Origin of the sequence: Arthrobacter sp. UYEF20 (assembly GCF_040546335.1) — a bacterium.
GTDB lineage: Bacteria > Actinomycetota > Actinomycetes > Actinomycetales > Micrococcaceae > Arthrobacter.
This window is the reverse complement of the sequence record NZ_JBEPNP010000005.1, coordinates 55,328-112,998: the sequence shown is the minus strand read 5'-3', so window position 1 is coordinate 112,998 and position 57,671 is coordinate 55,328. Positions and strand designations below refer to the sequence as shown.

Below are 57,671 nucleotides of genomic sequence, written 5' to 3'. Positions count from 1 at the left end.
CACCCCAGGGTGCCGGCCACTTCCAGTTAAGCGCATTTTCGGTCGAGCACGTTTCGGCTGAGCACATTTTTCGTTATCGGGCCCTGGGCCAGCGCCCGGTGACTTTCCCCAGCCAGCTGCCTGACGGGATCGTCGCCGTGAATGAAGCGTCAGCGCCGGACCGACGTCGCTATCACCGTGACAGCGTGTTCCACGGCGTAGACCGGGTCCCGTGAGAGTCCCTTGACCTGAGCGTCCGCCTCGGCCGTGACCTGGATGGACCGGACCAGTCCCCCGGGGGTCCAGCGCCTGACCTCGCGCTGTGCCTGCTCGACCAGCCACGGCTGCATGCCCAGCTGCTTGGCAATCTGTGCCGACGAGCCCTGGGCGCCGGCAACCTTGGCCAGGGTGCGCAGTTTTGATGCCAGCGCTGCCACGAGCGGGACGGGATCCGCCCCGGTGGCCAGGGCATGCCTGAGCGTGGACAGCGCCAGCGGGGCATTCCCGGCAAGGGCAGCATCGGCGACCTTGAAGGCGGTGGCCTCGACGCGGCCTCCGTAGTAACGGTCCACCATGGCCGAGTCCACTCCCGTGGCGGCGTCGGCAATCAGCTGGCTGCAGGCTGCCGCCAGCTCGGCCAGGTGCGCTCCGACGGCATTGACCAGGGCGTGGACGGCGTCGGGATCAATGCGTCGGGCCGCTGCCCTGAACTCCCCGGTGACGAAGGCGATCTTGTCGGCGTCTTTCTTCAGCGGCTGGCAGTCGACCACCGGCCAGCCGCCTGCCTTGATGGCGTCCAGCAGTTTCTTGCCGCGCACCCCGCCACCATGCCGGAGGACCAGTACGGCGTCAGGCTCGGGCCGCGCCAGGTATTTCAGCGCGTCGGCCAGGAAGGCATCGTTCATGGCCTCGAGACCCTCGACCTCGATCAGCTTCTGCTCCCCGAAGAGGGACGGGCTGACATTCATGGCCAGGGAGCCCGGCTCGTAGCTGCCGGCGTTGAGCCGGGTGACTTCGACGTCGGGCGCGGCAGCGCGGACCTGTGACCGGATGCGGTCCATCGCGCGGGCGCCCAGATAGTCCTCCGGACCGCCGACCAGCACGACGGCGGCCGGCGTCACATCGCGCCAGGTGGCGGTCCCCGGCGCAGCGGTCCTGGTGCGTTGGGTCTGGGCAGCAGCCACTCGTGTTTCCTCCCGGAAGTTCGTTTGCAGACTCTAAGCGTGCCACGGCCTGACCGGTGCGCCAAGCCGCGGCGGCCCGGCGCGTGCGGCCCCCGCCGGCGGCGTCGACCGGCCTGCCGGCGGGCGATGATTGCCACCGTCCGCGTGTGCGCCGCGACTGCCAGCCTGACCACTGCGGCGGGATGCAGGACAAGCCAGACCGAGGTGAGGACGGCCGCGGAGAACATCCCCATCGTCGTCATGCCAAAGAGGCCTTCCGGCCACGGCAGGACGGCCCCGGGGAGTCCGGCGAAGAAGCGGGCTATGCCGGCAACCCCTGCCGCGAAGGCCGCCGCAACCGCCAGCGGTACAGCTGCGAGCCCCGGGGCCAGCGGCACGAGCGGGACGGCGGCGGTGCCCAGCAGCGTAACCGGCGCCACCAGCGCTGCGGCTGCCACATTGGCGGCAAACGCATAACTGGAGAACTGTGGCTGCAGCAGCACGATCACCGGACCGCAGAACGTCTGCGCAGACAGCGGCACGGCAAGGCCGGCAGCCGCCCAGGGCGGCACGGCTGGCGGCAGCCACGTCATGATGGGCCGGCCGGCCACCACAATGCCCAGCGTGGCAAGCACGGATAGCAGGAACCCGAAACTCGTGGACAATGCGGGGTCCGCCAGTAACAGGCCGATGATGGCGAGGCACAGGAAGCTGAGGCCGCGTCCAGCCCTGCCGCCCGCCAGGGAAACGAGGCCGATGGCACCCATCAAGGCGGCACGCAGGACGCTGGCGTCCGGCCCCACCATCAGGACGAACATTCCCAGTCCGGCCAGGCACACTACCGCGGCCGCAACCCGGCCAAGGCGGAGGCTGCGGGCACCCAGCAGGAGCGCACCCAGGATGAGGCTGCAGTTGGCCCCGCTGACGGCAGTGAGGTGGGTCATCCCGACCGTCTTCATCGCGATGTCCAGCTCAGGGTCGAGCCCGCTGGTGTCGCCCGTGACCATCCCGGGCAGCAGGCCGCGGGCATCCCCGCCGAAGTGGCCGGCTGCGCTGGCCAGGCCTTCGCGGAGCGATCGGGCACCCTGCTGCAAGGTCCCCGGGACTTGTAGCGTGCGCGGGGCGGAGGAGGCCGAAAGTACGGCGGCCTCCGTCTGGCCCGGTCCGGCCGGCCTGAGTTTTCCGGTCGTCCTGATCCGCTGGCCCGGCGTGGTGTGTTCCCAGTCCGGGCCGCCCATCACGAGCAGACTGGCCTCGGCCCGGACCCGGCGGGAATCGAAATTGATCGCGAGCAGCGTGGCCGGTACCGCCCATCGCTCGGCGAGTCCCGACCTCCCCGGCGTCTGGAGCCGCCGTGGGGCGCCGCTGACAACGAGCTCTGCCACGACAGCGGTGCGCGCGGCGACAGCTCCGGCAATGTCCGAGTCGTCGCGCTGGGCGGACGCGACGGCAGAGTGGGCGCCGGCCACGGTGGAAAGCAGCAGCGCCACGGCGGCCGTCGCCAGCAAGCTCCGTGGCGCGGTCCTGCCCCCGCCGGAGGATTGCGGGGAGTCAGCCAGGCGCCTGGCCTGTCCGGCAGCCCGAAGCAGCAGCGCCCCGGAGCTTGCCAGCAGGACGCTGCAGAGGGCCGCCAGCGCCGCGGGGTCCAGCCAGCCTGCGGCAGCCGTGGTGGCCCAGACCAGCAGCGCCGCCGGGACCAGGCGCAGGTCGGTCCGGCGCACCGCCGCCCCGGAGCGGCCTGGAACGGAGCGGCCCGGGGCCGGAGCGCCGGCATGCCGGTCCCAGAGCCAGGTGCGGAGTTCCGTCTGCCAGCCGTTCCGTGCCCGCGCCCGGGACACGGCCCTTTGGGCTGGTGCGGGTGGTTCATGCCCCGCCTCCTTACGGCCGCCGACGGCAGCATCGATGTAGCGTTGCCAGCGGCTCGGCCTTCCCATGTCAGATCTGGACCAGCGGTAACAGGGTCTCCAGCAGCTTGGGTCCCACTCCGTCGACGGCATCCAGCTCCTCAACCGTCTGGAAGCGGCCGTGCTGCTTGCGCCAGTCCACAATCCGCTGGGCCAGGACCGGCCCGACCCGAGGCAGTGTTCCGAGTTCCTCGACGCCTGCGGTGTTGAGGTTGATCTTGCCGCCGCCTGTTCCGACACTCCCGTCGGCACTGTTTGTTCCGGCACTCCCGTCGGCACTTTCTGCTCCGGCACTCCCGGACCCTTCCGGACCGGCGGCTTGGCCGGACGAAGCATCGGGCTGCCCCAGTTCGGGCACGACGATTTTCTGGCCGTCTTCCAGCACAGCGGCGAGATTGAGCCGGTCCGGAGCCGCAGCCCCGGTGGGGCCGCCCGCCGCGGCGATGGCTTCGTGCAGCCGGCTTCCCGCCGGCAGCTCGACCACGCCCGGTCTCGCCACGGCACCGGCCACATGGACCGTAATTCCTTTCGCTTCCCCGCCCGTTTTATTCTGTGAAGGCGAAACCTCGACGCCGGGGCCCGTGTCCGGCTGTTGGACCCCGGCCGAAGAGACCTCGCTGAGCGGGACCACCTCCGGCGCGCCGGTGGCCGCGCGCCACCAGAACCAGCCGCCGAGCACGGCCGCAACCGCGCCCAGCAGGGCAGCTGACCTCAGCCCGGTGCGGCGCCGCAACCCGCTTCCGGCCGAGGGCATTCCGCCGCGCTGATCTTCGAAGGCGTCGTCCGCCGGTGGAAGGTCCAGCAGACCCGCCGGGCGCCCGGCGGCTTCAGGGCCGCCGAGCGTTGCGGACAGCCTGTGCCGGGCAGCCGTGAGGCCTGCGGGCAGTTCAGCTCCCGGCTTCCGGCGTGGTTGATTCCGGCGAGGCAGGCTCCGGCGTGACATAAGAACAACGGTAGGAAGTCCCCGCTCGGGTGCCCACACCCTGCCGGCTCTATGTGGAAAGTGCCGAGGATAACGCCGGAGGAAGCGCCGGGGTGCTGCTCTCCCCCACGATCACGGCCAGCACACCGAGTCCGGCGTGGGCGGCCAGCACGGCCGGGAGGTCACTGGCCTGAGCCGCCGGACAACAGGGCAGCGAGACGGCCAGGCGTGCCGCGAGCCGTTCGGCTTCGGCCCTGTTGCCGAAATAGTGGACGGCGATGCGGGCCTGCCCCTCCGGCCTGGCGGCAGCGTCGGCTGCGACGATGTCCTCCAGCCGGGCCACGGCTTTGGCCGCGGACCGGACCTTTTCCAGCGGAACGATCTTCCCGTCCTCGACCGCCAGGATGGGCTTGATCGAGAACACGGTGCCCCACAGCGAGGCCGCCGCGCCGATCCGCCCGCCATGGCGCAGCTGCTCCAGGCTGGGAACGTAGAAGTAGACCCTGGTGCGGGCCAGCCGTTCCTCGGCGAATACCCGGACCTCCGCCGCGCTCCTGCCGTCCGCCGCCGCGACCACGGCGCTCTGGACCCCCATCCCCTGGGCCATTCCGACGGTGCGCGAGTCCAGGACCTCCACCGGTATCCGGACCCGGGCGGCCGCGAGACGGGCGGACTCGGCCGTGCCGGACAGCTCGCCGGAAATATGGATGGATACCACGGAATCGTAGCCACGTTTCTGTGCGGCCAAGTACGCCTGTTCGAACTGTCCCGGGGACGGGCGTGACGTCTTGACGGGCCGGCCACAGGCCATGGCCACGGCGATGGTGTCTGCGATGTCGTCCTCGCCCTCACCGTAGATTTCCGCGCCCACCATGACGGGCATCGGGACCACCGTCAGCCGGCCGTCGGCGGTGCAGGCCCGGACCCAGTCGGCTGGCAGCGCGGCGGCGGAGTCCGTGACCACGGCGGTCCGCACGACGGCGGCTGGCGCAGTTTCGGGGGCAGCTCCGGGCCGCGTGACCTGGCGGAGCCGGTGAAGGCGCTCCCGCAGCCACGGCCAGCCTGCCGGCTCACGGTCGGGCACGAAGCACCTCCTGCTGTCCTGGTGTCAGTTTAAACCGGCCGCCGGCTTGCACCGGCGGCCGGTCTTATTACAGTGGCCGGTCTTTTTACAGTGGCCGTTTCCGGCTATGCCGGGACGATGTTGACCAGTTTAGGCGCCCGCACGATGACGGTGCGGATACTCCGGCCCTCGAGCGCACGCTGGACCTTTTCCGAGGCCAGCGCCAGTTCGCGCAGCTCGTCCTCGCCGATGCCCGGCGGTACCTCCAGGCGGTCGCGCACCTTGCCCTGGACCTGGACGACGGCGGTCACCGTGTCCTGCACGAGGAGTGCCTCGTCGTGCGTGGGCCAGCCGGCGTTGGCCACCGACGCGGGGTGCCCCAGCACGTTCCACAGGTCCTCGGCCGTGTAGGGCGCGAACAGGCTGAGGATGACCGCGACGGCCTCCACGGCCTCGCGGACGGCCGGATCCGCCCCGCCGGCCCCGGTGCCTGCGTCAATAGTTTTGCGGGTCGCGTTGACCAGCTCCATCAGCTTCGCCACGACCACGTTGAACTTGTTGTGGTCCAGCAGGGCTTCGGCGTCGGCAATGGTGCGGTGGGTGACCGTGCGCAGGGCCCGGTCACCGGTGGCGAAGTCGACGCCGGGCTCGCTCGCGACGTCCTGCCCCAGCCGCCAGGCCCGGGCCAGGAACTTCGCCGAACCCGACGGCGAGACGTCCGCCCAGTCGACGTCGTCCTCCGGCGGTGAGGCGAAAATCATGGTCAGGCGAACCGCGTCGACGCCGAACTTGTCCAGCTGTTCGCCCAGGTCCACGCCGTTGCCGAGGGACTTGCTCATGGCCTTGCCGCCGTTGAGCACCTGCCCCTGGTTCAGCAGCGCACGGAAGGGCTCGTCGGCCTCGATCAGGCCCAGGTCGTGGATGACCTTGGTGAAGAACCGCGCGTACAGCAGGTGCAGGATGGCGTGTTCGACGCCGCCGACGTACTGGCCCACCGGCATCCAGTCGTTGATCTTCGCGGGATCGAAGGGGCCTTCGGTGTACTCCGGGGAGACGAAGCGCAGGAAGTACCAGGAGGAATCCACGAAGGTGTCCATGGTGTCCGTGTCCCGCTTGGCCGGGCCGTGGCAGTCCGGGCATTCGACGTTGACCCAGCTCTCGGCGGCGGCCAGTGGCGACGTGCCTTTCGGGGACAGGTCCTCGCCCCGCAGTCCTGCCGGCAGTTCAACCGGCAGCTGCTCGTCGGGAACCGGGACCTCGCCGCAGGCCGGGCAGTGGATGATCGGGATGGGCGTGCCCCAGAAGCGCTGCCGGCTCAGCAGCCAGTCGCGCAGCCGGAAGTTCACGAACTTCTCGCCCGTGCCCTGGCGTTGCAGGATCTCGACGGCGGCCGGGATGGCTTCCGCCTTGGGCAGTCCGTCCAGTGCGCCGGAGTTGATCAGCGTGCCCTCGCCCGTGGTCGCCGTGCCGGTGACAGCGGGATCTTCCTCGCCGGTATCCAGCACCGCCCGGACCGGCAGGCCGAAGGTGCGGGCGAAGTCGAGGTCGCGCTGGTCATGGGCCGGAACCGCCATGATGGCTCCGGTGCCGTAGTCGGCCAGGACGTAGTCGGCCGCCCAGACGGGCAGCTTTTCGCCGTTCAGCGGGTTGGTGGCGTAGCGGCCGGTGAAGACACCGGTCTTCTCCCGCTCGGTGGACTGGCGCTCGATTTCCGAGAGTGCCGTGACCTGTTCGCGGTACGCATCCAGGGCCGCTGCGTGCTCTTCGGTCACCAGTTCGACGGCCAGCGGCGCATCGGCGGCGACCACGAAGAACGTGGCGCCGTACAGGGTGTCCGGGCGGGTGGTGAAGACCGTGACGTCCTTGGCGGGCTTGCCGCCGTCGGCCTCGATCCCGAAGCGGACGTGCGCGCCCTCGGAGCGGCCGATCCAGTTCTTCTGCATCGCCAGGACCCGTTCGGGCCAGTGGCCGCGCAGCTCGTCCATGTCATCGAGCAGCCGGTCGGCGTACTCGGTGATCTTGAAGTACCACTGGTTCAGGGACTTCTTGGTGACGGGAGTGCCGCACCGCTCGCAGGCCCCGTTCACCACCTGTTCGTTGGCCAGGACGGTCTGGTCCTTCGGGCACCAGTTGACCGGTGAATCCTTGCGGTACGCCAGGCCGCGCTCGTAGAAGCGCTTGAACAGCCACTGCGTCCAGCGGTAGTACTCCGGGTCCGAGGTGTGGATCCGGCGGGACCAGTCGGCGGAGATGGCGTAGCGCTTGAACGACGCCGCCTGGGTCTCGATGTTGGCGTACGTCCACTCGCTCGGGTGGGCGTTGCGCTTGATCGCGGCGTTTTCCGCGGGCAGCCCGAAGGAGTCCCATCCGATCGGGTGCAGCACGTCGTAGCCCTGCTGGCGCAGGTAACGTGCGACGACGTCGCCCATCGCAAACGCTTCGGCGTGGCCCATGTGGAGGTCACCGGAAGGATAGGGAAACATGTCCAGCACGTAGCGGCGTTCCTTGGAACCGTCGTCGACGGGCGTGAAGACCTTGAGGTCCTCCCAGACCTGCGGCCACTTGGCTTCCATCGCCGCAAAGCTGTAGGCACCCTCGCCGGGGCCTTCCGCTCCGACTTCTGCTGTTCCGGTCTCTGTCTCCGGCTGAACGCTCACTGCTGGCCTCTTCTGTTCTTCACGCCTGGTTACCGTCAAGTCTGTACCGTCAAGTCTGTACTGCTCTGTTGTGCTGCTCCGTTGTGCTGCGGCCCATTGTCCCGCTCTGGCCCCTGATCCCCTGTTGCCGGCCCGGAAAGGGCCCAGACACACAAAAGCCCCTCGACATGGAGGGGCCGCCGCTCGACAATCCGATTTCTCCTCGGGATGCCGGGCGGCTAGCTAAGCAGAAGGATCGCACGCATAGAACTACTTTAGCGCCTCCGGCAGGTTCGCGGGCGGAATGCGCCGCCCCAGGGGGCCGCTCCCGCCGCCTGTGCCGCGCTCCCGCGGCCCGCCGGGAGGCCCTGATGCGCCGGCGGCGGGTCCCGGACGTGGCGCGAATTCAAATTGTTACAAATGCATCACGTGGAAAATGACCCTACTCACTTTATTATCCCCTAAAGTCGGGGCGAGTAATTATGCGGCCCTCCAAGTAGCCGCCTCACATTAGCAGGTAGTAATTTTCAAGTAGCAATTAGCGTCGGCGCGAGTATCCGCCTGCTTCCCTTCGCGTAGTCCGCGGGGGGCCGAAAAAAAACAACACTTTGATGGGTTCGGTGGCCCGAAAACCCGCCGGACACAGCAATTCCGGACGTCTTGCCAAAAGGGGGCGAAGAGGAACAGTATTCTCCCAAGATCTCTGGGGGGATTGGCAAAAGGTCTCTGGTTGAGGAGCCTGTCATGTATCTCTTGCGCATTTCTGTCCTGCAACAAATCACCCAACTGCCCGTGTGCAACTATGCCGCCGGCAGCCACCAGGAAAAGGGTTAGCCATGTTTGGCTGGGTAACCCGGTTCAGTATGCAATTCCGCATCCTGGTTCTCGCGCTCGCGGCCGGACTCATTGCTTTCGGCGTGGTAAACGTTCCACATATTGCTGTGGACACCATGCCCGAGTTCGCACCCGCGCAGATCGAGATCCAGACCGAGGCCCTGGGCCTCTCTGCTGTCGAAGTTGAACAGCTCATCACCTCCCCGATGGAAGCCGATCTCCTTAATGGAGTGGCCTGGCTGGACGAGATCCGGTCGAAATCCGTACCGGGGCTGTCGTCAATCCAACTCGTTTTTGAGCCCGGCACGGATCTCCTGCGCGCCCGGCAACTCGTGGCGGAAAGGATGACCCAGGCCGTGGCGCTGCCGAACGTATCGGCTCCACCGCTGATAATGCAGCCTACGTCCTCCACCAGCCGCGTGCTGATGGTCAGGATGAACTCACAGCAGCTCTCCGGCATTGAGATGTCGGTACTGGCCCGCTGGAAGCTCAAGCCGCGGCTGATCGGCATTCCGGGCGTGGCCAATGTATCCATCTGGGGTCAGCGCGAGCAGCAGCTCCAGGTGGAGGTCACCCCGACGCAGCTGCGCGACAAGGGAATCACCCTGGAACAGGTCATCAAGACGACCGGCAACGCCGTCTGGGTCTCGCCCTTGAGCTTCCTTGAGTCGTCCACGCCGGGCACCGGCGGCTTCATCGAGTCACCGAGCCAGCGGATGGGCATCCAGCACGTCCTTCCGATCCGCACCCCCGCGGACCTCGCAAAGGTCAGTGTTGAGGACACGAATCCCAAATTGGTCTTGGGCGATATCGCGCAGGTCAAGGAGGACCACCAGCCCCTGATCGGCGACGCAATCGTCGGCCAGGACGCCGGACTCATGCTGGTCATAGAAAAGTTCCCCGGGACGAGCGCCCTGCAGGTCACCAAGGACATTGAGGCCGCCCTCAAGGACATGGAACCAGGCTTGACCGGGATCCAGATGGACACGTCCGTCTTCCGTCCGGCCTCCGCCATCCAGGACTCCGTGGACGGGCTCGGCGTGGCACTGCTGCTCAGTCTCTTGATTACCGTAGCGCTGTTCTGGCTCCTGTTCCGTTCCTGGCGGGTAGCCGTGATTGCGCTCGTGGCCATCACGACCACCGTCATGACGGCGGCAGTGGTACTTTTCGCGCAAAACGCGACACTCAATGTCACGGTCCTGGCCGGCATCATTCTCGGCATTTCTGTGATCGTCGGTGACATCGTGGAAGACGTGCAGGCCCAAAGGCGCTGCCCGCTCGTCGCCGAGCCCAGGGAAACCGCGGCCACGCTCCGGTCCCGTGTCAGCAACATCGCCCGGAGCATCCGCACTCCGCTGTTCCATGCGTCGCTGGTCATGCTCATCGTCCTCATTCCGACGCTCTTCGTTACCGGAATCGGCGGATCCTTCTTCCAGCCGCTTGTCTGGTCGCTGGCGCTGGCCCTCGCGGCGGCGTTGCTGGTCGGGCTCTCGGTCACTCCGGTGCTCGCGCACCTGCTGCTCCCCCGGGAGACCTCCGCCAGGACAGAATCTGCCGCGTTCGGCCGAGCACGGGCCTACTACGACCGCGCGCTGGAAGGTGCCCGTTCCCGGCGGGCGCTCGGCCTGGCCGCTGTAGCCGTCATCGGGGTGCTGGGCCTGGCCGCCGGATCCCAGCTGCTCGGGAACCGGCCGGTGGTTCCCACCCTGCCGGACAGAACCCTGCTGGTTCAGTGGGACTCCATGGCCGGCACCTCCAATGACGAGGTCCGCAGGGTCGCCTCCAAGGCCTCCGACGAGCTTCGCGCCTTGCCTGGTGTCTCGGGTGTCGGCGGCCATATCGGCCGCGCCATCACCTCGGACCAGGTCGTCGGCAACAGCTCGGCTGAGCTGTGGGTGTCGGTTGCACCGGACGCCAACTTCGGTGAGACGGAGCAATCGGTCCGCAATGTAGTCCAGGGCTACCCCGGCATCGCCCACAACGTCCTGAACTACTCGCAGCAGAAGATCGGCGAGATGCGCAACAGCCTGGAGCCGGGATTCGCCGTCCGGGTCTACGGCACGGAATTGCCGATTCTGCGTGAAAAAGCCGACGAGGTCCGCAAGGCACTCGAAAACGTCAGCGGTGTCCAGAACCCGAGGATCAATGCCACCACCACGACACCCATCGTTGAGGTCGAGGTCAATCTGGAGGCAGCCCACAAGTACGGCATCAAGCCCGGCGACGCACGCCGCGCGGCAGCCACACTGATGCAGGGAATCGTCGTCGGCAATCTCTTTGAACAGCAGAAGGTGTTCGAAGTCGTGGTCCGGGGCGCAGTCGACGTCAGGGATGACCTGACGAGCATCCGCGAACTGCTGCTCGACACCCCGGACGGAAGTCACGTCCAGCTGGGTGAGATCGCCGCGGTCCGGTTGGTCCCCAACGAGGTTGTCATCCAGCACGATGACACGTCGCGGCGGATCGACGTCGTGGCTGACATCAGCGGACGTCCGCTGGCCGATGTCCAGCGCGATATCGAGGCGGCCGTGCAGCAGATCCAGTTCCCGCTTGAGTACCACGCGGAAATCCCGACGAAATACAGTGAAATCGAGGCCGCCAACGCTCTCGTGCTCTGGATCGGGGCCGCGGCCCTGATCGGCGTGCTGCTGCTGCTCCAGACGGCTGTACGGAGCTGGAAGCTGGCGCTCGCCGTCTTCCTGTCCCTGCCTGCCGCCTTGGCCGGAGCCGCGGTTGCGGCCTGGATCGGCAGCGGCTCGATGTCGTGGATTGCGCTGACAGCATTTGCGGCCGTCGTGGCCATCGCGGTCCGGAACGCAGGCCTGCTCTCGGCCCGCGTTGACGAACTGTGGCGGACCGCCCCGCAGACCCCGCACGCGAAGGTCGTCCTGATGGCGGCTGCGGATCGGGTGTCGCCGGTCCTGAAGGCAGCTCTCACCACGGTGCTGGTGCTGCTGCCGCCGGCCCTGTTCGGGGGCACGGTCGGCGAAGGGGTGATCGGCCCGATGGTGCTGGTCATCGCGTGCGGCCTCCTGACCACAACGCTCGTGGGGCTCTTCGTGCTCCCTCTCCTGATGCTCTGGTTCGGTCCCCGCACCGCCCCGGAAGAGTGGCAGGAAGTCTACGAATCGGAAATTCCCGTTCAGCCCGTTATGCAGGAAAAGGTGGAAGCAAAATGACCAGCCAAAAGCCCCAACGGCGCCTGCCCCTGGCGGCCGCTGTCTGTGCAGCAATTATTTTCGCCCTCCCGGCCTGCGCACAACCCGCAGCCGTCAGCCCGGTGGTCTCGCTCGACGATCCCGCCAAGGTGGAGAAGAACGCCACCACCGGCATCGCCCGGCTCACCCTGACCGAACGTGGCCTGGACCGTTTGGACCTGAAGATCGAGACGGTCAAGCCGGGCGCCGGTGGAACCGAGGTGCTCCTGCCGTACGCCTCCTTGCTGTACGACTCCAGCGGGAAGACCTGGGTCTACACCAACCCTGCCGCCAGGGTGTACCAACGCCAGGCGGTCACCGTCAGCAAGGTCGAAGCTGGAGTGGTCACAGCCACTGACGGGCCGGCTGCGGGGACCGATGTGGTGACCGTGGGCGCGGCTGAGCTGTTCGGCGCCGAGTTCGATACGGCGCACTGACATGCGCCGGATAGTCGCGGCAAGTCTGAGGTTCCGGTCGATCATCATTGCGATGGCGGTGGCACTGATGGTTGTGGGCGGCGCGCAGCTCAGCAGCGCTTCGGTCGATGTGTTTCCGGAGTTTGCGCCGCCGCGGGTAGAGGTCCAGACCGCCTGTCTGGGGCTCACGGCCTCCGAAGTCGAGGAGCTCGTCTCCGTCCCGATGGAAGAGGCGTTCAACGGCATTGACGGACTGAAGCAGATGCGGTCCAAATCCGTGTCGCAGCTCTCCTCGATCGTCCTGGAGTTCGAGAACGGCACGGATCTGCTCACCGCCAGGCAGCTGGTGTCCGAGCGGATGGCTACGGTCATTCCGACCCTGCCCACGTGGGCGGCGCCGCCGCTGATGCTGCAGCCCTTGTCCTCCACCAGCCGTGTCATGAAGATCGGACTGTCCTCGGACACCCGCTCCCTCATTGAAATGTCCATGATTTCCTACTGGAACATCAGGGCCCATCTGTTGAGGGTCCCGGGTGTAGCCAACGTCGCGATCTGGGGCGAGCGGCTCCAGATGCTGCAGGTGCAGGTGGATCCGGCGAAGCTGGCCGCCCACAACGTGACACTTGACAGCGTGATGAGCTCCACCTCTGACGCACTGGACGCCGGGCTGCTCAAGTATTCGCCGGGTGCCCTGATCGGCACCGGTGGTGCGCTTGAAACGCCCAGCCAGAGCATGGGTATCAGGCACGTGCAGCCCATCACGTCGCCGGAAGAGCTGGCGAAGGTGTCCCTGGAGGACCGGGGAGACCAGCCCCCGCTGCGGCTCTCCGATGTGGCGAACGTTGTGGAAGACCACCAGCAGCTGATCGGTGACGCCGTCATTAACGGCGGTCCCGGGCTCATGCTGATCGTGGAGAAGCTGCCGTGGGGCAACACCCTTGAGGTGACGCGGGGCGTTGAGGAGGCGTTGAAGGAACTGCAGCCCGGGCTGACCGGGATTGCTGTGGACACCACCTTGTTCCGGCCGGCCAGCTTTATCGAGGAATCGCTCGGCAACCTGGGCGTCGCGCTCCTGCTCGGATGCCTGCTCGTCATCCTGGTGCTGAGCGTCTTCCTCTTCCAGTGGCGCACGGCGCTGGTCAGCGTGATGGCCATCCCGTTGTCCCTTGTAGCCGCCGCCCTCGTGCTGTATTGGACCGGAGGCACGGTAAATACCATGGTGCTTGCGGGATTGGTGATCGCCGTCGGGGTGGTGGTTGACGACGCCATCATCGACGTCGAAAACATCGTGCGCAGGCTGCGTCACCACCGGGCGAGCGGAAGCACCGAAAGCACGGCCAGAGTGGTGGTCAACGCCTCGCTGGAGGTCCGCGGCCCGATTGTGTATGCCACGCTGATCATCGTCGCTGCTACAGTGCCGATCTTCTTCCTGGACGGGCTGACCGGGGCCTTCTTCCGCCCGCTGGCCACGTCCTACACCCTGGCGGTGATGGCGTCCATGCTCGTAGCGCTCACCGTGACTCCGGCGATGGCGTATATCGTCCTTCGGAATGCCAGGCTGGAAGACCGCGACCCTCCGCTGGTCGGGGTGCTCAAGCGCTGGTACGGCAACGCGCTTCGGCCGATTGTCCGCCGGCCAGTCCCGGGCTACCTGGCCCTGGCCGCGTTCGGTGTCGTGGGAATCGTGGCAGCCCCGCTCCTGGGCCAGTCGCTGTTGCCGTCATTCAAGGAACGTGACTTCCTGATGCACTGGGTCACGCAGCCTGGCACCTCCAACTCCGAGGAAGTGCGGGTCAGCCAGCTCGCGTGCAAGGAACTCATGGCCATCCCTGGCGTGAACAACTGCGGTTCTCACATCGGGCAGGCCTTCGCGGCCGACGAAGTGGTGGGCGTCAACTTCGGGGAGAACTGGATCAGCGTCGACCCCGCCGTGGATTACGACGAAACACTGGCCTCGATCCAGTCGGTCGTGGACGGATACCCCGGCATCCACCGGGATGTCCAGACCTACCTGAAGGAACGCGTCCGCGAAGTGCTGACCGGTACGGGCTACGCCGTCGTTGTCCGCGTATACGGCGACGACCTTGCCACCCTGCGCCAGCAGGCCGACAAGGTCAAGACTGTCCTGGGCGGCATCGAGGGCGCAATCGGCACCAAGCTCGCCCTCCAGGTCAACGTCCCGCAGGTGGACGTCGAAGTGGATCTTGAAGCCGCCAACCGTTACGGGCTGAAACCGGGTGATGTACGCCGCGCCGCGGCTACCCTGATCGCCGGGGAAGAGGTCGGCGACGTCTACCGGGCCGGGAAGGCTTACGACGTGCAGGTGTGGAGCCCGCCGGAGATCCGGACGAGCGTCACGAGCATCGAAAACCTTCCGCTGGATACGCCAAGCGGCGAGAGGATCCGGATGGCGGACGTCGCCAAGATCTCCGTCAAACCGACGCCGAACGTGATTGAACGCTCCGAGGGCTCGCGCCGCCTGGACGTCAGCGCGAACGTCAAGGAAGGCGACCTGGCCAGGGTTGTCGAGAAGCTGGAGAACGACCTCAAGTCCGTCGAATTCCCCGTCGGCTACAGCGCCGACATTCTCGGGGAATACGCGGAACGGCAGGCCGCCACCCAGCGGCTGCTGACCTTCTCGATCGGTGCGGTGATCGTTGTGTTCCTGCTGCTGCAGGCGGCATTCCGGAGCTGGCGGCTGGCGGTCCTTGCGATCCTCACGCTGCCGGTCGCCCTCGTCGGCGGGGTGATCGCCGCGCACCTTGGCGGCGGAATCCTGTCCCTGGGGTCATTGGTGGGCTTCCTGACCGTGATGGGCATCGCTGCCCGTAACGGCATCCTGCTCATCAACCACTGCCAGCACCTGGAGCAGTACGAAGGCATGCCTTTCGGCCGCGACCTGGTGCTGCGTGGAGCCGCCGAGCGGTTGTCCCCGATCCTGATGACCACCCTCGCCACCGCTCTGGCCCTCGTGCCACTGGTGGTCATGGGCAACATTCCGGGCCATGAGATCGAACATCCCATGGCGGTGGTGATTCTGGGCGGCCTCGTCACGTCGACGCTGGTCAACCTGTTCATCGTCCCCTCGCTGTACCTGCGGTTTGCCAAGAAGGGCCCGGCACGTGAGCGCCGGCCCCGTCAGGCCGAGCCGGCCCCGGCCGTCTAGCCGCAACCAACCCACCACTAGGAGAGGCTAAAACAGATGTCGAAGCGAAGAGAACGATTCACGGCGTACGGCTCCGCAGTTCTGCTCGTGCTGGGTACGCTGACGGTGACGTCGGCAGCCACGGCGACGGCGGCGGCAGCGCCCAATCCCCAGGACCTCTGCGGAAAAGGCACGGCGATCAAATTAGACCGCTCAGCCTTCCCGCGCACCCCGGAGATTGAAAACAAGTGGTTCCCGCTCGAACCCGGAACGCAGATTACGACGACGGGCACAGTGTTCTCCCCGGCGGAGGGCACCACGCAAAAGCGCACGGTCATCTCCACGGTGACCGGGCTGACCAAGATGATCGACGGGGTCAACACCCAGGTGGTGTGGGACCGGGACTTCACCGACGGTGAGCTCGCGGAATCAGAACTGGCCTTCTTCGCCGAGACGAAGAAGGGGAAGGGGACCGTGTGGCTGTTCGGCGAGTATCCCGAAGAGTATGAAAACGGGAAGCTCGCAGGCGCGCCGAGCACCTTCATCAGTGGAATCGACAAGGCCCTGGCAGGAATCGCCATGCTGGATCATCCCCGCCCGAAGTCCCCCGCTTATCCCCAGGCCTCCGCACCCAGCGTGGACTTCCTGGACTGCGCGAAGGTCCTGAAAGACGACCAACGCGTCTGCGTCAAGACAGGGTGCTACAACGATGTGGTGGAGATCGTTGAATCCAACCCGCTGGAGCCGCTCAGCAGCGCCGGCAAACAGCACAAGTTCTATTCGAAGAAAACGGGCCTGATCAAGGTCACGGCCGAGGGCGGGGATGACCAGGAGAATATGAAGCTGGTCAAGATCAAGAAACTCAGCAGCTCGGAGCTGAAGAGCATCAATGCGCAGGCACTGAAGCAGGACAGCCGCGGCTACACCGTCAGCAAGGACGTCTACGCCAAGACGCCCCACGCGGTAGTGGCAGAGTCCTCGAGCCACAGCGGCCGGTCTCTGCGCAACGACTCGTAGGCGGGGCAGCGCCAAAAGGCGCATAGCAACACGCATAGCAACAGAAGAGCTCCGGCCGGGGAAACCCGGCCGGAGCTCTTCGTGCGGACGGCCTTACTTGACGTCCTCGTCCACCCAGTCCATGGACTTGGTGATGGCTTTCTTCCAGAGGCGCATCTGACGGTCCCGCTCTGCCGCTTCCATCTTCGGTTCCCACCGCTTGTCCTCGGACCAGTTGGCCGAGCACTCGCCCAGGTCCTTCCAGAAGCCGACGGCGAGGCCGGCGGCGTAGGCGGCGCCCAGGGCGGTGGTCTCGACGACCTTCGGCCGGATCACCGGCACGCCGAGGATGTCCGCCTGGAACTGCATGAGCGCGTCGTTGGCGACCATGCCGCCGTCGACCTTGAGCTCCGTGAGCGGGACGCCGGAGTCCGCGTTGACGGCGTCGAGGACTTCACGGGTCTGGAAGGCGGTCGCCTCCAGCGCGGCCCTGGCGATGTGGCTCTTGTTCACGAAGCGGGTCAGGCCGACGATCGCACCGCGGGCATCGGAACGCCAGTACGGGGCAAAGAGGCCGGAGAACGCCGGGACGATGTACACGCCGCCGTTGTCCTTCACGGAAGCCGCCAGGGTCTCCACTTCCGGGGCGCTGCTGATCATGCCGAGGTTGTCACGCAGCCACTGCACGAGTGAGCCGGTAACGGCGATGGAGCCCTCCAGGGCGTAGTGCGGTGCCGCGTCGCCGAGCTTGTAGCCCACCGTGGTCAGCAGCCCGTTCTTCGAGTGGACGATTTCCTCCCCCGTGTTGAAGATCAGGAAGCAGCCCGTGCCGTAGGTGTTCTTGGCTTCCCCGGCCTCGAAGGCCGCCTGGCCGAACGTCGCCGCCTGCTGGTCGCCCAGGATGCCGGCGACCGGTACTTCGCGCAGCAGCTGGGAGGTGTGGACCGTGCCGTAAACCTCGGAGGAGGACTTGATGGCCGGCATCATGGACGCCGGAACCCCGAAGGTGTCCAGGATCTCCTGGTCCCAGGACAGTGTCTCCAGGTCCATGAACATGGTCCTGGATGCGTTGGTCACATCGGTGACGTGGACGCCGCCGTCGGTCCCTCCGGTCAGGTTCCAGAGCACCCAGCAGTCGGTGTTGCCGAAGACCAGGTCGCCGGCCTCCGCCTTGGCGCGGGCTCCCTCGACGTTGTCCAGGATCCACTTGATCTTGGTGCCGGAGAAGTAGGTCGCCAGCGGCAGGCCCACCTTCTGCTTGAAGCGCTCCGGTCCCCCATCTTTCGCCAGCTCATCCACGATCGGCTGGGTCCGGGTGTCTTGCCACACGATCGCGTTGTAGACCGCCTTGCCGGTCGTCTTGTCCCAGACGACGGCGGTTTCGCGCTGGTTGGTGATGCCGACGGCGGCGATGTCGTGCCGGGTCAGGTTCGCCTTGGACAGGGCCGAGGCGATGACCTCACGGGTGTTGTCCCAGATCTCGGCGGGGTCGTGCTCCACCCAGCCGGCCTGCGGGAAGATCTGCTCGTGCTCCATCTGCCCGGAGGAGACGATGTGCCCGCTGTGGTCGAACACGATGGCGCGAGTGCTGGTGGTGCCCTGGTCAATGGCGATTACATACTGGTTCATGTTGAGGTCCTTAGACTTTTGGCCTTGTTGGGTTTGCTCTGGCTGGGGTGGAAACTACTTGGCGACGGTGACAACAATCGGCACGACAGCTGCCACGAGACCGGCGAGTCCGCCGCCGACGAGGGGTCCGACGACCGGGATCCACGAGTAGCTCCAGTCGCTGGAACCCTTGCCCTTGATCGGAAGCAGGGCATGGGCGATGCGCGGGCCGAGGTCACGGGCCGGGTTGATGGCGTAACCGGTGGGGCCACCGAGCGAGGCACCGATGCCGACAACCAGCAGGGCAACGGCCAGCGGGCCGAGTCCCGAAGGAATGCCGCCGAACATCAGGATGACGAAGACGAGGACAAAGGTGCCGATGATTTCCGTGACCAGGTTCCACGGGGTGGAGCGGATGGCCGGGCCGGTGGAGAAGACGGCCAGCTTGCTGGCGGGCTCAGGCTCGACATCAAAGTGCTGCTTGTGGGCCAGCCACATCACGACGGCGCCCAGGAAGGCACCCAGCAGTTCACCGCCGAAGTAGGTCAATGTGGACGCAAATTCGACCTTAACGCCGGGAGCGTACTCCGCCTTGCCGTTAAGCAGCAGGCCCAGGGTGACAGCGGGATTCAGGTGCGAACCGGACCTGGCGGCAACATAGACACCGGCGAAGACGGCGATTCCCCATCCCCAGGTGACCATCAGGAACCCGCCGTTGTTGCCCTTCGTGCCTTTGAGTGCGACGTTGGCTACAACGCCGCAACCCAGCAGGGTCAGCATCCCGGTGCCGAATACTTCGGACAGGAAAACTATTCCAAGAGACATCTTTGACTCCTCTATTTTCTGTTGTCAGCCCTTCGCGAGTTTGAAGGGCCGTTGGGCCGGCAGCGTGTTTGCGCGGCCGGCCAGCCACTGCGCCGGCCCTGTGGGCGGGCCCCGCAGTCCTTGCGCCCGGACGTCCCCCGTCCGGGCGCGGGGGTCTTTCAGGCAACCAGGCTGTGGACCCGGGCGCCGTGGAACCGATTGAGCACCTCCTGAGCGTGGCTGATCTCGGAGGCCCGCCGTGGCGTTTCCCAGCCCAGCGGACCGGACAGGATGCCGGCAACCTCGTTCAGGAGCTCGCCGGTCACGAGGCCCCGGAATGCCAGAGAGGTGCGGCGGATCAGTACGTCGACCAGGTGCCCGATCTGCTCGTTCTGCGCCATGAACTCCAGTTCACGGACGCTGAGTTCGCGGGTGGAGTGCAGCAGCCGGTCGGGGGCGCTGGCCGCGGATGCGTCCAGGAAGTTGATGACTTCCTCGGCGCGGGTTCCGTAGCGGGTCAGGAGTCCTGCGACCCGGTCGGCGTCGCGGCCGGCTGACATATGGGCCTTGATCCACCGCTGGACGCCGTCTTCACTGTCCGGGAAGCCGGCGCCGCCGCCGATGGCGAGCTGCGCCGTCGACACCTTCCGTTCCAGTCCGAGTTCCGCGAGAACGTCGTCGCTCAGGTGTTCCGCGAGGGCCCGGAAGGTGGTCCACTTTCCGCCCACCAGGCTGAGGACGACGGCGCCGCTGCCGCCGGCTGCACCGGCTGCCGGCACCGAGCCTCCGCGGCGCTCGATCCGGTAGTCGCGGCTGACGAAGCCCGGCTGGGTGGCGTCGTGCTTCGGAAGCGGACGCACACCGGAGAAGGTGTAGACGATCCGTTCCCGGTCCACGGCAATGTCGGGGAAAACGTGGCCGATCAGCTCAAGGAAGTAGTCAATCTCGGACTCGGTGCAGACGGCGTCCTCGGTCATGTCCGCGTCGACGTCCGTGGTTCCAACGAGGACCCGGTCCCCCATGGGGTAGATCAGCACGATCCGGCCGTCGGTGTGCTCGAAGAAGATTTCCCTGCCGTTGCAGGCCGCGAGCAGCTCCGGGTGGTCCAGGACAATGTGCGAACCCTTGGTGCCGCCCATGAAGGAGGACGCCTCGCCCATGGCTTCGTTGGTCAGATCGACCCAGGCGCCGGTGGTATTGACGATCACGTCGGCGGTGAAGTCGAAGAGCTCCCCGGTGAGTTCGTCGCGGAGCCGTACCCGGCTGCCGGTCCCGGAGCCCGCCGTTCCTTCCATTGAGACGAGCGAGACGTAGTTGCTGGCGCGGGCGGTGCCGCCCGGAGCGCCGGCTTTTTCGCCGTCCTGCAGCACGTCGAGGGTCAGCCGCTCCGGGTTATGGACCGACGCGTCGAAGTAGGTTGCCGCATATTTGATGCCCGGGTGCAGGCGCGGGAGCTCCGCCAGGGCGCGCTTGCGGCCGCGGAACTGGTGGCGCGGCACGCTGCCGCCGTCGCGGGAGAAGAAGTCATACATGCTCAGGCCAAGCTTGATCAGGAAGGCGCCGCGCTCCTGGGGGGCGCCCTGCTGTTTGTGGGTCAGGAAACGAAGCGGCGCCGCTAGGACGCCGGAAAAGGTGCTGAAGATAGGGATAGTGGTCTGCAGCGGTTTGACGTAGTGCGGAGCGATGCGCAGGAGCCGGTTGCGCTCGACCACGGACTCCTGGACGAGCCGGAACTCGCCGTTTTCGAGGTACCGGATTCCGCCGTGGATCATATGCGAGGAAGCCCCGCTGGCGCCCTGGCAGTAGTCGCCACGTTCCACGAGGGCAACGTCGACACCCTGCAGTGCCAGGTCCCGGAAAGTACCCACTCCATTGATTCCGCCGCCGATGATCAGCACCTGTGCGTTCCGCCGCGACCGCAGCTTCTGCACGGGTGCGCGAGTGCCGGCCGGCTCCTGGTTGCGGGCTGATTCCTTAGATCCCAAAACTGCTCCCTGGGGTTTGGTTCTGTGCGGCGCGCCACGGGGCGCGTCGCCGTTCAACACTATTGTTTGGAATAATGGAAAATGGTGTCAAGCACTATGCACAAACGTGCAGAACGGAATGTGGGAATTGCCTTCACGCCAGTCCGACGCCCTCCGCGCGGCCCAGTTGTATTACCTCCAGGACCTGACCATGGACGCGATTGCCCGTGAACTCCGGACCTCCCGGTCCACCGTCTCCCGGCTGCTGTCCTCGGCACGGGAATCCGGCCTCGTGCAGATCCAGATCCGCAGCCCTCTCGATACCGGCCCCGAACTGGAAAGCATGATCCGCGCCGAATACAAGGTGGATGTTCATGTCGTTCCCGTAGTGGACACGCTGAATGAGGCGGAAACACTGGACAGAGTGGCCATGCAGGCCGCCCGCACCATCGGCCCGCTGGTGGATTCCAACGCCATCATCGGCGTCGCCTGGGGGTCAACCCTCAGCGCCGTCAGCCGGCACCTGACCCGGAAGATCACCCATGACAGCGTGATCGTCCAGCTCAACGGCGCTGGAAACATGCAGACCACCGGCATCACCTACGCCTCGGACATCATGCGCCGCTTCGGCAGCGCGTACGGGGCGCGGGTGGAGCAGTTCCCGGTGCCCGCGTTTTTTGATCACGCCGCCACCAAGAAAGCGATGTGGAATGAGCGCAGTGTGCAGCGCATCCTCGAGCTTCAGGCCCGGATGAGCATTGCCATTTTCGGGGTCGGATCGGTCGACGCCGACTACCCCAGCCACGTCTATGCCGGCGGCTACCTCGATGAGGACGATCTGAGCATCCTGGCCGGCTCGGACGTCGTCGGTGACGTGGCCACCGTGTTCTTCCGGGCGGATGGTTCCTCGGACGGGATCATCCTCAACGAGCGTTCCACCGGGCCGGACCTCGCGCAGCTGCGCCAGGTCCGGCGGCGGATCTGCGTGGTGTCCGGCGCGTCCAAGATCAACGGCCTGCGCGGTGCGCTCGTCTCCGGCCTGGCCACGGACCTGATCCTCGACGAGGCCAGTGCCCGGCGGCTGGTCCGGTTCGACGGCGTCGCCTGACCGGTCCCAGGGGACCGGCAGGTGCTGGCAGGCCGTCCCGGCCTGCCTGCGCGGCCTGACCGGCGGGTGCCGCGGCAATGGGTAAAGTCGTTGCTATGAGAATCTCCCCCCGGACGTCCCTGAACAACGGCGTGATGATCGACCGTCTGGGATTCGGGCTGTACAAAGTCCCCCCAGACGATGCCGCCTCGCTCGTAACCATGGCGCTGGAAGCCGGCTACCGCCACTTCGACACGGGAGCCATGTACGGGAACGAAACCGGCGCGGGCAGGGGCATCGGCGCCCTTGCCGGGTTCGAAGGCGCCGGCAGCGGATCGGGTGAGCTTTCTCCCGCTCTGTCCCGCCAGGACCTCTTCGTCACCACCAAGGTCTGGAACGATGATCACGGCTACGACGCGACGGTGCGGGCGTTTCACACCTCGATGTCCAACCTGGGCCTGGAGTACATCGACCTTTACCTGATCCATTGGCCCTGCCCCAAGAAGGGCCTGTTCGCGGAAAGCTACCGGGCCATGGAGACGCTCTACCGCGAGGGAAAGGTGCGGGCGATCGGAGTGTCGAATTTCCAGCCCGACCACCTGGACCGGCTGATGGAGACGGCCGAGGTGGTGCCGGCCGTCAACCAGATTGAACTCCACCCCTGGCTTCAGCAGGCCGAGCTGCGCAAGAAGCACGACGCGCTGGGCATCCGCACGGAGGCGTGGAGCCCGCTGGGCCGGGGACAGGTGCTGCGTGACCCGGTGATTCTGGCCCTGGCCGCGGAGCACGAACGCACCCCTGCCCAGATAATCCTCCGCTGGCAGCTCCAGCTGGGCAACATCACCATCCCCAAGGCCAGCTCCTCGGACCGGATCCGGGAAAACCGGACGGTGTTCGACTTCGAACTCTCGGCCACGGACCTTGCCGATATTGCGGCGCTGGACCGCGGTTTCCGGACCGGCTCCCACCCCGACAACGTCAACTAGGACCGAACGAATGGAAAACGTGGACACCGAGTCCTCCCCCACGCCCCTGTTCAGCCATGAGCTCGAGGCGCGGACCGTACCCGCCGAGGTGGTCCTGGGCGGCATGAAAGTGGCCTACTGGAGCTACGAGCCGGTCCGGGTCACGCCGGAAACCCGCACGGTCCTGGTGATCCACGGCTTCCGCGGCGACCACCACGGCCTGCTCCGTGTAGCCGACCAGCTCCCCGGCCTGCGCCTCATCATGCCTGACCTCCCGGGTTTCGGCGGCTCCGCCGCCTTCAAGGCAGACGAGCACAGCGTGGAACGCTACGGTCGCTTCATCGCCGAATTCATGGCTGCCCTGGGCCTGGGCCGGGACACCGTCCTGCTCGGCCACTCCTTCGGCTCGATCGTGGCGAGCCACTTCGTCGCAGCCAACCCGGGAACGGTTGCCGAGCTGATCCTCATCAACCCCATCGCCGCCCCCGTCCTCGAAGGCACCAAGGGGCTCATGACAAAACTCGCCATCCTGTACTACGAGGCCGCCGCCCATCTCCCCCGTAGGCTCGGGCACGCCCTGCTCCGCAGCCAGCTGATCGTCCGCGTGATGAGCGAAGCCATGGCCAAGACCCCGGACAAGGCGCTGCGGCGGTTCGTCCACGCCCAGCACAGCGCCTATTTCTCCGCCTTCGCGGACCGCGAGAGCCTGCTCGAGGCGTTCAAGGCCTCCGTCCGGAACAACGTCTCCGAGGTGGCGCGCCGGCTGACCCTGCCGGTCCTCCTCATCGCCGGCGAAAAGGACCAAATCGCCGCCCTGCCGGACCAGCACAAACTCCTCGCCCTGTTGCCGGACGGACACCTGGACGTGATTCCCGGCGTCGGGCACCTGATCCACTACGAAACCCCGGAGTCCGCCGCCGGCTTCATCCTCCGCTTCCTGAAGGACCACACCGCGTGAAAATCCTCGTCGATGCCCGCTTCACCCGGCTGGACCACCACGACGGGATCAGCCGTTACGGGGCGAGCCTCATCGCGGCCACGGCCAGGATCGCCGACGTCTCCATGTTGATCAGTGACGTCCGGCAACTGGCCCTGCTGCCGGATGTGCCGTACACCCTGATCAACAGCCCGCTGTCCCCGGCCGAACTGTTTGTCGCTGCGAAGGTCAATAAGCTCGGCGCCGACGTCGTCGTGTGCCCCATGCAGACGATGGGCAGCTGGGGCCGGAAATACGCCCTCGTGTTGACCCTGCACGACCTGATCTACTATGAGCACCCTGCCCCGCCCGGCTTCCTGCCCGCCCCGGTCCGGATCCTCTGGCGCCTGTACCACAAGGCGTACTGGCCGCAGCGGCTCCTGCTCAACCGGGCCGACGTCGTCGCGACCATCAGCTCCACGACGGCGGCCCTGATCTCGAAGTACCGGCTCGCCGGGCGCCCCGTACGGATCGTGGGCAACGCCCCGCAACCCGGCCTCAGCCCCCGGGACCCCGGGGCCGGGGCGGACAAGACGCTGCTCTACATGGGATCGTTCATGCCCTACAAGAACGTGGAGACCATGATCAGGGGCATGGCGGACCTACCGGACATGACCCTGCACCTGCTCAGCCGCATCACCCCGCAGCGCAGGGCGGAACTGGAGGCCCTGGCGCCGGCGGACGCGGACATCGTCTTCCACAATGGCGTGACCGACGCCGAGTATGAGGCGCTCCTGGCCCGCACCACCGCCCTGGTCAGCCTCTCCCGGGCCGAAGGCTATGGCCTGCCCCTCGTGGAGGCCATGTCCCACGGCACGCCGGTGGTCGCCAGCGACATCCCGATCTTCCGCGAAGTCGGCGCCGACGCGGTCAGCTATGTCCAGCCGGAGTCCCCGGCCGAGTTCGCCGGGGCCGTGCGGAAGCTCGAGGAACCGGAGCTGTGGAAGGAACGCTCGCGCCGTTCGGTGGAGCGTGCCGCCGACTTCAGCTGGGATGAGTCGGCCCGCAGGCTGCTGGCAGTTGCCGAGGAGGCCGTGGCACTTCGCCGAGGCCGGCCCGGTAACTCGAAATAGCCGGGACGGAGCTGGCCAGCCCCGAACCAATCCGTGCGCACCCGCCGCGAGACCGGATGAGCCGGGCCACAGGTTGGGGAGCACCCATTTGCCACAGAGGGCCGCATCGGAACCGCCATTCCGGCCGTCTGTGGCGAATGGCCGCCGGGGAGTGAGCCCGACCAGGCAATCAGCGTGGCGCTGTGGTCTGCTGAGATTCGATCCAGACCGTTGGAACGGAGACCGCCGCCGGTTGTCTCGGCAATACCTGCCTAACGGCGGCCCTCCGCCTCGGGTGGAAGCCGTGAATCGACCATCGAAAACGGAAGGCCGAACTGTCCGTCATCCGCCAGCACTTCATCGAGAACCCAGCCCAGGTCGGTCCTGAGGAACGTGGCGGTTGCTTGCACACGGTATTGCTCAGGGACGTCGCTTGGGCCGGTCGCATCCGAGGCCAGGTACTGCGTCCCGGACTCGTCGAACTTAACGGTGGCCTTCGAGTCCGTCCCAGTGACTTCCACAACCTGAATAGTCGTTGATGCGGACGTGTAGTGGAAGCCGAAAGTCTGAAGCCTGACCTTGCGCTCCGCGATGAGGAGCTTTTCACGCTCGCGTGTCGCCTTGAACTTGTCGCTGGATTTCGCCTCTTCCAGAGACGGCCCGTCCGGCGTTGGTGTCGACAGCGCCTCAGCAGTGCGGTCTTTGACTGAAGCTTCCAGCACCGACTGGGCTTCAGCCGCTGTGAGGGTGGGGCCGGCTTCTGCGACCGCTACTACGTGCGCAGGTCCGGATGGCGCGAGTTCAGCTTCCTGCGCGGGTCCGCCACCGGCCAGAAGAAGAAGTGGCGCGATCAGCACACAGCCGATTTTCAGTAGTTTCAATTCTTCCCCAAGTTCTCCGCGACCGGCGTTATACCGAGACAGCGAGTTGTCATATTATGCTGGCAGTTTCCGGACAGGCTGACCGCCCGTAGTTCGCGAGAATGGAACCACTTTGGGGGAATGGACAATATCAGGTATGAGCACCGATGAAGAGCTATGGCGGAGGGCAATTGACGGAGACTCTCTTGCGTTTGGAGAGATTTTTGACCGTCACCACGTGCGGGTGCTCAGACACAGCCTCCGTATCCTGGGCATCAAAGAGGACGCCGAGGACGTGACGGCGCTCGTTTTTCTGGAAGCGTGGAGACGACGACGGCACATCCGGATCGCTAACGGATCACTTATTGCCTGGTTGCTGGTGGTCGCGCACAACACCATCCGAAACTCTTTGCGTTTGCGGCGGCGGTACCAACAGATGTTGTCACGGCTTCCAGAAGGTGGACACGAAACCGATCCTGCCGATGAGATAGCGGATCGGATCGTGAACACTCACTCGGCAGCAGTCGTACGGGCAGCATTTCAGAAGCTTGGCCGCCGCGACCAGGAGGTTCTTTCACTGTGCGTGCTTGAGGGATTCTCAATGGCTGAGGCTGGCGAGGTGCTGAACGTCCCGGCCGGCACTGTGAAGTCCCGATTTAGCCGCGCAAAATCGAAACTCGCAGGGATCATGACCCCCTCCGCCGACGATGCAACCCTGGCAAGGAGCACACCATGAGCCCGGAAGTGCAGTTTGATGAAACGCGGAGGCTCGCCGTCCGCAACCTCCTGGTCGACAACGTCCGGGAAACGCCACGGGCGAGCCGCCAGCGCATGCTGGCGATCATTTTTGTCACAGCAGGGTCCCTCGGCCTGGGAACCGCAGCCTTTGCCACCGCCGGCCAGCTCGGCTGGATCGCATTGCCCTGCAGCGGAGTGGAGCGGTGCGACCCCTCCTACGCGCCGATACCGTCCTGGCCCCTCAACGACAGCGGGCAAACCTAGGTGTCCAAGGCGACAGCCCGGTAGCTCCGGTCCTAGTGCGGGTCGTAGCGACAAACGGCAAGGAAGGCTACGCATTTTCCACGGAGCTACAAGGGCCCCAACCGACCAGCCCGGAGGACGCGGCAAAGAACTTTTCCACGCAGCGGCCGAGCCGACAGGTCCCGGTTTATCTCAGTGACGGGAAGACACAGGTCGGGGTGTTCCAGGTCGGCTGAACTTAGCTCACTCGACGTGCTGCGCCAGCGCCGGAAAGTACCGGCCCGGAAGCAACGCTGACCGGCCGGGAACGTTCGCTACAGGACGTCGACCCCGTCGAGGCGCAGCTGGACGGGGTGGTCACTGCGTTTCGCGGCAGCAGCAGCCTTGACCGCCCGCATCACCTTGGTGGCTTCCGCGGCCTGGGCGTACGGAATGAACAGCAGGGTCCGGACGTCTTCGGCCGCGCTCCGTGCCGCAGCTTTCCCGCCCGCGGCTCCTGGTCCGCCCGCAGTTCCTGGTCCCGGGGCGGCACCGGGCGCCAGCACCAGAGGCGCGGGCCCGGCGGTCCGCAGCACGGCACCCTCCGCACCCAGCCGCTGCACGACGGCCTGTGTGAAGTGTCCGACGGCGGCCCGGCCGCCCGTGACGGAGGCGATCCGGACGGCCGGCGGCAGCTGAAGCTCCTGCCGCAGTGCGAGCTCGCGCTGCGCGTAGCCGGCGGGATCCCAGCGCAGGAGGGCGCCCACGCCGGCCGCGTCGTCGGCGGTGACGACCACCAGGCCCCGGCCGGCGGCCGGGCGCACGAGCGCCGCGGCGTTGAACCAGCGGCGGACGGCGTCCTCCCCGGCCCGGAGGTTTTCGCGGCGCAGCAGCGAGTCGCCGTCGAGCAGCAGGGCGGCAGCGTAACCGCCGACGGCGACGGGTTCCGCCCCGACGGTCGCCACCACGAGCGCCTTGGCGTCCGGAACCGTGGCCAGCACCCTGTCGCCGGAGGAGGTGATGACCGGCTTGCCGGGAAAGGCGCGGCCGAGTTCCTCCGCCGTGCGCAGCGCCCCCGTGGCGCCCCGCCGGAGCCGGACACCGTTGCAGGTGCTGCAGCGCCAGGCGGGAGCCGGCGTCGAACACCAGCGGCATTGCGGCACGGCGGAACTCCCGGTGGACCCGGCAACGGCCAGCGGCCCGCTGCACGCGGCACAGCGGGCCGGTTCACGGCAGTTCTCGCAGGCCAGGGATGGGGCGTAGCCGGCGCGGGCCACCTGCACCAGGACCGGACCCCGTTCGAGGCCTTCCTTGGCGGCGCGCCAAGCCGCGCCGGGCAGCCGGGCCACCCTGGCCAGCGGATCGTGCTCCAGCTCGAAGCTGTCGGCGGTGTTCAGCACGCGCGGAACGGTCCGCCGCACCACGGTACGGTCCGCTGCGACGGGCCAGGCCCAGCCTGATTCGACCAGCCGCTGCGTCTCCGTGCTGCGCGCATGTGCTGCGAGCAGGCAGGCTGCACGCTCCTGGCCGGCGCGCAGCAGCAGGACCTCGCGGGAGTGCGCATACGGGGAGCGCTGCTCGATATGCAGGTCGTCGCCGTCGTCCCAGCAGACCACGAGTCCGAGGTTGCGGACCGGAGCGTACGCGGCGGAGCGGGTGCCGACGGCGACGCCGGCTGCGCCGCTGAGGATCCGCAGGAAGCTCCGGTAGCGCGGTGTCTGGCCGTCGTCCGCGGTGAGCCGGGCGATGTCACCGGCGGGAAGGAGTTGAAGCAGAGCCGCCTCCACCCGGTCCAGGTCCCGGTAATCCGGCACCACCACGACGGCGCCGCGGCCGGACAGGCGGACCGCGGCGACGGCTTCGGCGATCATCCGGGGCCAGCCTCCGGGACCGTAGCCCTGGAGCGCGCTGAGCACGGCCCGGGGCGCCTCCCCCGCACCGAGATGCTGGAGGAAAGCCGGACCGTTGCGGTAGCCCGACCAGCTGGAGGACTCCAGCCCGGCAGGAAGAGCCGCACCCGCATCGCCGTCGGCCCCGGCCTCCGCAAACAATGCCGGATCCAGGTGTCCGTCCGGAGCGGATTCTTTTTCCAGTTTCGCCATCCGCGGCGGCACCGCGACGCGCAGGACGTCGCTGACGGTTCCGGCATAGCGTGCCGCCACGCGCCCGGCGAGCTCCAGGACGGCAGGGGTGAGTACGGGAACCGGAGAAACCACCTTGTGCAGCGGCACGAGGGCGTGGCCGGCATCGGAGTCGGCCACCCGCTCGACGAGGTAGCCGGGCAGTTCCTGGCCGTTGAACTTGACCTTCACGCGGATGCCGGGCTGTGCCGCGGCGTCGAGGTCCGCCGGGACGCTGTAGTCGAATGGCCGGTCCAGGTGCGGGAGGGACGATTCGAGCAGGACCCGTGCCACCGGCAGCTCGGTCGCGAGGACAGGACCCGCAGACGCAGCTGAGGAAGTGGGGAAGCCCTGCAGCAGCGAGAGCTGGCGGGGCTCCTCCGGCGCTGGCGCGCTGCCATGGACTGTGGTCATGGCGTTCCCCTTCCTTCAGCTCAACAAAAAGACTAGCCAGGCCCCGGAACGGCGGCCTGGCTACAGCACATCACACGGCCGTGACATTTAACGGCAGTGATTTAACGGCAGTGACATTTAAGCGTTGAAGAATGCCTTCAGCTCATCGACGCGGTCCAGCCGCTCCCAGGTGAAGTCCGGATCCTCGCGGCCGAAGTGGCCGTGGGCTGCGGTCTTGGCGTAGATCGGGCGCTTGAGGTCCAGGGCATCAATGATGGCACGCGGGCGCAGGTCGAAGATTTCGGCGATCGCGGCGCTGATCCTGGCCGGATCCACCGTCTCGGTGCCGAAGGTCTCCACATATGTGCCGACCGGGCGGGCCTGTCCGATCGCGTAGGCGATCTGGATCTCGGCTCGCTTCGCGAGTCCGGCAGCCACCACGTTCTTCGCCACCCAGCGCATCGCGTAGGCCGCCGAGCGGTCCACCTTTGACGGATCCTTGCCGGAGAAGGCACCGCCGCCGTGGCGGGCCATGCCGCCGTAGGTGTCGACGATGATCTTTCGTCCCGTGAGGCCGGCGTCGCCGACCGGGCCGCCGATGACGAAAGCGCCGGCCGGGTTCAGGATGTTCTTGGCACGGGAGATGTCCAGGTTGGACATCGCCATGACCGGATCGACCACATAAGCTGCCAGGTCGGCACGGAGCTGGTCCAGGCTGGCGCCTTCGGCGTGCTGGCTGGAGATGACGACTGTTTCGACCGAGACCGGGCGGTCGCCGTCGTAGCCCACGGTGACCTGGGTCTTGCCGTCGGGGCGGAGGTAGGACAGTTCGCCGTTCTTGCGGACCTCGGTTAGCCGCTCGGAGAGGCGGTGCGCGAGCCAGATCGGGACCGGCATGTAGGAGGGGGTCTCGTCGCTGGCGTAGCCGAACATGAGGCCCTGGTCGCCGGCGCCCTGGAGGTCGTAGTCGTCCTCCTGGCGTCCTTCGCGGGCTTCGAGCGAGTTGAACACGCCGCCCGCGATGTCGTTGGACTGCTGGCCGATCGAGACGGACACACCGCAGCGGGCGCCGTCGAAGCCGTTGGCCGAGGAGTCGTAGCCGATGCCGAGGATGGTCTCGCGGACGATCTGCGGGATTTCGACGTAGGCGTCGGTGGTGACCTCGCCGGCCACGTGGACCAGGCCGGTGGTGGCCAGTGTTTCCACGGCAACCCGGGACTCGGGGTCCTTGGCCAGCAGGGCGTCGAGGATCGCATCGCTGATCTGGTCACAGATCTTGTCTGGGTGCCCCTCGGTCACCGACTCGGACGTGAACAGCCGGAGCGAGGCGGGCGTGGGCCCGTGGAAATCAGGGATGTGCAGCGGTAAAGTCACTCAACTACCTTACTGGTTGGAAAACGGACGTCCGGCGGCGTGTGTCCCCGTGCTAAGGAGACCTTGATGACGCCAGGCTCAGGCCGGCGGGACAACCCGGCTCAACTCGGCGCTGATGCGGTCAATGACGGCAGCCGCGACGTCGGATTTGGAACCCGACGCCTCTTGAGGTTCGGAGCCGGAACGGGAAAGGATGACTACGGAGTTGGTGTCCTCGCCGAAGACCCGGTCCTTGCCCACCTGGTTGACCACGAGCAGGTCGCAGGCCTTGCGGCGCAACTTGGCTTCGGCGTACTCCAGCACGTCGCCTTCCGCATCCCCGGTCTCCGCCGCGAAGCCGACGATCAGCTGGTTCCGGGAGGCCGCGTCGCGGACTTCCACGAGTTCCTGCAGGATGTCCGGGTTGCGGACCAGGGAGATGACGGGATCGGCGACGTCGTCACGCTTCTTGATCTTGGTGCCGGAGACGTCCGCCGGGCGGAAGTCCGCGACGGCGGCGGCCATGATCACGACGTCGGAGTCTGCCGCGGCGTGCAGTGCGGCCTTGCGCAGCTCCAGGGCAGTTTCGACCTGGACAAGTTCGACGCCGGCGGGCGCCGGTACCTCCATGTGGGCGGCCAGCAGCCGTACCCTGGCGCCGGCGTCGCGGGCCGCGGCGGCCAGCGCCACGCCCTGCTTGCCGGAGGAACGGTTGCCGAGGAAACGTACCGGGTCCAGCGGTTCGCGGGTGCCGCCGGCGCTGATAGTCACGGTCAGTCCGGCCAACGGCGGGACCGCCAACGGCTCCGCTGACGGACCGGTGGCCAGGACCGCGTTCACGTCCGGCTCCGCGGCCGGGCCGACCGACGCCCCCGCAGGAGCAACAGGTGCACCGGCGAGGGCCATGGCGGCGGTGAAGATGGCCTCGGGTTCGGGCAGCCGGCCGGGACCCGAGTCGGCGCCGGTCAGGCGGCCAGTGGCGGGTTCGAGCACGGTGACGCCGCGGCTGCGCAGGGTCTCGACGTTGGCCTGGGTGGCGGGATGCTGCCACATTTCGGTGTGCATGGCGGGGGCCATGAGCACCGGGCAGCCGCCGGCCATGAGCAGGGTGTTGGTGAGGAGGTCGTTGGCCTGACCGGCGGCGGAGCGTGCCAGCAGGTCGGCGGTCGCGGGTGCCACCACGATCAGCTCGGCCTCGTGGCCGAGCCGGACGTGGTTGACGGTGTGGACCTCGTCAAAGACGCTGTTGCTGACCGGATGCCCGGACAGTGCTTCCCAGGTTGCGACGCCGACGAAACGGGTGGCGGCCTCCGTGGGGATGACCGTGACGTCATGGCCGGCTTCAGTAAAAAGCCGGAGGAGCGACGCCACCTTGTAGGCGGCAATCCCTCCCCCGACTCCGAGGACTATGCGCACGTGACCTCCGCCTACGGCTGCGTAATTACTCTGCGGGTTCGATCGGCGTGGAAACGAGCTTGCCCTCGTTGATTTCGCGCAGGGCGATGGAGAGCGACTTCTCATTCAGCTTGGTGTCGACCAGCGGGCCGACGTACTCGAACAGGCCCTCGTGCAGCTGGGCGTAGTAGGCGTTGATCTGGCGTGCGCGCTTGGCGCCGAAGATTACCAGTCCGTACTTCGAGTCGGCAGCCTTCAGCAGCTCGTCGATTGGCGGGTTGATGATGCCTTCAAGGTTCGTGGACACGAATTCTCCAAATTCTAACGGGCCGATACGTCCCGGCGCCTAGCGTGGGTTCGGGGTCAGCCCCATGAGTGAAACAAGCTCGTCCGCTGCCCGTCGAACGTCATCATTGATGACGGTGTGGTCAAACTCCGGTTCAGCGGCAAGTTCTAGTTTAGCGGTTTCCAGCCGCTGCTGCTGTTCTTCGGCTGTTTCCGTGCCGCGGCCCACCAGCCGGCGGACCATTTCGTCCCAGCTCGGCGGCGCCAGGAAGACGAACTGGGCCTCCGGTACGGCCTGCTTGACCTGCCGCGCGCCCTGCAGATCGATTTCCAGCAGCACGGACCGGCCTTCGGCGATCGCGGCGTCGACGGTGCTGCGGAGCGTGCCGTAGCGGTTGCGTCCATGGACCACGGCCCACTCAAGGAGGTCACCGTTCTCGACCAGGCAGTCGAATTCCTCGGCGGATTTGAAGAAGTAGTGGACGCCGTCGACCTCGCCGGGGCGCGGCGGGCGGGTGGTGGCCGATACGGAGAGCCAGACGCCGGGATAGTTGTCCCGGATGTAGGTGGACACGGTGCCTTTACCAACAGCCGTCGGGCCGGCGAGGACTGTCAGTCCGGGTTTCTTGCTCACATATTCCTTCGGGCGATGTTTGGCATAGCTGCTGGAACGAGCTATTTGTCGTCTATGAAATCTACCAGCGCCCGGCGCTGGTGGATGCCCAGGCCGCGGACCCGGCGCGAGGCGGCAATGCCGAGCTGTTCCATGATCGCGGCGGCACGGACCCGCCCGATCCCTGGCAGGGCCTCGAGCAGTTCAACGATCCGCATCCGGGCGATGGCGTCGTCGGTGTCGCCGGCGTCGAGGAGCTGCGCGATGCTGAGCTCCCCGGACTTAAGCCGCTCCTTGGCCGCGGCCCTGGTGGTCCTGGCGGCGGCAGCCTTGCCCAGGGCGTCGGCACGCTCCTGCGGGGTGAGGGGTCGCAAACTCACTGAAGTCCTCCCTGCGTTGTCAGCCGGGCCGCGCAAACGGCCCTGCCGGACGGGCCGAACAGCGCCCGGACCGGTGCCGCGGACGTGTCCTGAACCTACCGTCTGGATGAGGGAGAAATCAATGGACAAGTACAGCGGCGCAGCCTGCAGGGAAGCCTGCGCGCCCCTAAGCCGCGCGCAGTTCCTCAAGAGTGCGCCGGGCCGCGTCCTGCAGGTCCTGGATCCGCGGTCCGGCGGCGAGGATGTCCCGGCTGGACGTGCCCAGCACCTGGCCATAGGCGTCGCCGAAGGTACGCCGCAGATCCGCCGCCGTGGCGCCCTGCGCGCCCAGGCCGGGGGCCAGGATCGGGCCGCGGACTGCGGCCAGATCCAGCCCCAGCTCGGTCAGCGCGGAACCGACGGTGGCGCCGACCACGAGGCCCACGGAGCCCAGCCCGGCACCGGGATCCCCGGCGCCTGCAGCAGCGAAGTAGCGGCGGTTCTCCTCCGCTGCCGCCTGCACGATCCGGCGGGCCACGGAATCCGCGCCGCCGACGTGCTGCACGGAGGCGCCCTCCGGGTTGGAGGTCAGGGCCAGGACAAATACGCCGCGTCCGGTCTGCGCGGCGAGGTCCAGGGCGGGCCGGAGCGATTCGAAGCCCAGGTACGGGCTCAGCGTCACCGAATCGGCGGCCAGGGCGGAGCCGTCGCGCAGCCAGGCGTCGGCGTAGGCGGCCATGGTGGAGCCGATGTCGCCGCGCTTGGCGTCCGCGATGGTCAGCACCGAGGCTTCCGCGGCCGCGGCCAGGGTGCGTTCCAGCACAGCCATCCCTGCTGAGCCGTGCCGCTCAAACAGCGCCACCTGCGGCTTCACCGCGGCAGCGAGGGAACCGACGGCCTCCAGCACGGTGAGCGAGAAGCGTTCCAGGCCGGCGGCGTCGTCGTTCAGGCCCCAGCGCTGCAGCAGCGCCGGGTTCGGATCGATCCCGACGCAGAGCGGACCGCGGTCCGCCATGGCGCGGCCCAGCCGGGAGCCGAACGACTCCCGGCCGGCCGTTGCGGCTTCAGGCTCAGGCATTCTGCGAAGCGGCGAGCTGGGCGGCGGCGTTCTGCGAAGTGTTCCGCGAGGCGGCCTCCTGCGAGGCTTTTTTCTGCGATTCTCGTTTTTGCGATTCCGCCAGCGCGGCGGCGTGCTCCTGCAGGCTCGTGACGGACCATTCATAGGTGCGCAGCGCCTCGATGGCCTGGACGGCGGCGTTGAACTCGGCCACGGTGGTGATGCACGGGATCCCGATGGACGTCGCCGCGGCACGCAGTTCGTAGCCGTCGCTGCGGGCCTCGCCGCCGGAGGGGGTGTTGAAGACCATGTCGATCTCACCGGCGATGATGAGGTCGGCGATGGTGCCTTCCCCTTCCGCGCTGGAGCCTTCGGCGACCTTCCGGACCGGGGTGGCCTGGATGCCGTTGCGGCGCAGCACGTCGGCGGTGCCGCCGGTGGAGACGATCTCGAAGCCGAGGTCGGAGAGCCGCTTGACGCCCATGATGACCGAGCGCTTGTCCCGGTTGGCCACCGAGACGAAGATCTTGCCCTCAGTGGGCAGTGCGTTGTTGGCGGCCGCCTGGCTCTTGGCGAAGGCGGTGTCGAAGTGCTTGTCGATGCCCATGACTTCGCCGGTGGACCGCATTTCGGGGCCGAGCAGGGAGTCCACCACCTTGCCCTCGGGGGTGCGGAAGCGGCTGAACGGCAGCACGGCTTCCTTGACCGAGACCGGCGCGTCCAGCGGCAGCGTGGAGCCGTCGCCGGTTTCCGGCAGCATCTTGTAGGCGGTGCGGAGCTGGTTGATGGTGACGCCGGTGCCGATCAGGGCCGCGGCCTTGGCCATCTGGACGCCGGTGGCCTTGGAGACGAACGGGACGGTGCGGGAGGCCCGCGGGTTGGCTTCCAGGACGTAGAGCACGTCGGAGGCCAGGGCGAACTGGATGTTGATCAGGCCGCGGACGCCCACGCCCTCGGCGATCGCCAGGGTGGCGGTCCGGACGCGGTCCAGCACGTTGTTGCCCAGGGTGATGGGCGGCAGCACGCAGGCGGAGTCGCCGGAGTGGATCCCGGCTTCCTCGATGTGCTCCATGATGCCGCCGAGGTACATCTCGGTGCCGTCGTAGAGGGCGTCGACGTCGATCTCGACGGCGTCCTCGAGGAAGCGGTCGATCAGCACCGGGTGGTCCGGGGTGATCTCGGTGGCGTTGGCGATGTAGCGGGAGAGGTTGGGCTCGTCGTAGACGATCTCCATGCCGCGTCCGCCGAGGACGTAGGAGGGACGGACCAGGACCGGGTAGCCGATTTCGTCGGCGATCTTCTTGGCGTCCTCGAAGGACACCGCGGTGCCGTTCTTCGGCGAGATGAGGGCCGCCTTGTCGAGCACGCGGGAGAAGGCGCCGCGGTGCTCGGCGAGGTCGATCGCCTCCGGCGAGGTGCCGAGGATCGGGACGCCAGCGTCGGCCAGCTGCTGGGCGAGTTTGAGCGGGGTCTGGCCGCCGAGCTGGACGAAGACGCCCATCACGCCGCCGGTGCGCTCCTCGGCCGCGATGACCTCGAGCACGTCCTCCAGGGTGAGCGGCTCGAAGTACAGCCGGGTGGAGACGTCGTAGTCCGTGGAGACGGTCTCCGGGTTGCAGTTGACCATCACGGTCTCGTAGCCGGCCTTGCGCAGCGCCATCGAGGCGTGCACGCAGGAGTAGTCGAACTCGATGCCCTGGCCGATCCGGTTTGGGCCGGAGCCGAGGATAATGATGGACGGCTTGGCGTGCAGCGCAACCTCGTCCTCCTCGTCGTAGGAGGAGTAGTGGTACGGCGTGTACGCGGCGAACTCGGCGGCGCAGGTGTCCACGGTCTTGTAGACGGGGCGGATGCCGAGGGCCTGCCGGACGCCGCGGACGACGTCCTCGGAGTTGTGCGTCAGGGCGCCGATCTGCTCGTCGGAGAAGCCGTGGCGCTTGGCGCGCTTCAGCATCTCCGGAGTCAGGGCCGCGGCCTGGCGGATTTCGAGCGAGATCTCGTTGAGCAGCTGGAGCTGGTCCAGGTACCAGGGGTCGATCTTGGTGGCTTCGAAGAGCTGCTCCACGGTGGCGCCGCCGAGCAGGGCACGCTGGACCTGGTGCAGGCGCTCCGTGGTGGGACGCTTGGACTTCTCGATCAGCTCGGCCACTTCCCATTCCGGGACGTGGCTGAAGTCCAGCTGGGAGCCTTTCTGCTCGAGGGACCGCAGGGCCTTCTGCAGGGCCTCGGTGAAGTTGCGACCCATGGCCATGGCCTCGCCCACCGACTTCATGGTGGTGGTCAGGGTGGGGTCCGCGGCCGGGAACTTCTCGAAGGCGAAGCGCGGGACCTTCACCACGACGTAGTCCAGGGTCGGCTCGAAGGAGGCCGGGGTCTTCTGGGTGATGTCGTTGGGGATCTCGTCCAGGGTGTAGCCCAGCGAGAGCTTGGTGGCGATTTTGGCGATCGCGAAGCCCGTGGCCTTGGAGGCGAGGGCGGAGGATCGGGAAACGCGCGGGTTCATCTCGATCACGACGACGCGTCCCGTGTCGGGTTCGACGGCGAACTGGATGTTGCAGCCGCCGGTGTCGACGCCGACTTCGCGGATGACGGCGATGGAGATGTCGCGCAGCCGCTGGTATTCGCGGTCCGTGAGGGTCAGTGCGGGGGCGACGGTGATGGAGTCGCCGGTGTGCACGCCGACCGGGTCGAAGTTCTCGATGGAGCAGACCACCACGACGTTGTCGTTCTTGTCGCGCATCATCTCGAGCTCGTATTCCTTCCAGCCGAGGATGCTCTCTTCGAGCAGCACCTCGCTGGTGGGGCTGTACTGCAGGCCCTGGCCGACGATCCGGCGGAGGTCGTTTTCGTCGTAGGCGAGGCCGGAGCCGAGGCCGCCCATGGTGAAGGAGGGCCGGACCACCATCGGGTAGCCCAGGTCCTCGGCCGCAACCAGGGCCTCGTCGATCGTGTGGATGATGTGGCTGCGGGCCGATTCGGCCCCGCAGCGCTCCACGACGCCCTTGAACTTCTCGCGGTCCTCGCCGAGTTCGATCGCGGCGATGTTGGCGCCGATCAGTTCGACGTTGTACTTCTCGAGGACACCGTTCTTGTCCAGCGCGATGGCCGTGTTGAGTGCCGTCTGCCCGCCGAGGGTGGGCAGGATCGCGTCGGGGCGTTCCTTGGCGATGATCTTTTCGACCACTTCGGGGGTGATCGGCTCGATGTAGGTGGCGTCGGCGAACTCCGGGTCGGTCATGATGGTGGCCGGGTTGGAGTTGACGAGAATGACGCGGAGGCCTTCCTCCTTGAGGACGCGCAGTGCCTGGGTGCCGGAATAGTCGAATTCGGCGGCCTGGCCGATCACGATCGGGCCGGAACCGATGACCAGGACGCTCTTAAGGTCAGTTCTCTTGGGCATTACTTCTTGTCCTCAGTCTTGGAATCGGTGGCAGGCTTTGTGTCGGTTGCAGCAGCGGCAGCGGCCGCGGCCGCTGAGCCAGCGTTCTTCGTGTCCGTCATCAGCTGGATGAAGCGGTCGAAGAGGTAGGCGGCGTCGTGCGGGCCGGCGGCGGCCTCGGGGTGGTACTGCACCGAGAAGGCCGGGATGTCGAGGCAGGCCAGGCCCTCCACGACGTCGTCGTTGAGGCTCACGTGGCTGACCTCGACGCGGCCGAAGCGCTCCTCGGGGGCCTGGGTGGCGCCGTTGAGCGGGGCGTCGACGGCGAAGCCGTGGTTCTGCGAGGTGATTTCCACCTTGCCGGTGCGGCGGTCCATTACGGGCTGGTTGATGCCGCGGTGGCCGTAGCGGAGCTTGTAGGTGCCGAAGCCCAGGGCACGACCCAGGATCTGGTTGCCGAAGCAGATGCCGAAGTAGGGGATCTTCTCGTCCAGCACCGAGCGGAGCAGTGCGACCTGGGTGTCGGCGGTGGCGGGGTCGCCCGGGCCGTTGGACATGAAGACGCCGTCGGGGTTGAGGGCGGCGATGTCCTCAATGGTCGCGGTGGCCGGCAGCACGTGCACGCGGACTCCGCGCTGGGCGAAGCGGATGGGGGTCATCCGCTTGATGCCGAGGTCAATTGCGGCGATGCTGAACTGCGGCTCGCCGTCCCAGCCGAAGTCCTTGGGCTCGACCGTGTAGGCCTTGTCCACACTGACTTCCTCGGCCAGGCGGGAGCCTTCCATCGGCGCACTCGCCAGGACGGCGTCCAGGAGTTCCTTGTCCGTCGCGCGGACCGCCTCGCCGGAGAAGATCCCGGCGCGCATGGTCTTGTGTTCGCGCAGGTGCCGGGTGATGGCGCGGGTGTCCACGCCCTGGATGCCCACGACGCCCTGCTCGACGAGTTCCTCGTCCAGGGAACGTTCCGAGCGCCAGTTGGACGGGCGCCGGGCGGCGTCGCGGACGATGTAGCCGGCCACCCAGATCCGCCGGGACTCGGCGTCGTCCGTGTTCACACCGGTGTTGCCGATGTGCGGTGCTGTCTGGACCACGAGCTGGCGGGCATAGGAGGGGTCCGTGATGGTCTCCTGGTAGCCGGTCATGCCGGTGGCGAACACCGCCTCGCCGAGGGCGGTGCCGGTGGCGCCGTAGCTGGTGCCTCGGAAGATCCGGCCGTCCTCGAGCACGAGGGCCGCGGGCGTGGAGGCGGCCGCGGCAGGAGCGCTTACGGGCTCTGCGTTCTCTGTCACTGTGTTGCTGTCCGTCACGTTGTTACTTTCCACTATCGGCATTGGCCTGGGGGGCCGCGGAGATTAAATCTTGCAGGGCATTGAGGAGGATGGTCTTGTCGTCGGCGTGACGGGTGCGGAACCCGGAGTCCAGTTCGCGGGTGCCGAGCATCCAGCTGATGACCAGCAGTCCGTCCTTTTCGACGAATTTCCCGGCCATGCCGCTTTCCTGGCGCACGCCGGTGAGCCGGGCGGTCGGGATGAACACCGGGCCGGCGCCGGAGCGCTCGATGAGCACACCTTCGGCGTGGACGCTGAGTCCGGCGTTGGTCCGGATACCGAGGTTGTGGACCGCGATGCGGTCCAGCCAGTCACCGGCGGTGGTGGAGGCCACGTACTGGCCATCGGCTGCGGCCAGCGGCACACCGAGTTCCGCGGGGACCGCGGGCAGGGGGTCGACGTCGGCCTGGCGGCGCAGGCGGTTCCGCCAGCCGACCGCCAGCAGGGCGATGACGATGACGGCGAGCGAGAGCATCAACAGTCCGGGGAGCAGCCGGTCCATCAGTTGCGGCCCGCCGCTGCAGTCTTCGGCGCGTCTGCCGGATACCGGTACGGGGTGTTGAGCTTGCCGTCCAGGACGGTGGGGTGGCCCTTGAAGAACGTCGCCACCACCTTGCCGGGGAGTTCCCGGCCGGCAAACGGAGAGTTACGGCCCATGGTTGCCATCTTAGAAGGGTCCACGGTCCAGCGCGCAGCCGGGTCCACGAGTGTGACGTTGGCGGGTTCGCCGGCGTCGAGCGGCCGTCCTTGGTCCTCCAGCCGGCCGATTGCCGCCGGGGCGCTCGAGGTGACCCGGGCGAAGTCCGCCCAGCCCATCAGGCCGGTTTCGATCATGGTGTGCTGCACCACGGAGAGCGCGGTTTCCAGCCCGGTCATGCCCATGGCGGCCTGCGCCCACTCGCATTCCTTGTGTTCGCTTGGGTGCGGGGCGTGGTCCGTGCCGATGACATCGATGGTTCCGTCGGCCAGCCCGGCACGGAGGGCCTGGACATCGGCGTCGGTGCGCAGCGGCGGGTTGACCTTGAAGACGGGGTCGTAGCTGCGGGCGAGTTCGTCGGTCAGCCAGAGGTGGTGCGGCGTGACCTCGGCCGTGACGTTGACGCCGCGGGACTTGGCCCAGCGGATGATTTCGACGGATCCGGCGGTGGAGACGTGGCAGACGTGCAGCCGGGAGCCGACGTGCTGGGCGAGCAGGACGTCGCGGGCAATGATGCTTTCCTCGGCGACGGCGGGCCAGCCGGTGAGGCCGAGGACGGCGGACACTTCGCCCTCGTTCATCTGGGCGCCGGCGGTGAGCCGGGGTTCCTGCGCATGCTGGGCAACAACGCCGTCGAACGCCTTGACGTATTCGAGCGCGCGGCGCATCAGGACGGGGTCGTGGACGCAGATGCCGTCATCCGAGAAGACCCGGACCCGGGCGCGGGAATCGGCCATCGCGCCGAGCTCGGCCAGCTGCTCCCCCGCGAGGCCTACCGTGACGGCGCCGACGGGGCGGACGTCCACCCAGCCGGCGGTGCGGCCGAGGGTGAGGACCTGTTCGACGACGCCGGCGGTGTCTGCCACCGGGGTGCTGTTGGCCATCGCGTGCACGGCGGTGTAGCCGCCGAGGGCCGCGGCCCGGGTGCCGGTTCCGACCGTTTCGGCGTCCTCGCGGCCGGGTTCGCGCAGGTGGGTGTGGATGTCCACCATGCCGGGGAGGGCGACCAGCCCGGCGGCCTCGATGACGGTGGCGCCCTCGGCGGCTAGGTTCTGGCCGCGTTCGGCGATGATGCCGTTCCGGATCAGGAGGTCTTCAGGGGCTCCGCCGAGGATGGCGGCTCCGCGGATCAGGTAGGCGCCGTCGGTGCCGGTGTCCTGTTGCTGTGATGCCATCAGTGGCTCTCCTGGTGGGATAGGGCTGCGGTGCGCTGGGCGGGGGTGAGTTCGGCGGCCGGTGCGGCGGCCGGTGCGGCGGCTGGTTCGCGGTTGTCGCCGGAGAGCAGCAGGTACAGGGCTGCCATGCGGATGGAGACGCCGTTGCGCACCTGGGCGAGCACGGTGGAGCGTGGCGAGTCCGCGGCGGCGGCGGAAATTTCCAGCCCGCGGTTCATCGGGCCGGGGTGCATGATGATGGTGTCCTTGAGGCCCAGACGGTCCAGGGCGCGGAGCCGGTTGTCGTCGAATCCCCAGCGGCGGGAGTATTCCCGCGTGGTGGGGAAGAACGAGGCGTTCATCCGTTCACCCTGCACCCGGAGCATCATCATCGCGTCCACGCCCTTTTGGAGGGTTTCATCGAGGTCGTAGCTGACGGTGCAGGGCCACTTCTCGACGCCGATCGGCAGCAGGGTGGGCGGCGCGACGAGGGTGACGTCGGCGCCCAGGGTGCGCAGCAGCCAGACGTTCGAGCGGGCCACCCTCGAGTGCAGCACGTCCCCGGCGATCGCGACGCGCATGCCTTTGAGGTCGGCCCCGGCGGAGGGCGTACCGGCGAGCTTGGACCAGTGCCGGCGCATCGTGAAGGCATCGAGCAGGGCCTGGGTGGGGTGTTCGTGGGTGCCGTCGCCGGCGTTGATGACGGCGGCGTCGATCCAGTCGGTGGCGGCGAGGCGGTGCGGGGCCCCGGAGGCCCAGTGCCGGATGACGACGGCGTCCGCCCCCATGGCTGCCAGGGTCTGGGCGGTGTCCTTGAGCGACTCGCCCTTGGAGACGGAGGAGCCCTTCGCGGCGAAGTTGATGACGTCCGCCGAGAGGCGCTTGGCCGCGGCCTCGAAGGAGATCCGGGTGCGGGTGGAGTCTTCGAAGAAGAGGTTCACCACTGTGCGGCCACGCAGCGCGGGGAGCTTCTTGACCTCCCGCTCCCCCACGGCCGCCATTTCCTCGGCGGTGTCAAGGATGCGGATGGCGTCGTGCCGGCTCAGGTCCTCGGTGGAGAGCAGGTGCCTCATGCGGTGGCCTCGATGACGACCTCGTTGACGGGCGCGCCGTCGACGGTGTCGGTTTCCTCGAGCCGGACGCGGACCTTTTCGGAAGAGGAGGTGGGCAGGTTCTTGCCGACGTGGTCCGCGCGGATGGGCAGTTCGCGGTGGCCGCGGTCGATCAGTACGGCGAGGCGGACAATGCGCGGCCGGCCGAGGTCGATGATGGCGTCGAGGGCGGCCCGAATGGTGCGACCGGAGTAGAGGACGTCGTCGATCAGCACAACAACTTTGTTGTCGATCCCGGAGCGCGGCAGCTGGGTGGGGTAGGGCGGGCGCATGGCCTGGTGGGAGAGGTCGTCGCGGAACATGGTCACATCCAGCTGGCCCACCATCGCGGCGGCGTCCACGGTGGGATCTGCGGCGGCAATCTTTTCGGCGAGCCGGACGGCGAGGGGGTAGCCCCTGCGTGGGATGCCCAGCAGGACCAGGTCCCGGGAGCCCTTGTTGGACTCGAGAATCTCATGGGCGATACGAGTGAGTGCACGGTCGATGTCCGCCTGGCTGAGTACCACTCGGGTAAGAACAACCTTGGCCGGAACCGGTGCTTCTGGAACAGACGTCAACGCTCGTCTCCCCTTTCCCCGCCTCACGGGACGGAATTAAAAAAGGATCATTTGCCCTTTCAAATTACCACACGGGTCGCCGCGGACCTGCCCCGGGCGCGGCCGTTGGGAGGCGGCGTGCGTCACAGCGGCACCGCCCGCAGGGCGGTACATCGGTACGCCGGTACATCGGTACGCCGGCGCAACCGGCGCCGGGCCGCCCACGGAGGCCGGGACGCCCGCGGGGGCCGGGACGCCTCCTGGGCGCCAGTTCTCGCCGCCCTGGGAACCACCGTAGCGACCGTGCTGCTCTACCAAATGCCACCGGCGGACGCCCCAAAGCCAGCCGCATACACACCGACCACGATGGAACCGCCGCCAAACTCGGCCGGCCTCTACGGCATTGCAGCCTACGCCCCATGTCTTAGGTCATACATATACGGGACCGAAACCCCTCGCTGACCAGGACAAACGTCACTGTCCCCGCCACAGCCCGGAAACTTCCGCCGGAACTGGCCAACGCGAACCGGCGACGACGACCGATTGTCGCCGTCGCCGCCTTTAATTGTCGGTGCCTCCTGATGTACTGAGTGTATGGAAAGCAGCACAGCGTGGAGTGCGGAAAGCAGGGCGGCCCTGGCGGCCGTCGCCGCGTCCGCTGCCGTGCTTGCCGCCTGCACCGGCGCCGGCCAGGCCGATCTGCCCGCCGCCGATCCGCTGCGGGACGCCGGTCTACTACAGGACGCCGATCCGCTGCGGGATCTGGCGGATGCTTGCCTGGACGGGCTCGCCGACCTGGCCCGGCTGGAAGCCCGGACCGCCGCGCTGAAGGTCAGGCTGGCCGCCGAATACGTGCAGGCGGCCGGGGCCCTGGCGTCAGCGTCGGCGTCCCCGCAGCAACGCACCGCCCGGGAGATGGCCCTGGTCGCCGAGGTCGCCTGTGTCCTGACCGTCAGCGAACGGACCGCCGGAGCCCTCCTGTCCGAATGCCACGCCCTGACGACCGCGCTGCCGCTGACCCTGCGGGCCCTGCAGGCCGGGACGATCTCCTGGCAGCACGCCCGGATCATCGTCGACGAAACCACCAGCCTGGATCCCGCCGGAGCGGCCGCCCTCGAAGCGCACTTCCTGGACCCCGCCGCACCGAACCCCGCCCGCGGCTGCCCGGCCGGGGACCTCGTCCCGAACCGGTTCCGCGCCAAGGCCCGCACCTGGCGGGAACGCCACCACCTGGCCAGCATCGAAAAACGCCACACCAAAAGCGCCGCGGACCGGCGGGTCGAATACACCCCGGACCGGGACGGCATGGCCTGGCTCTCCGCCTACCTCCCGGCCGATACCGCCGCCGGGATCTGGGAACGGACCACCGCCGCCGCCCGCGCCCTCCAGGGCCCGGCCGAGGCCCGGCCCCTCTCCCAGCTCCGCGCCGACATCACCGCCACCTGGCTCCTCACCAGCCACACCCCCGGCACCGGCACGGGCGGGGGCGGCATGGGTCAGTGTGTGGCCGGGGGTGATGCGTCCCCGCGGGCGCAGGTCCTGGTCACCGTCCCGGTCCTGTCGCTCCTCGGCCTCACGGACGAACCGGCCATGCTCGACGGGTACGGGCCGATCCCGCCGTCGATGGCCCGCCGCCTGATCGCCGAGGGCGCCGATTCCTTCTACCGCGTCCTGACCGACCCCCGCGACGGCGCACCCCTGGAAATCGGACGGACCAGCTACCGCCTCACGAAGGCCCAGCGTCAATGGCTCCGCCTCCGCGACGGGCGGTGCCCCTTCCCCGGCTGCAACAACCACTCCCTGGACAACGAAGCAGACCACCTCCTGGCCTGGGCCGACGGCGGCACCACCGGCATCTCGAATCTCGGACAGCCGTGTCCCCGTCACCACCGCCTCAAACACGGCTCCGCCTGGCAACCAACCGGCGCCAGCAAGAACGAACCACCGGGCTGGATTTCACCGTCGGGGCGGCACTACCCCGGCGAACACCAGGACTGGGAACCACCCCGCTGGCCACACTGGCTCCCGACCACAGACCTGACCACGGACGCAGACCCGGACCCCGGCATGCCCGCATATCTAGGACATCATCCGGACCCGGATCCAACCGGGCACCTGTACCCGGACCCCGGCCAGAATCCCGAACCGGAACTGCCCCCGGACCCCTTCCCGGACTGGCACTCATTCACAGCCGGGCACCAGTTCCCCGCCGCAGACATGGACGATCCGGGCTGGACAGCGCCCCACGACGACCCCCTCCCGGAAGGCTTCCTTTTGACGCGAAAATTCAGGTGACCAGGTGTCGGTGACCGGAGGATCCGGTGGGTTGGCGTTCTGGCCGGTCGTTATCCGGTCTGTGGCAGAGGCTTGGGGGTCACCTGGTAGCCCAGGGACTCGAACTCTCCGTTCGCGCGGGCTTTGGTTTTCGCCGGTGCCTGCCGGATGAGTAGGCGGCTCCGGGGTCCCGGCAGAGTTCGCCCTGGGTTGCATGTGCCAGGCCGCGGTGAGCATGGCGTGTTCGACGGCGACGAGCGCCTGTGACGGTCCCCGCCGGGCAGTGACGCGCCGGGCAGTGATGCGCCGGAACTTGGCGGAATAGTAAGTCCTCGCCGGGGTTAGGTCCCGCAGCTCACGTATCGGCGGGGGGGAAACAGGACCGGCGTGGGCGCCCAGACCGGCCAGCCAGGCGGCGTCGGAGTCGTTTTTGCGGCTCCTGGCGTCACGGGCATCACGGGCATCACGGGCATCACGGGCATCACGGGCATCACGGGCGTTGACCCGGACCACCTCCAGCCCCTCGTTCTCGAGTCTGGCCATACGCCCAGAACCCACCGAAACAGCCCCGGACCAGCAGGTTTGGAAGCCTCACCTCCGATACCCCGGGACGTCCAGCTAGGCTTTTGTGCATGACGAGCCACGATCCCCTGTCCGGCGCACCCGCGCCGTTGCCGCAACAGGCCAATCCCAGCTGGATGGGGCACGTCCCGGAACAGCATTACCGGCCGGCACCGGCGAACTACGCGGCCGGCTCCGGGCCAGCCTGCCTCCCGCCGTTCCGGCCGCGAGCAGCAGCCGCCGCTCCACCGGCGCGGTGGGTCTGGTGGCGGGCGGCGGGATACTCGGCTTCCTGAGCCTGTTCGCGGTCCTGCCCTTTGTCCTCGGCAACACCGGTATCGCGGGCTTCGTCATCGGCTTTGTCGCGTCGCTGCTGCCGCTGGGCGCGGTCCTGCTCGCCGTGCGCGTGATCGACCGCTGGGAGCCCGAGCCCAAACGGCTGCTGCTCTTCGCGTTCGTCTGGGGCGCCCTGGTCTCCATCTCGGTCACCCTGCTGATCCAGCCATACTTCTCGCTCGCCGCCGGCCCGGCGTCCGGCCTGGACTACCGGACCTTCGCTGTCACCGTCCAGGCGCCAGTGGTCGAGGAGTTCGCCAAGTCGCTGGGCCTGCTGCTGCTGTTGCTGTTCGCCCGCAGGCACTTCGACGGACCGGTCGACGGCGTGGTGTTCGCCTTCACGATCGCCGGCGGCTTCGCGTTCACCGAGAACATCCTGTACTTCGGCCGGGCCATCGCCGAATCGTCCGACCCCGGCACCGATCTCGCGTTGGTCCTCTTCCTGCGCGGTGTCATGTCGCCCTTCGCCCACGCCATCTTCACCGGGACCACCGGCCTCATCATGGGCTTCGCCGCGCGGCGCTGGCACACCGGGCTGTCCGTGGCCGCGTTCGCCGTGGGGCTGATCCCCGCGATGCTGCTGCACAGCGGGTGGAACAGCATGGGACAGGACTTCCTGGCCCAATACATCCTGGTCCAGGTGCCGATCTTCCTGCTGGCGGTGGTGGTCATTGTGCTGCTGCGGGTGGCGGAGCGGAGGCTCACCCGCCAGCGGCTCAAGGAATACGCGGCGGCCGGGTGGTTCACGTCCGCGGAGGTGGAGATGCTGTCCTCCGCGGCGGGCCGGCGTGTGGCCCTGCGCTGGGCCAGCTCCATCGGGCGGGCTCCGCAGATGAGGGCGTTCCTGCACGCTGCGACGCAGCTTGCCTTCACCCGGCAGCGGATCCTCAGCGGCCGGGACGTGCCGGCCCATCAGATCGACGAGCAGCGCCTGCTCGCGGACGTTGCCGGCCTCCGCGCCGCCGTCGTCCGCTAGCGGAAGGGACGGCGGAAAGGGAGGCTTCGAACAAAAAAGAACCCCGCCCGGGGTGCGCCGGACGGGGTTTCCTCTTGCCTGATTCAGGCGAGCAGCGAAGGCTTCAGCTGCTGCAGGCGGCCCAGCAGGCCGTTGATGAACGACGGCGACTCGTCCGTGGAGAGGGTCTTGGCCAGCGCCACGGCCTCGCTCACGGCGACTCCGTCCGGGACGTCGTCGTTGTAGAGCAGCTCCCAGGTGCCGATCCGCAGGATGATGCGGTCCACCGAAGGCATCCGCTCCAGGGTCCAGCCCTGCGAATAGGTTTCCAGGAACTCGTCGATCGCAAGCTGGTGCGACACGACGCCCTCGACGATTTCGAGGGTGTACGGGTTGACGATCTGGTCCGTCTGTTCGCGACGGGACTTCAGCACGTCGAACGCCGAGACGGAGCGCTGCTCGGCCTCGAAGAGTACCTCCAGGGCCCGGTTCCGGGCCTTACCGCGGGCACTCACTAGTCGTTGACCCGGCCGAGGTAGCTGCCGTCGCGGGTGTCGACCTTGACCTTGGTGTTGTTCTCGACGAACAGGGGCACCTGGATCTCGTAACCGGTCTCGAGGGTGGCGGGCTTGGTGCCGGCCGAGGAGCGGTCACCCTGCAGGCCCGGCTCCGTGTAGGTGATCTCGAGCACGACACTCGGGGGCAGCTCAATGTAGAGCGGGTTGCCCTCGTGGATGGCGATGTTGACCATCTGGTTCTCGAGCATGAAGTTGGTGGCGTCGCCCACCGTGGGGCCGGGGACCGTGAGCTGGTCGAAGTCCTGCGTGTCCATGAACACGAAGTCCGCGCCGTCCTGGTACAGGTACTGGTAGTCGCGGCGGTCAACCGTGGCGGTCTCGATCTTGAGCCCGGCGTTGAAGGTCTTGTCGACCACCTTGCCGGACATCACGTTGCGCATCTTGGTGCGCACGAACGCGCCACCCTTGCCGGGCTTGACGTGCTGGAACTCAATAATGTTCCAGAGCTGGCCCTCAAGCTTAAGGACGGTTCCGTTCTTGATGTCGTTAGTGGTTGCCACTGTATCCTCTGGTTTCCTTTGTGACTGGTTCTAGCTGCCAGCCGCTTATGCCAGGCAGGCATGCCAAGCGGCCTGCCAGCGCGTATTTATCAAAAATCCAAGATCCATTCTACCGGTTCCCGCGGCTGGCTGCCGGACGGGGATCAGGAGGCCCTGGGACGGCGGCTTAGGACGCCAGGTCCAGCACGTCCCGGGCGCGCTGCAGGGCCACGGTGGAGGCGTAGATCAGGGCTGCGTCGGCGGAGCCGGCCACGCGCAGGTCCAGGGCTTTGGCGAAGGACTCCACCGCGGCGGCAATGTTGCCGCCGGCGAAGTAGGAGCGTCCGAGCTGCTGGCGGATGACGGCCTCGTCCGGGGTCCCGCGGGTTTCGGCCAGCAGCTGGCGGAACAGGTCCACGGCCCGGTCGGCGCGGTGGGACACCCTGAGCACGTCAGCCTCAAAGATGCGCAGGCGCAGGGAACCGGGGTTCTTGTACCGGGCCTCGGCAAGCAGTTCGGCGGCTTCGCCGGCGTGCCCCTCGACGAGGCGCACGAAGATCAGGTCCCCGGGATCCTGCGAGCCGGCCAGCGCCGCGGCGCAGGCGTCCTCGTTGACGATCTCCGGCATCAGGCTGACCGGATTGATCTTGATCCCGGGGAAGCCGCCGTCCGGCCAGTCGCTGGTGCCGCCCCTGGTGCCGTTCATCAGGAGGCGATCTCCTGGTAGGCGGCGAACAGCAGCGAGGTGTCCGGGACGTCGAGGATGCCGGGACGCCCGACGCCGTCGAGCACCACGAAACGCAGCAGGTCGCCACGCGACTTCTTGTCCCTGCGCATGCCGTCCAGCAGCGCCTGCCAGCGGTCCCGGCGGTAGGTGATGGGAAGCCCGAGGCTCTCCAGGATGGTGCGGTGCCTGTCGGCGTCGGCGTCGCTGAGCCGGCCGACGCTGCGGGCGAGCTCCGCCGCGAACATCATGCCGACGGAGACGGCCGCGCCGTGGCGCCATGAGTAGCGCTCGGCCAGCTCGATCGCGTGGCCGAGGGTGTGGCCGTAGTTGAGGATCTCGCGCTGTCCGGTTTCCTTGAGGTCCTCGGAAACAACCCTGGCCTTGACGGTGATGGCGCGTTCGATCAGTTCGCGCAGTACGTCCGAGCGGGGATCGGAGACGGCGGCAGGGTCCTGTTCGATCAGCTCGAGGATGGCGGGATCGGCGATGAACCCGCACTTGATGACCTCGGCCATGCCGGAGATGATCTCGTTCTTCGGCAGCGTGTCCAGGGTGTCCAGGTCGGCGAGGACGCCGGCGGGCGGGTGGAACGCCCCGACGAGGTTCTTGCCCTCGGCGGTGTTAATGCCGGTCTTCCCGCCGACGGCGGCGTCCACCATGCCCAGCAGGCTGGTAGGCATGTGGATGACCTTGACCCCGCGCAGCCAGGTGGCTGCCACGAAGCCGGCGAGGTCGGTGACGGCTCCGCCGCCGACGGCGACGACGGCGTCCGAGCGGGTGAAGTCGTTCTGTCCCAGCACCTGCCAGCAGAAGGACGCCACCTCGATGTGCTTGCCTTCTTCGGCGTCCGGGATTTCGGCGGTCAGCGCGGTGAAGCCCGCCGAGGCGAGTTCCTCACGGACGGTGTCGCCGGTGAGCCGCAGGGCGCGGGGGTGGATGACCAGGACCCGTTTGACGCGCTCCCCCAGCAGGGCCGGGAGTCCGGCCAGCAGGCCGCGGCCCACCACGACGTCGTAGTTCTCGCCGGGCGTCTGGCCGGTGACCTTGATGACGGTTGATTCGGTAATCACTTTTCAACTTCCTTTGTCGCTGCCGGCATGGACCCTGCCGCGGTTTTCGCGGCGGCGGGTCCACCCAGCGCATCTTTCAGCCGGTGTGCGATGTCCGGAACTGATCCGCTCCGGACGTCGATAACAAGGTCGGCCAGCCGCTCGTAGACGGGCCGGCGGGTGGCGAACAGTGCCTTCCAGCGTTCCATGGCGTCGCCTGCCAGCAGCGGCCGGCCGGAGTTCCTGGCAATGCGCTCTGCCACCGTCTCCGCATCGCATTCGAGGTACACCACGGTGCAATGATCGAGCAGCTGCTGCGTTCCGGAGTCCAGCACGGCACCGCCGCCAAGTGAGATGACCGTGTTGGTGCCCTGGGCGTCCTCGATGGCCTGCGCCACGGCCCGGGCTTCCAGTTCACGGAAGGCGTGCTCGCCTCGGCCCGCGAAGATGTCGGCGATGGTCCCGTGATTCGCGACAATCACGGCGTCGGTGTCCAAGAACGCTGCCCCCAACTGCTGGGCGAGCTGTTGCCCGATGGCGGATTTACCCACGGCCATCGGCCCGATCAGCGCAATGGGCCGGACAGTCTGCATGGCCGGCACGGCCCTGTTTCCGGCCGGCACTACTGGCCGATCGAGTCCAGGGACGCCGGAATGTTGTCCAGGTAACCCTTGATGTTGCGGGCGGTTTCCTGCACTGAATCGCCGCCGAACTTTTCCGTGACCGCTTCGGCGAGGACGAGGGCCACCATGGCCTCGGCGACGACGCCGGCGGCCGGCACCGCACACACATCGGAGCGCTGGTGGTGCGCCTTGGCGGCCTCCCCCGTGCTGACGTCCACGGTCCTGAGGGCGCGCGGCACCGTGGCAATCGGCTTCATGGCCGCGCGGACGCGCAGCACGTCGCCGATGCTCATGCCGCCTTCGATGCCGCCGGCACGGTTGGACGTGCGGATGATCCTGCCGTCAGCATCCTTGACGATCTCGTCGTGGGCGGCCGAGCCACGGCGGGAGGCCGTGAGGAAGCCGTCGCCGACCTCGACGCCCTTGATCGCCTGGATGCCCATCAGCGCGCCGGCAAGGCGCGAATCGAGGCGGCGGTCCCAGTGGACGTAGCTGCCCAGTCCCGGCGGCAGCCCGTAGGCGAGCACCTCCACCACGCCGCCAAGGGTTTCGCCTTCCTTGTGCGCGACGTCGACCTCGGCCACCATGGCGTCGGAGGTTTCGCGGTCAAAGCAGCGCAGCGGGTCGGCGTCGAGGGCCAGGACGTTGCCCGGGACCGGCAGGGGGCGGCCTTCGGGAACGGCGACGCTGGCGATCGACACCGTGTGGGAGACCAGTTCGATGCCGAGCTGCTTGAGGAAGGCCGACGCGACAGTGCCGAGGGCCACACGGGTGGCAGTTTCGCGGGCGCTGGCGCGCTCCAGGACCGGTCGCGCCTCATCGAAGCCGTACTTCTGCATGCCGGTGAAGTCCGCGTGGCCGGGCCGGGGGCGGGTCAGCGGGGCATTGCGCGCCTGGTCGGCGAGGATTTCGGGGTCCACGGGATCTGCAGACATGATCTGCTCCCACTTGGGCCATTCGGTGTTGCCGACCTGGATCGCGACCGGTCCGCCCTGGGTCAGGCCGTGCCGGACGCCGCCGAGGATGGCGACCACGTCCTGCTCGAATTTCATCCGGGCGCCGCGGCCGTAACCGAGCCGCCGGCGGGCCAGCGCATCGGCGATCCCCGCGCTGGTGAGTTCAACACCGGCGGGTACGCCCTCGATAATTCCGACCAGGGCCGGACCATGGGATTCTCCGGCAGTCAACCAACGCAACATAAAATCCATCCTGCCATGTAAGGAGCTCAGAACACCCGTCGGGGCGCCCCCACTGCGTCACACATCACATCTATGACTTCCGCCGGGACGGCGTCGCCGAGCCCGGTGAAATAGCGCACCTGTTCCAGCGCCTGGTAGATCAGCATCTCCAGTCCGGGGACCACGGTGCCGCCGGCATCCTGCCAGAGGGCCGCGATCCGGCTGGGCCAGGGATCATAGGCCACATCCAGCAGCACACCGGGGCGGCCCCGGCCGGTTTCCGGGCCACGCTCCCCCGCCTGTGCCGGTCCAGATGCCGGCCCAAATGATTCTGCAAACTCCTCCGCCAGCTCCGCGGCCAGCGTGTCCGCGGCCCGCGGCGGCAGGGTGGAAATGACGACGTCTGCAGTAGCGACGGTGGCTGCCGCGCCCGCGATCGGAAGAACCCGGACGGGCAGCCCGACGGCGGCGGAAGCGGCGCGCGCTTCGGCGGCGCGGCCCACGTCGCGCACGAAGACATCCACGGCGGCGGCGCCCAGTTCCTTCAGCGCTGCGATTGCCGCTGCCGCTGTCCCGCCGCCGCCGAGGATGGCGGCCGCGGGTGCGGAGGCCGCGCCCGCGTGGCGCAGGGCGTTAACAATGCCGGCGACGTCCGTGTTGTAGCCGATCAGCCGGGGGGATGCAGTGCTTTCCCGGGAAGGGCCGACGCCGGAAGGGTCTCTGCCGGGGGCGCCGGGTTCGAAGGCGACCGTATTGATGACGCCCAGGGCGCGGGCCACGCCGCGGACCTCATCCACCTCTGCGACCATTGCGGTCTTCAGCGGCATGGTGACCGACAGGCCCCGCCAGCCAACGCCGCGCCGGACATCGTCCCGTAACCGGGCCATGAAGGCCGGCAGCTCCGCCTCCGTCACGTCGATCGCCGAGTAGCCGAGCTCAACCCCCAGATGGGCATAGGCGGCCCGGTGCAGCGCCGGTGACTTCGAATGGCTGATGGGATGCCCAAGGACGGCGGCCCGGAGCGTCATACGCAGCGGCCCGGGTTGGCCTCGCACCAGGCGTTGTACTTTTCCACGTAGCCGTTGTGCTCGGCGAGGGTCTTCGAGAACTTGGTCTCTTTGGTGTCCAGGTTGATGGTCACCCAGTAGAGGTAATCGTTGGACTTGGGCTTCGCAGCGGCGTCAATGGCCGTCTTCCCTGGTGAACCGATGGGCCCGGCCGGCAAGCCGGTGTTGGCGTAGGTGTTGTACGGGTTGGACTTGTCGGTCTTCTGCGCCTCGTCGATGTGGAAGCTCCGGATCCCCAGCCCGTAGGTGACCGTCGCATCGGACTGGATCAGCCCGTTGGTTTCGGTGTTGTCGGGCTTGAGCCGGTTGTAGATCGCACCGGCCACGTCCCCGTATTCAGCCTGGCCACCTTCCGCCTGGACGATGCTGGCCACCGTGACGGCGTCGTACTGCTTGGCCTGGTCTGTGACGCCCTGTGCCTTGAGTTCGTCCAGGGTGGCGGACACGAGCTTCTGCAGGACGTCCTTGGCGGGGGTGCCGAGCGGGAACCGGTATTCACCGGGGGCGAGGAAGCCTTCGAGGTTTTTCGACTTCGCCGGAAGGCCGAACTGGGCCGGGGAATCGCTGAGTTCCTTCAGCTGCGGGGCGGGAACTCCGGTGCCCTCGGAAATCGCCTGCAGGGATTCGCCGATCCTGAGGCCGGCGCTGAGGGCGAAGTACATGACCTTGCCCTTGTCCTTGTTCAACAGCACGTCCACGGCGTCGGAATTCTTCATTTCGGTGCGCAGGGAGAAGTCGCCCGGGCTCAGCGCGCCGCCGGAGGCCGCGAACTCCTTGAGGAAGGCGTCTGCGCTGGCGACGACCTTCTTGTCCTGGAGTTCGGTGGCGACGGATTTGGGGCCGGCACCCGGAGGCACGGTGATGGTCACCTCGCCGGTTCCCGGTCCCGGGTAGTCGGCCAACGTATCGCCGCCGAGGAGGGGTTTGAGAAACTGTGCCCCCACGACGATCGCCACCACGAAGACCGTCAGGCTCAGCACGAGGGCGAGGAAACGGCGCCGGCGGCGGATCTTCTTGGAAGGGCCCTTGGCGGTCCGGATGGCGGAAGCTCCGGCCATCACTTCATGCCCGGCTTCGTCGTGGTGATCATCAGGGCCGCGGACAGCTTCATCGGCGTAGACAACATGGGCGTCGTCGTCAGGGTGGGCCTCGTAGCCGTGGTGTTCAGCCCCGTGGTGGCTCTGGTAGAAGTGCTGCTGATCAGCTGCGCCGTGCAGTTCAGCCTCAGGGGAGATGCCGCCGGCATACTCGTGCCCGGCGTATGCGTGCCCGGCGTCTGCGTGCACGGCGTCTTCGTGCACGGCGTCTTCGTGCACGGCGTCTTCGTGCACGGCGTCTTCGTGGGGCGCCTCTGCAGGCACGGCGTCTTCGTGCACGGTGGGGTCCGCGGCGGGGAGCTCCGGGGCGTCGGCCGTCGCGATGGGCTCGGAATGCCGGGGAGGGCCGTGCGGCTGCGTTTGGGGCCGGGCTGCTTCCGGCTGCGGTTCGGGGCGGTCCGGGGCGGATTCTGCGCCCGGCGCCGGACCGGGCGGCGTCGCCGTCGTCGGGCTGTCCTGCCCGGTCTCAAAGGCCTGCGGCGGAATGGCTTCGTGACTCTGGGTCAGAAGGGACTTTTCCCGGGCCCTGAGCTCTTTGCGCGTCAGCGGTCGGCCGGAGCCGCCGAAAGCGTCACCAGAGGAGTCGTCACTGTTGACCGGGCTCACTGTAGCCTTCCATATTGTGCGGATCGCGTTTGTGCTGATTGCGTGGTGCTGACTGCGTGCGTACGTCCGGGGCAGCGTTCGCGCCATGCCCGGTTGGCCCCGGAGCGGTCTCCGCGTAGACGCGGCTTCCGATCTCCGTTCCCCTGGCCTTTTGCATATCGATCGCATGTTGCAGGATACCTGCGGCCGCAACCTGATCAACTACCTTACGGTGATTCCTGCTGCTCACGCCAGCTTCGTGCAGGTTGTTGTGCGCGGTGACCGTGCTCAGCCGCTCGTCGACGAGCCGGACCGGGACCTCGGAACCGCGGTCCCGGAGGGCACCTGCCAGCAGCTTTGCGTAGTCCGTGGCCATCCGCGCCGAGGCGTGCTCTTCGCCTTTCATTGTCCGCGGCAGGCCCACGAAGATCTCGACGACATGGAGCTCTGCGGCCAGGGCCGCGAGGATCCGCACGTCGGTGTTCTTCTTCGCGTTCCGTTCCAGCGTGCGCAGCGGCGTCGCCAAGATGGCGTCCTGGTCACAGACCGCGACGCCGACCCTGACAGTGCCGACGTCCACCCCGAGTTTCACGCCCCGGGGGTAGACACCGGGCACTGCAGCTCCAGTCACTGGTATTTCCGCTAGCGCCGGGTGATGGCGTCCACGACGGCGGCGAGGGCCGCGCCGACCTTGGACGCGTCCGTGCCGCCGCCCTGGGCGACGTCGTCCTTGCCGCCACCGCCGCCGCCGAGGATGCCGGCGGCGAGGCGCACCAGGGCGCCCGCCTTGACACCGGCCGCGCGGGCGGCTTCGTTGGTGGCGACCAGGATGACGGGACGGTCGTTACTGACACCGGCCACCGCGACGGCGGCAGGCTCGGAACCGAGCCGGGTCCGCAGGTCCAGGGCCAGGCCGCGCAGATCATCCGCGCCGCTGACCTGGCCGGCGTCGTGGGCGATGACCTTGACGCCCGCGGCGTCCCTGGCGGTGCCGACAAGCTGTGCGGCGGCCGCCGTGAGCTGCTCCCTGCGCAGCCGGTCAAGTTCCTTCTCGGCCGTCTTGAGCTTGGTCAGGGTGGTGGCGATCCGGTCCGCGAGCAGTCCGGAGGGAACCTTGAGCATTTCCGTGAGCTCGGTGACGAGTGCGCGCTCGGCGGCGAGGTGCCGGAAGGCGTCCATGCCCACGAAGGCCTCGACCCGGCGGTTTCCTGAACCGACGGACTGTTCCCCGAGCAGGGACAGGCTGCCGATCAGCGAGGTGTTCTCGACGTGGGTGCCGCCGCAAAGCTCGCGGGACCAGGCGCCGTCGATCTCCACGACGCGGACCTCGTTGCCGTAGTTCTCACCGAAGAGCGCCATGGCGCCGAGGGCCTTGGCCTCGGCCAGGCCCATGACCTTGGTGTCCACCCGGAAGTTGTTCCTGATGGCGATGTTGGAGACTTCCTCGATCTCGGAGCGGGTGGCGGCGCTGAGGCCCTCGCCCCAGGCGAAGTCGAAGCGCAGGTAGCCGGCTTTGTTGAAGGAGCCGCGCTGCAACGCGTCCGGGCCGAGGATCTGGTGCAGGGCCGCGTGCACGATGTGCGTTCCGGTGTGGGCCTGCTCGGCGGCGTGGCGGCGTTCCCGGTCCACCGCAGCCTGGACCAGCGAGTCGGCGCCGATTTCACCCTCCCGGACGATGGCCTTGTGCACGCTGAGGCCCTTGATCGGGCGCTGGACGTCCAGGACCTCGACGACGAAGCCGTCACCGGTGATCAGGCCGGTGTCGGCCGCCTGCCCGCCGGCCTCGGCGTAGAACGGGGTTTCGGCGAGGACGAGTTCGATTTCATCGCCCGTGGAGGCCTGGGCGACCTTCCGGCCGCCGGAGAGGATGCCCCGGACCTTGGATTCGCCGTTGAGCTCGGTGTAGCCGGTGAAGACGGTCTCGCCGGAAGAGAGCAGCTCCTGGAAGGCGCTGAGATCGGCGTGGGAGCCCTTCTTGCCCTTGGCGTCGGCCTGGGCGCGTTGGCGCTGTTCGAGCATGAGCTTGCGGAACTCGGGCTCGTCGACCTTCAGCCCGGCCTCCTCAGCCATTTCCAGGGTGAGGTCGATCGGGAAGCCGTAGGTGTCGTGCAGGGCGAAGGCGTCGGCGCCGGAGAGCGGCCGGCCGGCGGCCTTGGACTCCTGGACGGCGTCCTCGAGCCGGGCTGTGCCGGACGCGATAGTGCGCAGGAATGCCCTCTCTTCGGCATAGGCGATCCGGCTGATCCGCTCGAAGTCGGTCTCCACGATCGGGTAGACACCCTTCATGGCGTCCCGGGAGGCCGGCAGCAGTTCGGGCAGGCAGGCCGTCTCGACGCCGAGCAGGCGCATGGAGCGCACGGCGCGGCGGATCAGGCGGCGCAGCACATAGCCGCGGCCCTCGTTGGAGGGGGTGACGCCGTCGGCGATCAGCATCAGGGCCGAGCGGATGTGGTCGGCGACGACGCGCATCCGGACGTCGTCGGTGTGGTGCGGGTCCTCGGCGGACTCGGCGGAGGTGTACTCCCGGCCGGAGAGGGCGGCAGCCCTGTCGATCACGGGGCGGACCTGGTCCGTCTCGTACATGTTCTCGACGTCCTGCAGGATCATCGCCAGGCGCTCCATGCCGAGGCCGGTGTCGATGTTCTTCTGGGGCAGTTCGCCGGTGATGTCGAAGTCCACCTTGGAGCGGACGTTATCGATCTGGTACTGCATGAACACGAGGTTCCAGATCTCGACGTAGCGGTTCTCGTCCGCGATCGGGCCGCCCTCGACGCCGTACGACGGCCCGCGGTCGTAGTAGATCTCGGAGCAGGGGCCGGCCGGTCCGGGCTGGCCGGTGGACCAGTAGTTGTCCGCCTTGCCCATCCGCTGGATCCGCCCGGCCGGCATGCCGGTGTTCTTCAGCCACAGCTGCTCGGCCTCGTCGTCCGCTTCGTAGACGGTGACCCAGAGGCGCTCCGGCGCCAGGCCGTAGCCGCCGTCGTCAACGCTGCTGGTGAGCAGCTCCCAGGCAAACTTGATGGCGTCTTCCTTGAAGTAGTCGCCGAAGGAGAAGTTGCCGCACATCTGGAAGAACGTGCCGTGCCGGGCGGTCTTGCCGACTTCCTCGATGTCGCCGGTCCGGATGCACTTCTGCACGCTGGTTGCCCGCTTGTAGGGGGCTTCCTCCCGCGCGGTCAGGTACGGAATGAACGGAACCATGCCGGCCACCGTGAACAGCAGGGAGGGGTCGCTGGAGACCAGGGAGGCGGAGGGAACCGCCGTGTGGCCTTTGCTGACAAAAAAGTCGATCCAGCGCTTGGTGATCTCCTGCGACTTCATGAGCTGATTACTTACCCTTCAATATTCACTGAATTATTCACTGCGTGCGTCGTCCACGCGGGGACTCCGCGGAACAATGTGGTTCCGGTCCGTGGACCGGCCTGGCCGCCCGTGGCAGGGTGCGGCCCTTACTAATTCTCTCCCGGCTAGCGGCGGGCTGCATCCCGGCCGGCAACGGGCGTCCCAGCGCCAGCGACAGTGGCAGCGCCCACGGCTGCATCTATGCCAGCGTCAATGCCAAGGGCGGCGCGCAGCTCGGTTTCCCGCTCGTGCATGCCTTCGCGGACGGCGCCGGCGAAGTCGTACAGGCCGTCGGCGAGCCGTCCGACGGCGCGGTTCAGGCCTGCGGGGCCGAGATTGGACTGGGCCTCGGTGACCTTGCGGAAGGCGATGACGCCGATGGCGACGCCGATTCCCATCCAGATGATTCTGTTCATGTCAGTTTCTCCAGCTGGGCTTAGCGGCTGCGGCGGCCGGTGGCGGGTTTTTTGCGGGCGGTGAAAGCGGAACGTACGCCGTAGCTGAAGGC

General features: G+C 67.6%; 46 protein-coding genes and 1 pseudogene (1 of these 47 cut by a window edge). 12 read left to right on the top strand and 35 right to left on the bottom strand.

Annotation, left to right across the window (positions count from 1 at the left end):
• Positions 1–149: 149 nt before the first annotated feature.
• The 5 genes from holA to leuS form a co-directional block, all read right to left on the bottom strand.
• Positions 150–1,163 carry a DNA polymerase III subunit delta gene (holA, locus tag ABIB26_RS07840; RefSeq protein WP_354241129.1) on the bottom strand — a complete coding sequence of 338 codons (1,014 nt, stop codon included), beginning with the start codon at positions 1,161–1,163 and terminating at the stop codon, positions 150–152.
• The gene (locus ABIB26_RS07835) at positions 1,097–3,076 is read right to left on the bottom strand and encodes a ComEC/Rec2 family competence protein (protein ID WP_354241127.1); all 1,980 of its coding nucleotides are present in this window, start codon (positions 3,074–3,076) and stop codon (positions 1,097–1,099) included. The genes holA and ABIB26_RS07835 overlap by 67 nt, the downstream gene beginning before the upstream one ends.
• A gap of 1 nt (position 3,077) precedes the next feature.
• Positions 3,078–3,989, bottom strand: a complete 912-nt coding sequence (locus ABIB26_RS07830) for a ComEA family DNA-binding protein (RefSeq protein ID WP_354241125.1) — start codon at positions 3,987–3,989, stop codon at positions 3,078–3,080.
• 49 nt (positions 3,990–4,038) lie between these two features.
• Positions 4,039–5,052 carry a DegV family protein gene (locus tag ABIB26_RS07825; RefSeq protein WP_354241123.1) on the bottom strand — a complete coding sequence of 338 codons (1,014 nt, stop codon included), beginning with the start codon at positions 5,050–5,052 and terminating at the stop codon, positions 4,039–4,041.
• Positions 5,053–5,156: 104 nt separating this feature from the next.
• Complete coding sequence (gene leuS / locus ABIB26_RS07820; RefSeq protein ID WP_354241122.1) at positions 5,157–7,688, bottom strand: leucine--tRNA ligase; 2,532 nt, start codon at positions 7,686–7,688, stop codon at positions 5,157–5,159.
• An 815-nt stretch (positions 7,689–8,503) separates the two neighbouring features.
• Between leuS and ABIB26_RS07815 the strand changes: the two genes are divergently transcribed.
• From ABIB26_RS07815 to ABIB26_RS07800, 4 genes are read left to right on the top strand one after another with little or no spacing between them, the layout of a single operon-like run.
• The gene (locus tag ABIB26_RS07815; protein ID WP_354241120.1) at positions 8,504–11,680 is read left to right on the top strand and encodes an efflux RND transporter permease subunit; all 3,177 of its coding nucleotides are present in this window, start codon (positions 8,504–8,506) and stop codon (positions 11,678–11,680) included.
• Complete coding sequence (locus tag ABIB26_RS07810; protein WP_354241118.1) at positions 11,677–12,135, top strand: hypothetical protein; 459 nt, start codon at positions 11,677–11,679, stop codon at positions 12,133–12,135. The genes ABIB26_RS07815 and ABIB26_RS07810 overlap by 4 nt, the downstream gene beginning before the upstream one ends.
• A gap of 1 nt (position 12,136) precedes the next feature.
• Positions 12,137–15,280 carry an efflux RND transporter permease subunit gene (locus ABIB26_RS07805; protein ID WP_354241117.1) on the top strand — a complete coding sequence of 1,048 codons (3,144 nt, stop codon included), beginning with the start codon at positions 12,137–12,139 and terminating at the stop codon, positions 15,278–15,280.
• 36 nt (positions 15,281–15,316) lie between these two features.
• Positions 15,317–16,276, top strand: a complete 960-nt coding sequence (locus ABIB26_RS07800; RefSeq protein ID WP_354241115.1) for a hypothetical protein — start codon at positions 15,317–15,319, stop codon at positions 16,274–16,276.
• A gap of 93 nt (positions 16,277–16,369) precedes the next feature.
• On the opposite strand, the gene glpK is transcribed toward ABIB26_RS07800, so the two are convergent.
• The 3 genes from glpK to ABIB26_RS07785 all read right to left on the bottom strand — a co-directional run bounded on the left by glpK (position 16,370) and on the right by ABIB26_RS07785 (position 20,652).
• Positions 16,370–17,884 (bottom strand): glycerol kinase GlpK, encoded by a 1,515-nt coding sequence (glpK, locus tag ABIB26_RS07795; protein ID WP_354241113.1) that lies wholly within the window; start codon positions 17,882–17,884, stop codon positions 16,370–16,372.
• A gap of 54 nt (positions 17,885–17,938) precedes the next feature.
• On the bottom strand, positions 17,939–18,688 hold the full coding sequence (locus ABIB26_RS07790) for an MIP/aquaporin family protein (RefSeq protein WP_354241111.1): 750 nt from the start codon (positions 18,686–18,688) through the stop codon (positions 17,939–17,941).
• A 158-nt stretch (positions 18,689–18,846) separates the two neighbouring features.
• Positions 18,847–20,652, bottom strand: coding sequence for a glycerol-3-phosphate dehydrogenase/oxidase (locus ABIB26_RS07785; RefSeq protein ID WP_502913636.1), 1,806 nt, complete (start codon positions 20,650–20,652; stop codon positions 18,847–18,849).
• Between the two features lie 118 nt (positions 20,653–20,770).
• Here ABIB26_RS07785 and ABIB26_RS07780 point away from each other — a divergent pair, with 118 nt between their 5' ends.
• The 4 genes from ABIB26_RS07780 (at position 20,771) to ABIB26_RS07765 (ending at position 24,732) form a co-directional block, all read left to right on the top strand.
• Complete coding sequence (locus ABIB26_RS07780; protein WP_354241371.1) at positions 20,771–21,739, top strand: sugar-binding transcriptional regulator; 969 nt, start codon at positions 20,771–20,773, stop codon at positions 21,737–21,739.
• Between the two features lie 95 nt (positions 21,740–21,834).
• Entirely contained in the window at positions 21,835–22,704 is an 870-nt protein-coding gene (locus ABIB26_RS07775; RefSeq protein ID WP_354241109.1) for an aldo/keto reductase, read from the top strand.
• Between the two features lie 10 nt (positions 22,705–22,714).
• The gene (locus tag ABIB26_RS07770) at positions 22,715–23,641 is read left to right on the top strand and encodes an alpha/beta fold hydrolase (protein ID WP_354241107.1); all 927 of its coding nucleotides are present in this window, start codon (positions 22,715–22,717) and stop codon (positions 23,639–23,641) included.
• Positions 23,638–24,732 carry a glycosyltransferase family 4 protein gene (locus ABIB26_RS07765; RefSeq protein WP_354241105.1) on the top strand — a complete coding sequence of 365 codons (1,095 nt, stop codon included), beginning with the start codon at positions 23,638–23,640 and terminating at the stop codon, positions 24,730–24,732. The genes ABIB26_RS07770 and ABIB26_RS07765 overlap by 4 nt, the downstream gene beginning before the upstream one ends.
• 251 nt (positions 24,733–24,983) lie before the next feature.
• On the opposite strand, the gene ABIB26_RS07760 is transcribed toward ABIB26_RS07765, so the two are convergent.
• On the bottom strand, positions 24,984–25,592 hold the full coding sequence (locus ABIB26_RS07760; protein WP_354241103.1) for a hypothetical protein: 609 nt from the start codon (positions 25,590–25,592) through the stop codon (positions 24,984–24,986).
• A gap of 136 nt (positions 25,593–25,728) precedes the next feature.
• On the opposite strand from ABIB26_RS07760, the gene ABIB26_RS07755 reads away from it, so the two are divergent.
• The gene (locus ABIB26_RS07755) at positions 25,729–26,307 is read left to right on the top strand and encodes an RNA polymerase sigma factor (RefSeq protein ID WP_354241101.1); all 579 of its coding nucleotides are present in this window, start codon (positions 25,729–25,731) and stop codon (positions 26,305–26,307) included.
• Positions 26,304–26,573, top strand: coding sequence for a hypothetical protein (locus ABIB26_RS07750; protein ID WP_354241099.1), 270 nt, complete (start codon positions 26,304–26,306; stop codon positions 26,571–26,573). Before ABIB26_RS07755 ends, ABIB26_RS07750 begins: the two co-directional genes overlap by 4 nt.
• Before the next feature lie 293 nt (positions 26,574–26,866).
• Here ABIB26_RS07750 and ABIB26_RS07745 read toward each other — a convergent pair whose 3' ends face one another.
• From ABIB26_RS07745 to pyrR, 13 genes are all read right to left on the bottom strand, one after another.
• Positions 26,867–29,065 carry a primosomal protein N' gene (locus tag ABIB26_RS07745; RefSeq protein ID WP_354241097.1) on the bottom strand — a complete coding sequence of 733 codons (2,199 nt, stop codon included), beginning with the start codon at positions 29,063–29,065 and terminating at the stop codon, positions 26,867–26,869.
• 117 nt (positions 29,066–29,182) lie between these two features.
• Positions 29,183–30,418, bottom strand: a complete 1,236-nt coding sequence (gene metK / locus ABIB26_RS07740; protein ID WP_354241096.1) for a methionine adenosyltransferase — start codon at positions 30,416–30,418, stop codon at positions 29,183–29,185.
• A gap of 78 nt (positions 30,419–30,496) precedes the next feature.
• Complete coding sequence (locus ABIB26_RS07735; protein WP_354241094.1) at positions 30,497–31,813, bottom strand: bifunctional phosphopantothenoylcysteine decarboxylase/phosphopantothenate synthase; 1,317 nt, start codon at positions 31,811–31,813, stop codon at positions 30,497–30,499.
• A gap of 25 nt (positions 31,814–31,838) precedes the next feature.
• Complete coding sequence (gene rpoZ / locus ABIB26_RS07730) at positions 31,839–32,099, bottom strand: DNA-directed RNA polymerase subunit omega (protein ID WP_011692102.1); 261 nt, start codon at positions 32,097–32,099, stop codon at positions 31,839–31,841.
• A gap of 39 nt (positions 32,100–32,138) precedes the next feature.
• Complete coding sequence (gene gmk / locus ABIB26_RS07725; RefSeq protein WP_354241092.1) at positions 32,139–32,711, bottom strand: guanylate kinase; 573 nt, start codon at positions 32,709–32,711, stop codon at positions 32,139–32,141.
• A gap of 41 nt (positions 32,712–32,752) precedes the next feature.
• Complete coding sequence (mihF, locus tag ABIB26_RS07720; RefSeq protein WP_354186225.1) at positions 32,753–33,070, bottom strand: integration host factor, actinobacterial type; 318 nt, start codon at positions 33,068–33,070, stop codon at positions 32,753–32,755.
• A 166-nt stretch (positions 33,071–33,236) separates the two neighbouring features.
• Positions 33,237–34,127, bottom strand: coding sequence for an orotidine-5'-phosphate decarboxylase (gene pyrF, locus ABIB26_RS07715; RefSeq protein ID WP_354241090.1), 891 nt, complete (start codon positions 34,125–34,127; stop codon positions 33,237–33,239).
• Entirely contained in the window at positions 34,120–37,506 is a 3,387-nt protein-coding gene (carB, locus tag ABIB26_RS07710) for a carbamoyl-phosphate synthase large subunit (protein WP_354241088.1), read from the bottom strand. Before carB ends, pyrF begins: the two co-directional genes overlap by 8 nt.
• A complete protein-coding gene (carA, locus tag ABIB26_RS07705; protein ID WP_354241086.1) occupies positions 37,506–38,816 on the bottom strand; it encodes a glutamine-hydrolyzing carbamoyl-phosphate synthase small subunit in 1,311 nt (436 codons plus the stop codon). Before carA ends, carB begins: the two co-directional genes overlap by 1 nt.
• The gene (locus ABIB26_RS07700; protein ID WP_354241084.1) at positions 38,797–39,315 is read right to left on the bottom strand and encodes a PH-like domain-containing protein; all 519 of its coding nucleotides are present in this window, start codon (positions 39,313–39,315) and stop codon (positions 38,797–38,799) included. Before ABIB26_RS07700 ends, carA begins: the two co-directional genes overlap by 20 nt.
• On the bottom strand, positions 39,315–40,685 hold the full coding sequence (locus ABIB26_RS07695) for a dihydroorotase (RefSeq protein WP_354241082.1): 1,371 nt from the start codon (positions 40,683–40,685) through the stop codon (positions 39,315–39,317). Before ABIB26_RS07695 ends, ABIB26_RS07700 begins: the two co-directional genes overlap by 1 nt.
• Positions 40,685–41,737: an aspartate carbamoyltransferase catalytic subunit gene (locus ABIB26_RS07690; protein ID WP_354241080.1), complete on the bottom strand. Its 1,053-nt coding sequence runs from the start codon at positions 41,735–41,737 to the stop codon at positions 40,685–40,687. Before ABIB26_RS07690 ends, ABIB26_RS07695 begins: the two co-directional genes overlap by 1 nt.
• Positions 41,734–42,333 (bottom strand): bifunctional pyr operon transcriptional regulator/uracil phosphoribosyltransferase PyrR, encoded by a 600-nt coding sequence (pyrR, locus tag ABIB26_RS07685; protein WP_354241078.1) that lies wholly within the window; start codon positions 42,331–42,333, stop codon positions 41,734–41,736. The genes ABIB26_RS07690 and pyrR overlap by 4 nt, the downstream gene beginning before the upstream one ends.
• Before the next feature lie 573 nt (positions 42,334–42,906).
• Between pyrR and ABIB26_RS07680 the strand changes: the two genes are divergently transcribed.
• Complete coding sequence (locus ABIB26_RS07680; protein WP_354241076.1) at positions 42,907–44,607, top strand: HNH endonuclease signature motif containing protein; 1,701 nt, start codon at positions 42,907–42,909, stop codon at positions 44,605–44,607.
• Positions 44,608–44,657: 50 nt separating this feature from the next.
• On the opposite strand, the pseudogene ABIB26_RS07675 reads toward ABIB26_RS07680, so the two are convergent.
• Positions 44,658–44,916: pseudogene (locus ABIB26_RS07675) on the bottom strand (IS110 family transposase); the annotation flags it as partial.
• A gap of 298 nt (positions 44,917–45,214) precedes the next feature.
• Between ABIB26_RS07675 and ABIB26_RS07670 the strand changes: the two are divergent.
• The gene (locus tag ABIB26_RS07670; RefSeq protein ID WP_502913635.1) at positions 45,215–46,459 is read left to right on the top strand and encodes a PrsW family intramembrane metalloprotease; all 1,245 of its coding nucleotides are present in this window, start codon (positions 45,215–45,217) and stop codon (positions 46,457–46,459) included.
• An 83-nt stretch (positions 46,460–46,542) separates the two neighbouring features.
• On the opposite strand, the gene nusB is transcribed toward ABIB26_RS07670, so the two are convergent.
• The 12 genes from nusB to ABIB26_RS07610 form a co-directional block, all read right to left on the bottom strand.
• Entirely contained in the window at positions 46,543–46,953 is a 411-nt protein-coding gene (gene nusB, locus ABIB26_RS07665) for a transcription antitermination factor NusB (protein ID WP_354241074.1), read from the bottom strand.
• A complete protein-coding gene (gene efp / locus ABIB26_RS07660) occupies positions 46,953–47,516 on the bottom strand; it encodes an elongation factor P (protein WP_136322650.1) in 564 nt (187 codons plus the stop codon). The genes nusB and efp overlap by 1 nt, the downstream gene beginning before the upstream one ends.
• 166 nt (positions 47,517–47,682) lie before the next feature.
• Positions 47,683–48,201: a tetratricopeptide repeat protein gene (locus tag ABIB26_RS07655; protein WP_354241072.1), complete on the bottom strand. Its 519-nt coding sequence runs from the start codon at positions 48,199–48,201 to the stop codon at positions 47,683–47,685.
• A complete protein-coding gene (gene aroB / locus ABIB26_RS07650) occupies positions 48,201–49,292 on the bottom strand; it encodes a 3-dehydroquinate synthase (protein WP_354241070.1) in 1,092 nt (363 codons plus the stop codon). Before aroB ends, ABIB26_RS07655 begins: the two co-directional genes overlap by 1 nt.
• Positions 49,289–49,864, bottom strand: a complete 576-nt coding sequence (locus tag ABIB26_RS07645; RefSeq protein WP_354241068.1) for a shikimate kinase — start codon at positions 49,862–49,864, stop codon at positions 49,289–49,291. Before ABIB26_RS07645 ends, aroB begins: the two co-directional genes overlap by 4 nt.
• Before the next feature lie 29 nt (positions 49,865–49,893).
• The gene (gene aroC / locus ABIB26_RS07640; RefSeq protein ID WP_354241066.1) at positions 49,894–51,093 is read right to left on the bottom strand and encodes a chorismate synthase; all 1,200 of its coding nucleotides are present in this window, start codon (positions 51,091–51,093) and stop codon (positions 49,894–49,896) included.
• Between the two features lie 26 nt (positions 51,094–51,119).
• Positions 51,120–52,100, bottom strand: a complete 981-nt coding sequence (locus tag ABIB26_RS07635) for a shikimate dehydrogenase family protein (RefSeq protein WP_354241369.1) — start codon at positions 52,098–52,100, stop codon at positions 51,120–51,122.
• Complete coding sequence (mltG, locus tag ABIB26_RS07630) at positions 52,097–53,842, bottom strand: endolytic transglycosylase MltG (protein ID WP_354241064.1); 1,746 nt, start codon at positions 53,840–53,842, stop codon at positions 52,097–52,099. The genes ABIB26_RS07635 and mltG overlap by 4 nt, the downstream gene beginning before the upstream one ends.
• Positions 53,823–54,452: a Holliday junction resolvase RuvX gene (gene ruvX / locus ABIB26_RS07625; RefSeq protein WP_354241062.1), complete on the bottom strand. Its 630-nt coding sequence runs from the start codon at positions 54,450–54,452 to the stop codon at positions 53,823–53,825. The genes mltG and ruvX overlap by 20 nt, the downstream gene beginning before the upstream one ends.
• Before the next feature lie 11 nt (positions 54,453–54,463).
• Positions 54,464–57,142, bottom strand: coding sequence for an alanine--tRNA ligase (gene alaS, locus ABIB26_RS07620; RefSeq protein WP_354241060.1), 2,679 nt, complete (start codon positions 57,140–57,142; stop codon positions 54,464–54,466).
• A gap of 146 nt (positions 57,143–57,288) precedes the next feature.
• Positions 57,289–57,579, bottom strand: coding sequence for a hypothetical protein (locus tag ABIB26_RS07615; protein WP_502913634.1), 291 nt, complete (start codon positions 57,577–57,579; stop codon positions 57,289–57,291).
• A 20-nt stretch (positions 57,580–57,599) separates the two neighbouring features.
• Positions 57,600–57,671 carry the 3' end of a DUF948 domain-containing protein gene (locus ABIB26_RS07610; protein ID WP_354241058.1) on the bottom strand. It continues 303 nt past the right edge of the window, so 72 of the gene's 375 nt are visible here — the last part of the coding sequence; its start codon lies off the right edge, out of view; it ends in the stop codon at positions 57,600–57,602.

Coding starts and splice junctions, on each gene's coding strand:
- ABIB26_RS07780 (WP_354241371.1), top strand. CDS start 20,771: ATGTGGGAATTGCCTTCACGCCAGTCCGACGCCCTCCGCGCGGCCCAG.
- glpK (WP_354241113.1), bottom strand. CDS start 17,884: ATGAACCAGTATGTAATCGCCATTGACCAGGGCACCACCAGCACTCGC.
- ABIB26_RS07830 (WP_354241125.1), bottom strand. CDS start 3,989: ATGTCACGCCGGAGCCTGCCTCGCCGGAATCAACCACGCCGGAAGCCG.
- carB (WP_354241088.1), bottom strand. CDS start 37,506: ATGCCCAAGAGAACTGACCTTAAGAGCGTCCTGGTCATCGGTTCCGGC.
- aroC (WP_354241066.1), bottom strand. CDS start 51,093: ATGTTGCGTTGGTTGACTGCCGGAGAATCCCATGGTCCGGCCCTGGTC.
- alaS (WP_354241060.1), bottom strand. CDS start 57,142: ATGAAGTCGCAGGAGATCACCAAGCGCTGGATCGACTTTTTTGTCAGC.
- ABIB26_RS07680 (WP_354241076.1), top strand. CDS start 42,907: ATGGAAAGCAGCACAGCGTGGAGTGCGGAAAGCAGGGCGGCCCTGGCG.
- ABIB26_RS07645 (WP_354241068.1), bottom strand. CDS start 49,864: ATGCAGACTGTCCGGCCCATTGCGCTGATCGGGCCGATGGCCGTGGGT.
- ABIB26_RS07790 (WP_354241111.1), bottom strand. CDS start 18,688: ATGTCTCTTGGAATAGTTTTCCTGTCCGAAGTATTCGGCACCGGGATG.
- ABIB26_RS07775 (WP_354241109.1), top strand. CDS start 21,835: ATGAGAATCTCCCCCCGGACGTCCCTGAACAACGGCGTGATGATCGAC.
- pyrF (WP_354241090.1), bottom strand. CDS start 34,127: ATGCCTGAGCCTGAAGCCGCAACGGCCGGCCGGGAGTCGTTCGGCTCC.
- ABIB26_RS07750 (WP_354241099.1), top strand. CDS start 26,304: ATGAGCCCGGAAGTGCAGTTTGATGAAACGCGGAGGCTCGCCGTCCGC.
- ABIB26_RS07690 (WP_354241080.1), bottom strand. CDS start 41,737: ATGAGGCACCTGCTCTCCACCGAGGACCTGAGCCGGCACGACGCCATC.
- ABIB26_RS07770 (WP_354241107.1), top strand. CDS start 22,715: ATGGAAAACGTGGACACCGAGTCCTCCCCCACGCCCCTGTTCAGCCAT.
- ABIB26_RS07695 (WP_354241082.1), bottom strand. CDS start 40,685: ATGGCATCACAGCAACAGGACACCGGCACCGACGGCGCCTACCTGATC.
- ABIB26_RS07800 (WP_354241115.1), top strand. CDS start 15,317: ATGTCGAAGCGAAGAGAACGATTCACGGCGTACGGCTCCGCAGTTCTG.
- ABIB26_RS07615 (WP_502913634.1), bottom strand. CDS start 57,579: ATGAACAGAATCATCTGGATGGGAATCGGCGTCGCCATCGGCGTCATC.
- ABIB26_RS07755 (WP_354241101.1), top strand. CDS start 25,729: ATGAGCACCGATGAAGAGCTATGGCGGAGGGCAATTGACGGAGACTCT.
- ABIB26_RS07655 (WP_354241072.1), bottom strand. CDS start 48,201: ATGAACGGCACCAGGGGCGGCACCAGCGACTGGCCGGACGGCGGCTTC.
- ABIB26_RS07745 (WP_354241097.1), bottom strand. CDS start 29,065: ATGACCACAGTCCATGGCAGCGCGCCAGCGCCGGAGGAGCCCCGCCAG.
- carA (WP_354241086.1), bottom strand. CDS start 38,816: ATGCCGATAGTGGAAAGTAACAACGTGACGGACAGCAACACAGTGACA.
- ABIB26_RS07815 (WP_354241120.1), top strand. CDS start 8,504: ATGTTTGGCTGGGTAACCCGGTTCAGTATGCAATTCCGCATCCTGGTT.
- ABIB26_RS07835 (WP_354241127.1), bottom strand. CDS start 3,076: ATGGGAAGGCCGAGCCGCTGGCAACGCTACATCGATGCTGCCGTCGGC.
- ABIB26_RS07635 (WP_354241369.1), bottom strand. CDS start 52,100: ATGACGCTCCGGGCCGCCGTCCTTGGGCATCCCATCAGCCATTCGAAG.
- ABIB26_RS07805 (WP_354241117.1), top strand. CDS start 12,137: ATGCGCCGGATAGTCGCGGCAAGTCTGAGGTTCCGGTCGATCATCATT.
- ABIB26_RS07810 (WP_354241118.1), top strand. CDS start 11,677: ATGACCAGCCAAAAGCCCCAACGGCGCCTGCCCCTGGCGGCCGCTGTC.
- ABIB26_RS07700 (WP_354241084.1), bottom strand. CDS start 39,315: ATGGACCGGCTGCTCCCCGGACTGTTGATGCTCTCGCTCGCCGTCATC.